The following is a 57,671-nucleotide window of genomic DNA, read 5'->3' on the forward strand; positions in this document are numbered from 1 at the left end:
ATCAATACACAGCTCGGTATCATTGTTTTGCTTGCCGTTATGTCGATTCCGTTCAGTGTGTTTCTGATTTACGGTTTCGTCAGCTCCGTGCCAAGGGAGCTCGACGAAGCCGGGATCGTGGACGGATGCCCGCCGTTCAGGCTTTTCTACAGTATCATCCTGCCGTTTCTAACGCCCGTTATCGTGACGGTGGGCATTTTGAATTTCATGGGTTCATGGAACGACTTTGTCCTGCCGCTCTACTATCTGAACGATACGGCGAAATGGCCGATGACGCTTGCGGTATACAATTTCTTCGGAAGATTCCAGGTGAACTGGAATCTGGTGTCGGCCGATATCGTGCTGACGACGCTTCCGGTTATCGTCATTTATTTGCTTGGACAGCGGTATATCATTTCAGGCATGACATCAGGCTCGGTTAAAGGATAAAACGGAATACCCCGCCGGAACGATTCCGGCGGGGTATGATGCTCAGGCACGGGGAGGAAGAGTTATGAAGCTTCATTACGACAAGCCGGCCACGTTCTGGACAGAAGCGCTTCCAGTGGGTAACGGCAGGCTTGGCGCCATGGTGTTCGGCGGTACGGATCTGGAGAGGATTCAACTGAACGAAGATACGTTATGGTCCGGCGGTCCAAGGGATTGGAATAACCCGAGGGCGAAGGAGGCGCTGCCGGAAATCCGGAAGCTGGTCAGTGAAGGCCGGCACGAGGAGGCTGAAGCGTTAAGCAAAGCTTCGATGATGGGCCCGTATACGCAGACGTATATGCCCTTTGGGGATCTTCATATCCGCTTTTATCATGGAAATATCGTATCCGGTTACCGCAGGGAGTTGGATTTGGCGGGCGGAGCAGCCCGCACGGCATACCGGGTCGGAGGCGTGGAATATACAAGGGAGGTTTTTGCGTCCCATCCCGATCAGGTCATTATCGTACTATTAAGGTCAAGCCGGGAAGGGATGCTGAGCTTTAAAGCCAGTCTTGGCAGTCCGCTGCGCTCGTCCCAAATTCCCTTGGACAACGCTTTGCTTCTGAGAGGGCGGTGCCCGGAATACGTGGCGCCGAACTATTGCGAGGCCGATGAGCCTATCCTATACGGAGACGAGGATACAACTTCTGCCATGAGGTTCGAGGGCAGGCTGCAGGTCCGCCTGGAAGGTCCCGGGACATGGCGGGTGGACGGAGACGGCCTTCATGTGGAGGGGGCTTCGGCAGCCGTATTGTATGTTACGGCTGCAACCAGCTTTAACGGTTATGACCGCAGTCCCGGCACCGACGGCCTTGAGCCTGGGCCGATCGCGGAGCGGCAGATGAATGCGGCGCTTGCCAAGCCGTACGGGGAGCTGCGGCAGGCTCATGCTTTGGATCATGCCTCGCTGTTTGGAAGAGTCCAATTCCGCCTGGGGGATTCCGCAGCACTGGAGACGCTGACGACCGACCGGCGCATTGCGGAGTACGGCGCGAAGGATCCGAGGCTCGTGGAGCTGCTCTTCCATTATGGGCGCTACCTGATGATCGCCTCTTCAAGAGCCGGCACGCAGCCCGCGAATCTTCAAGGAATCTGGAGCCACGAAGCCAGACCGGTCTGGAGCTGCAACTACACGCTGAACATCAATGCGCAGATGAACTATTGGCCCGCGGAAAATTGCAACCTGTCCGAATGCCATGAGCCTTTGCTGGCTTTTATACGGGAATTGGCGGAGACCGGACGCAGGACGGCAGAGACCAATTACGGCTGCCGAGGCTGGACGGCCCATCATAATTCGGATATTTGGAGGCAATCCGCCCCTCCCGGCGATTACGGCCACGGCAATCCGCTATGGGCCAACTGGCCGATGGGAGGCGTGTGGCTGTGCGCGCACTTGTGGGAGCATTACCGATTCGGCAAGGATACGGAATTTTTGGCGAGCCATGCTTATCCGGTCATGAAGGAAGCTTCGTTATTTTGCCTGGATTGGCTGCTAGAGGACGAAGAAGGCAGGCTCATCACGTCTCCCTCGACGTCGCCCGAGCATCGGTTCAGGCTGGCGGACGGGCGGACTCCTGCGCTGAGCAAAGGCTCGACGATGGATATGTCGCTGATCCGCGAGCTGTTATCGAACTGCATCGAAGCTGCGGAGACGCTCGGGATAGATGGAGAACTGCGCAAGGAATGGAACGATGCCCGTTCCAGGCTGCTGCCCATGCGGATCGGAAGGCACGGGCAGCTGCAGGAGTGGGCGCAAGACGATGAGGATGAAGACCAGTACCATCGGCACGTATCCCATCTTTACGATATTTATCCGGGAGAAGGTTTGACGGAAGAAAGGTCACCGGAGCTGTTTAAGGCTGCGCGCGTTTCGCTTGAACGCCGCGGGGACGGCGGCACCGGCTGGAGCATCGGCTGGAAAGTGAACTTATGGGCGCGCTTCCGTGACGGAAACCGCGCGTTAGGCCTGCTGTCGAATTTGCTCAAGCTGGTGGAGGAGGATGGCGGGAAGATCGATTTTGTCAGCGGCGGGGTATACGCCAATTTATTCGATGCCCATCCGCCGTTTCAAATCGACGGCAATTTCGGGGCAACGGCCGGCATCGCGGAAATGCTTCTGCATTCGCATGGGGGAGACGTCCACCTGCTGCCCGCGCTACCGGACGCTTGGCCGGAAGGAGAGGTTAGCGGGCTGCGGGCCCGCGGCGGCTTCGAAATCGGCATGGCTTGGAAGGATGGTAGGCTGTCGGAGGCGACGATTGTGTCCCTCAAGGAAGGGCTTTGCCGCATTCGAACGAAGGGTGACTTTACTATCATGTCGGAGGGTCGGACGGTCGAAGCGGAGGTTGAATCCGCCAAGGCAAACGGAGCAAATCATACGGATCGGATCTTCGTCTTCCGATCCGAGGCAGGCAAAACCTATAGGCTGAGCAAATCATCATAAAGGATTCCAATGGGGGGTTAAACATGAAAATGCCTTACGAAGTTCCTGAAGCGAAGAAGATCCGACTAATCGTCAATACGGATGCGAAAAACGAAGCGGACGACCAGTTCGCGATCGCCCATGCGCTGCTCACGCCCCAGTTCCGGATTGCAGGCTTCATCGCCGCCCACTTCGGCACGGGACGGAGTGAAACTTCAATGGAAGACTCTTACGCCGAAATCGAAAACGTTATGCGCATCATGAAGCTGGAAGGGCAGGCCGGCGTGTACCACGGTGCGCCGTCGGCGCTTGCAGATGAAGAGACTCCTGTTCCTTCCGAGGGCTCCGAGTTGATTATCAGCGAGGCGATGAAGGATGATCCCGCACCGCTGTTCGTTATTTTCCTCGGGCCGCTTACGGACCTGGCATGCGCATACCTGCAGGAGCCGCGCATCGCGGGCAGGCTGACTGCGGTTTGGATCGGCGGAGGCGCATACCCGGACGGCGGCGAGGAATTTAATCTGAGGAACGATGTCAAAGCGGCTAACGTCGTATTCCGCTCCCCGATTTCATTATGGCAGGTGCCGAGAAACGTCTACAAAATGGTTCGCGTAAGCTTGGCAGAGCTGGCTGTAAGGGTCCGCCCGCATGGTGATATCGGCCGATACCTGTACGACCAGTTGGTATCCTTCAATATGCTTCCGACTCACGGGCCGAGATGGCCGAAAGGCGAAATGTGGATGCTTGGAGACTCGCCTGCCGTATCGCTCTTGCTTGACGATCACGAATTTGAATACGATCTGACCGACCCGCCTCATATTACTGACGAGCTGCTCTACGAGCAAAGGCCAGCCGTAGGACGGAAAATCAGAGTATATCGTTACGTTGATTCCAGATTCACGCTTGAAGACATGTACGCGAAGCTCGAATTGTTCAATAGGGAAGAGTGATTAGGGAGGGTTTAATCGATGTCGATTCGCATTTTAAACTGCAAAACGGAATATATGGTCAATCCGCTCGGCTTAGATACGGCCGCGCCAAGGCTGTTCTGGCAGCTGGAATCGGAGCGTCCGGAAACCGTTCAAACCGCGTACCGCATCCTTGTCGCCCATTCGCGCGATGAACTGGACCGGGAGGAAGGAACGGCTTGGGACAGCGGCATCACGTCCTCCGGAGACTCGGCGCATATCGCATACGGGGGCAAGCCGCTCGAAGCGGAAGCCTTATACATTTGGAAAGTGAAGGTGTGGGACGGAGAAGGCCTCGAGTCGGAATGGAGCGAGCCGGCGCTGTGGACGATGGGCCTGCTTGACCGCGGCGCATGGCGGGGGAAGTGGATCGGGCGCAAAGCGGAGCCAAGCGTACAATTGCAGCCTCCGCCGTATCTTCGTAAATCGTTTAAGCTGAGGGGCGGCATCCGGCGTGCAGTTGCGTATGCGACGGCGCTTGGGATCTACGAGCTTCAGGTAAACGGGCATAGGGTAGGCGATCGGTTCGCGCCGGGCTGGACGGATTACGATAAGCGTGTGCAGTACCAAACTTACGATATTACGGATTTGCTGAAGGCTGGCGGCAATGCGGTTGGCGTCATTCTGGGGGATGGCTGGTATTCGGGTACCGTTGGTTTTCTTGGCAAAAGCGTATACGGGCAGCGGCCTTTTTTTCTACTGCAGCTTAATATCGATTATGAGGACGGCAGCAGGGAAAGCATTACGACCGACGGCACGTGGAGAACGATGCGGGGGCCGATTGCCTATTCCGATATGATTCAGGGCGAAGAGTATGACGCCAGGCTGGAGCTCGGGGACTGGAGCACGGCGGAGTACGGGGATGAGGCTTGGGAAAAACCCGACGTCCGCGCGGGATATAACGGGTTGATCGTAGCGATGGTCGAGCCGCCTGTGCGCATCACGCAAACGGTGAAGCCGATCAGCGTCAGAAAAACGGCTGCGGGCAGCTATATCTTCGACATGGGTCAAAATATGGTTGGATGGACGGAAGTGCGGGCTTCGGGCGCATGGGGAACAAGGATTACTTTGAGCCATGCCGAGATGCTGAGTCCGGACGGCTCGCTATACCTGGACAATCTGCGCAAGGCGGTCCAGCAGGACCATTACGTGATGAATGGCGAGGGCGAAGAGCAGTATGAACCGCATTTCACGTTTCACGGCTTCCGTTACGTCGAGGTGATCGGCTTCCCGGGCGTACCCGGACTGGATGACGTGACCGGCAAGGTGATCCATTCGGACACGCCGGCTGCGGGCAAGCTCGAAACTTCTGACGAGATGGTAAACAAGCTATATTCGAATATTACATGGGGCCAGCGTGGGAACTTTCTTTCGGTGCCGACCGACTGCCCGCAGCGGGATGAGCGGCTTGGCTGGACCGGCGATGCGCAAATATTCGCGAGAACGGCCTCCTATAACATGGATGTGTCGCGCTTCTTTACGAAGTATGTGTGGGACATGATCGACTGCCAGCAGCCGTCGGGGGCTTTCACGGACGTTGCTCCGGATGGCGGATGGATTCGCCACAAAATGTGGAATACCCGCCTAAACTGGTTCGCGCCGGATAACTCGGGCTGGGGTGACGCAGGGGTCATCATTCCTTGGACGTTATACCTCATGTACGGAGACATCCGTGTCCTGGAACGCCATTACGATGCGATGGAGCGCTGGGTGCAATACTTGAAGCAGAACAGCGACGGCTTGATCCGGCCGGATTACGCAAACTACGCAGATTGGCTATCGATCGGCGCGGATACGCCGAACGAAGTGCTCGCAACGGCATATTTCGCCTATAGCGCCAAGCTGCTCTCGCGAATCGCAGGCGTGCTCGGCAAGCGGGAGGACGAACAGACCTACGACGAGCTTCATGCGGCGGTTGCCGATGCGTTCCGTGGAGCGTTCGTAGACGGCAGCGGGCAAATTCACGGGGATACGCAGACGGTATACGTGCTCGCGCTTCAGTTTGGCCTGCTGACGGAGCAGCTTCGCAAGAAAGCTATCGACAGATTGGTGGCCGATATCCGCGGACGGGGGAACAGGCTGTCGACGGGATTCCTTGGCGTCGGATACCTGCTGCCAGCGCTCACGGACAATGGGCATACCGAGGTCGCTTATGACTTGCTGACGCAGGAGGAATTCCCCTCCTGGATGTATTCCATAAAGCATGGCGCGACGACGATTTGGGAGAGATGGGACGGCTGGACGGAGGAAAAGGGCTTCCAGACACCTTCTATGAATTCATTCAACCATTATTCGCTCGGCTCGGTAGGCGAATGGATGTACCGGTATATGGCCGGAATCGAGGCCGATCCTGCTTCCCCGGGCTTCAAGCATGCCATCATCCGGCCAAGGCCGGGCGGACGGCTGACCTGGGTGAAGGCGTCCTACGCTTCCAATTACGGGACGATCAGCACCGAATGGCAAATGGAGCCTAACGGCGTATTCAAGCTTCAGGTGTCGATCCCAGCGAATACGACGGCAGACGTCTATGTGCCGGGCGAAGCAGCGCTCGTAAACGGGGCCGAGCCGGGCATTAGCCCGGTTCCCGGCAGCAAGCAGGACGGCTGCTCTCTGTTCCGGCTTGGATCTGGACGATACGCCTTCGAAAGCATACAAGCGGGCATACCCCATTGTTAATAGAGCGTTCTTAAATGAGCTGATGCCGCCAAAGGGCGGTGTCAGCCATTTGCGTTTACGGACGAAACGGGGCACTTAGGAGCGTAAAATGCCGGATAGGAGAGGGATGACCGATGATACGAAAATGGACGTTCGGATTAAACGGAAAACGGGTGCTTTTTGGCAAATTTCTATTGTCCTATGTTCTGATTCTGCTGATTCCGCTGCTTGTAGGCACGCATGCCTATTACCGGACGGTTCAAGTCGTGCGCGATGATGCTGCCGGGTTAAACCTGGCGGTGTTGGAGCAGAGCGAGGAGGCGCTTAATCGTCTGCTGACGGAAATCCGCGACATCGTTTCATTATTATCATTGGATTCGGAATTGCTTCATGCGATGATTACCGCCGATGCATCGTGGCCGCCGCAAGCGCTGTACCAGTTCTCCCAGCTGCAAAAGAACGAATTGAACATGCTGTCAACGAACCAGTACTTCTCCGATCTGTTCGTTTATCTGGAGAGAAGCGAAGCTGTTATATCCGGCGACCGGATCGATAAGCTGAACGCGCATCCGCTGACGATCGGCGGTATTCCGTTTGGCCAGTGGCTGAAAGGTGCCCTGTCTGGAGAGCAGATGAATAGGTATTTACCGCTCAAGGACGTAAATGACGGAAGAACGATGGAGGATTACGTGGCTTATGTCAGCCCTTTGCCCGCTGGTACCAACATGCGTGCCGACGGCGCCGTCGTCATTCTGATTAAGGAGAGTTCGATTGTCCGCTTATTTCACCGGCTGCTGGCGGAGGAAGGATCGTTTGCTTATATTTTGAACGAGAAAGCGGAGATGATCGTATCCGCATCGGCAGGTGAAGAGCGGATCGTGCCCGTAGACACGGAGGCTGAGAGAGCTTCGTTCGTCCGCATAAACGGCACGGAGATGTTTATCACCTCGGTGCAATCCTCGGGCAGCGGCTGGACCTATGTGGCAGGCCTTCCAGCAGACAGCGTATTTTCCAAGGCGGAATACATTAAACGAATCAATTGGGCAATTGCTTTGGCCGCTATGGCTGTCGGGTGCATGATCGCATTGTTGTTCGCTTACAGGAACAGCAAGCCTATCGCGGAGCTGCTCGACTCGATCAAGGAATTAACCGCCGCGGAGACAGGTAAACGGGCGTCCGCGATGGAGGTCATTCAAACGGCCGTGCATGAAATGATTACGAACAATAAAAGCATGAGCGTGTCCATCAAGCAGCAGCTTCCTCTCCTGCAATCAGCCTGCCTCGAACGGATGCTGAAAAGCGGATTCAATCATGCAGACGAAATGCGCGCCAACCTTGACCAGGCCCAAATCGGGCTCATAGAGGACAACGTCACGGCAGCCGTCATCAAAATTTATCATTCCGGGTATATGCCGGAGGAGGAGCTGATCGCGGACAAAGCGAGAATGAAGCGTTTGCTGCTGCATGGGCTCGGGGAGGGGAGCTTTGTCCATGATCTGAAAGCCGAGAAGCTGGCGGTCGTGATCTCATTTCACGAGTCGGCGGCGGAGGATCGGTTCGCCGAAAAGATCGGGCAGCTCCGGCTGCTGCAGGAACGGTTTCTTTCTGAACATTCCATCATGACCTCCATCGGCATAGGCCAGGTCTACCACCGTGTACTGGACGTTTGGCGTTCGTACAACGAGGCGGCGCAAGCGCTGGAGCACGAGGATCCTGACGTCTCCCAGAAGCTGGCTCGATATGATTGCATCAGCCAGCATTCCAACCACTATTATTATCCGCCCGACCTGGAGCTGAAGCTAATGAATGCGGTAAGAACGGGAGACTGCGAGGAGCTGGGGCGCCTGCTGGAGCATATCGAAACGCAAAATATCAAAATCCGGCAGCTAAGCCCTTGGCGAAAAAAACAACTGATTGCGGAAATGCAGGGCACACTCCAAAAAATCAGCGGCCAGATCGAATATTTATCGGAGGATGCCGGCCTGCAGCCGGAACTGCAGGGTGTGCTGGAAGCGGATAGGGAGGAATACAGCTATGCGCGCATCACTAAACAATTGCTTTCCATAAGCGAACGGATCAAGCGGCAGAAGACAACGAAACATCAGGGCATGCTCGAGGGCATAAAGGCCTATATAGCCGAAAATTACGCCGACAGCAATCTCAGCCTCAGCATGATCGCTAGCGATTACAAGCAATCGGAAAGCTTCGTTTCTACCTTTCTTAAGGAGCAGCTGGGCATGACCTTCTCCGAATATTTGGAACAGCTGCGGCTGAACGAAGCATGCTTGCTGCTGAAGGAGGAGGATCTGCCAATAGGGGACATTGCCACCCGGGTCGGCTACAACAGCGATAAATCCTTCCGCAGAGCATTCAAGAGGGTGCTCGGGATACAGCCTACCTCCTACCGTAACGAAACAATAGCGTGCTCCGAATAAAAGGTGTGCTTCTCAAAAAAACGTGTCCTATCAACGGTTTAAGCGCTCTTGGAAGCAAGGTGTGCTTGTGAAGAACTGTTCCTTTACCCCGTAGGGCATGCCGTTGTATGGTTTTTCGTGAGAGCGCTGCCAAAAAAAACGGCCTGGCATCATCGGAATAGGCGGCTGGCGCTGATCGAGTATTCGCATAGGGAGGATCGCATATGAATGACGCGGCGGCAGGACGTGCCGGAACAATCGCGGGAATTCGGCGGAAGGCAAAAAAACAAAAGGTACTGCTGCTGCTTCTCATTCCTGCAATCGCTTACTTTCTTGTTTTTCATTACATTCCGATCTATGGAATTCTGATCGCATTCAAGGATTTCCGCATGCAGGAAGGCCAAGGTTTTCTGGAGTCCGTTCTTCGTGCTCCTTGGGCAGGCGCCTACGGCTTAGATCATTTTAAAACATTTATTAACGGCCCCTATTTTTTGATGCTGCTGCGGAATACCTTTTTGCTTGGGCTGTATTCGATGCTGTTCGGCTTCCCGATTCCGATTCTGTTTGCCCTGCTTCTCAATGAAATACGGAAGAAGCATTACAAAAGCTTTGTCCAAACGGTCAGCTACCTGCCGTATTTTTTGTCCGTCGTAGCCGTGATCGGAATGATGAAAATGGTTTTGTCCCCAAGCACCGGTGTCGTTAACCTACTTCTGTCTAAGCTCGGCATAGAACCGATTTATTTCTTTGCCGATGCAAGCTGGTTCCGCTTCCTATTCGTCAGCTCGGGCATATGGACGGCGATGGGGATGGGCGCTGTCATCTATTTAGCGGCACTTTCGAAGGTGGATTCCGAGCAGTACGAGTCGGCCGTCATAGACGGGGCTTCCCGGCTTCGCCAAATGTGGCATATTACGCTGCCGGCGATCAAACCGGTCGTGGTGATCACCCTCATTCTTAATATGTCGGGCGTGCTCAGCGTAGGCTCGGAAAAGATCATCCTCATGTATAACTCGTTAACCTACGAGACGGCTGATGTGTTCTCGACCTTCGTTTACCGAAGAGGCCTGGTCGAGCTGGATTTCAGCTTCGGCGCAGCGGTCGATTTGTTCAATGCAGTCGTTAATATCCTCTTTCTGGTGACGGCAAACTATTTGGCAAGAAAGGCGGCGAATGAGAGCTTATGGTAAAAGACACATCCTTCGGGTCCAGAATGCTGGATATTACCGTCCATACCGTCATGGTTCTCATCGTGCTGATCACCTTATTGCCGCTGCTGCATGTCGTTTCGATTTCGTTCAGCAACCCGGATGACATTGTAAGAGGGAAGGTCGGTTTATGGCCATCGAACTTCAATCTTGACGCGTACTTTACCATTCTGTTTGAAAATGCTCATATTCCCCGTTCGTTTTTGAACTCTGTCATTATTACGCTTACTGGCACGGTATTGAATGTGCTGTTTACTACGATAACGGCTTACGCGCTTTCGAAAAAGGATTTGCTGTTCCGGCCGTTATTCCTGATGCTCTCGGTTTTGCCGATGTTTTTCACCGGGGGCATCGTGCCCCAATTTTTGCTTATCAAATCGCTTGGCATGATGGATTCCGTATGGGCCTTGACCGTTCCCGTCCTGATCAGCTCCTGGTGGCTCATCATCATGATTTCGTTTTTCAAAAATTTTCCGCTTGAGCTCGAGGAAGCTGCCAAGCTGGACGGCTGCGGCGAGCTGCAGACGTTAGTCCGCATCGTGCTTCCGCTGTCGATGGCAGGCGTCGTCACGATTGCCTTGTTCTACGGCGTTTCCCACTGGAATTCTTATTTCTCGGCTATGTTATACATGCGAAGCTACGACAATTATCCGCTGCAGCTGATTCTAAGAGAAATCGTGCTGCAGAGCACGTTGGCCGAGCAGCTGGCCTCGCAAGGAAACGCGGCCTTGGCAGAGGATATGAGCACCAAGCTTACGCCTGAAAGCGTCCAATACGCGACCCTGGTCGTATCCATCGTCCCCATGCTGATTATTTATCCTTTTATACAGAAGTATTTTGTCAAAGGAATTATGATCGGATCGCTGAAAGGCTGAGATTCTTTGAAGGAGGTGAAGCGCGAACGCATTATCCGGCCTAGCTTGCATGCTCAGGAAACGTTAGTTCTACCTTGAATAAAAAATGAGGGGGATGGTTGAACATGGGAAAAAGGAATTGGAGAGTAACGCTGCTCGCGCTAATTTTGGTGATTGCGTCCATTGCGGCGGGCTGCAGCCAGTCAAATAACGGGAATGGGAAAACGACGGATTCGGGTTCGGAACCGGCGGCGACAAACGGCGCGGCCGAAGGAAACGCCGCATTGAAGGTTTCGGTTGCAAGCATGCCCAAATATCCGCCGAATGAAATACCGAACGCTTACATTAAAGAGGTTGAAGAACGGTTCAATATGAAATGGGATTTTGAATCCATTCCGCTTTCGGCGGGCATTGAAAAGTATAATGTGATGTTTGCATCCGGCGATTATCCTGATTTTATTCCGAACATGAACAGCCCGACCAGCGTGGCCAAATGGGCATCAGCAGGCTATTTGCTGCCGATCGGCGATTACATCGACAAGCTGCCGAACTACCGCAAGCTGTTTTCCGATGCAGATTGGGAGCTTTTACTTTCCTTCGGAAGCAGCAATGGAAAGCTTTATATGCTCCCGAGCACGGCAAGCAACGATCCAATGTCCTGGATTTACCGCAAAGACGCATTTGACAAAGCAGGTGTAACCGCGTTCCCGTCAACGATGGATGAGCTCTATGAGACGGCGAAGAAGCTCAAAACAGCCTATCCCGATGCAGTGCCTATCGGCGTGCGCGGAGGCACGGACAATAACGGCGTCAAAAACATGATGAACGGCTTCCGCCAGGCATTCCGCAATCCGAAAAACAGCAATACCCGCGGCTTCTGGAACGATCCGGACGAAGGCGGCAAGGTCGTTTGGAATCTGGCATCGCCGAAGCACCGCGAAATGTTGGCCTTTATTGCCAAGCTGTACAAGGAAGGTCTGATCGAGAAGGAATTCGCAACGCTGACGCAGGATCAGTGGAAGGCCAAACGTTTGACCGGGAAGATCCTTATGGATTTCCAATACGCAAGCCATACGGTTGATCCGGGTTATGCCTTAACGGATATTCCGGGGGGCGAATGGGAGTACGCTCGCAGCCTTCCAAGCGCTTCGGACCAGCCTGCCCTCGAATTCAAGCCGCTCAACTTCTCGTTGTTCGGTCCGGTATTTAGCAGCAAGCTGGCTGACGATCAGGAGAAACTGGACCGTCTGATCGAGTACGTCGAGTGGGGGGCTTCGCCGGAGGGCCAGCTGTTCCATCAGGCGGGTCTAGAGAACGAGACCTATGTGAACGAAGGCGGTACGTTGAAATATAAGGACGGGCTCGACCGGCAGAAGGTGGCGGAGCAGTACGGCTTCGACTGGTGGCTGAACCAAAGCAGCGAATTCCTGAAATCCGATGCAGGGTATCTGAAGAAGCAAGAAGCGATGACCGAGTTCGCCTCTAATTTTAATTTAATTCCGAAAAACGCCCCGCTCACCGAGGAGGAACAGGAGACGGTCAACACCACGGTTAGCGCCCTTGAGGATGTCGCGCTGCAGTTTGCGACTAAAGCCGTCATGGGCATGGTCGATATCGGTAACGACGAAGCATGGAACGGGTACCTGAGTGATTTGGAGAAGGTCGGCTTGAGCGATGCGCAAGCGATATTCGAGAAATATTTAGCCGAATAGGCAAAATGCATGGATACAAAGGAGCAACCCACATGACTACAATCTATTTGTCCGTGCCCGAACAGGCGGAGCCCCGCATTCGTTTCGGAACGGAATTGCTGAAGCAATCACTTCTGAAGCTGGGCTTCTCCGTTCAAGAAACCGGACCGCTCACGCTGGCAAGTTACCGACAGTTGGAAGGAATCAAGATCGCGGTCGGAGACCGCCGCTATTGTTCCTTTATCCGGGAATTAGAGGAGCACGAAGTGCTCCTCTACCACAATGATGCGCCTGAAGGCGAAGGGTTTTATTTGGCGAAATTGCCCGGACGGTTGTTCGTGGTCGCCGGCGGTGGAGACACCGGGGCGCTTTACGGCTGCCAGGAGCTTGTCGCCCTTCTGGCCGATAAAGGAGAGCTGCCGGATGAGCTGGCTTACGGGGATGCCCCGGTTATGAAGCTGAGGGGGCCTGTCGTCCCCCTTCAGAAAACGAAGGTGGAGCCGCCTAGAAGAACGTATGAGTACCCGATAACGCCGGACAGATTTCCGTGGTTTTACGATAAAGCGTTATGGGAGACATTTCTCGACAGGCTGCTCGAGCAGCGCTGCAACGTCATTTATATTTGGACGGGGCATCCGTTTTCTTCGCTCGTGAAGCTGGAGGACTATCCGGAAGCGCTCGAGGTGACGGAGGAGGAGTTTTCCCGCAACGCGGAAATTTTCCAGTGGCTGGCGGAGCAATGCGACTGCCGCGGCATTTGGCTGGTGCTCAAATTTTATAATATCCATATCCCGCTGCCTTTCGCCGAAAAACACGGACTGGATCTGCATCAGCCGCAGCCGCTCCCCATCACGAGCGATTATCATATCCAAGCGATTTCCGCGTTCATCCGCAGCTACCCTAATGTCGGTCTGATGGTGTGTTTGGGCGAAGCGCTTCAAGGAGCGCTGTATGGGGTGGAATGGTTCAACGAAACGATTCTGGCAGGCGTGAAGGAAGGGCTGAAGGACCTTGACCGGAAAGAGCTGCCGCCGATTATCGTGAGGGCGCATGCGATCCCGTCGGAGAAGGTGATGGAAGCGGCACTTCCGAATTATGCGAACTTGTATACCGAAGCCAAATTTAACGGAGAATCACTGACAACCTTCACGCCTCGGGGAAACTGGCAGGAGACGCACCGGCATCTCGGCTCGCTAGGCTCGGTTCACCTGTTCAATGTGCATATTCTGGCTAATCTGGAGCCTTTCCGTTTCGGAGCCCCGTCGTTTATCCAGAAATGCGTGCAGGCTGCCAAATACCGGCTCGGCACGAACGGCATTCATCTTTATCCGCTATTCTACTGGGATTGGCCGTATTCCCCCGATAAAACTACGCCTCGGCAGCTGCAAATGGAACGGGATTGGATCTGGTTTTCGGCGTGGTTTCGTTATGCGTGGAATCCAGATCTGAACCCGAAGCTTGAGCGCGAATACTGGATTAGCGAGCTGACTGGCCGCTATGGCAGCAGGGAAGCGGGCGAAGCGATCCTGGATGCTTATGAAGCGTCGGGCGAATGTGCGCCTAAGCTGCTGCGGAGGTTCGGCATTACGGAAGGGAACCGCCAGACGATGAGCCTCGGCATGACGATGAGCCAGCTGACGAATCCGGAGCGGTACCGCCCTTGGAAGGAGCTATGGGAATCCCAGTCGCCGCAAGGGGAGCGGCTGGAGCAATATGTCGAGCGGGAGCTGCTTGGGGAGGCACATATCGGGGAGACGCCGGTTGACATCGCGGACAACGTTGATTATCACGCCGACAAGGCCGAACGGGCGATCGGAAGAGCTAAGGCCCACGTCACGCGCGGACAGGAAGAATTCGAACGAATCGCCTCCGATGTGTCGGCGATCGCACTGATGACCCGTTCGTATACGCATAAGGTTCGGGCTGCTATCCGGATTCTCACCTATAAGCGCATGTCGGGGACCGATTTTTTGGCTCACGCGGAGCTGCTTGAACAAGCGCTGCCCGATTTCCGGAAAAGCCTCGACTATTATCGCGAGCTTGCCGCATTGACGGACAATACGTATCTTTATGCAAACAGCATGCAAACCCCGCAGCGCAGAGTGCCGTTTCCGGATGGCGAGAAGTACGGGCATTGGCGGGCTTGCCTTCCAATTTACGAAGAGGAGTATGCGAACTTCTCCGCGAATGTGGAGCAATTGAGGCAAAGTAAACTGCCGCAGAAGGTGCTGGAATCGGAACAGGACATGGTGCCTTATGCGCAGGCCGGCTTCACGCTCCATTCACCGCATGCGGAAACGTATGAGGTCCGGAATCAAGCCAAGCTGTTCACGGACGGGGAAATCCTTGCCTCGCAAGTGGCGGAAGAGCTTGTCGGCCTGACCGGTATTCGTCTGAGCCGGGAGCAAGCGGTCAAGGAAGGGGGAAGCCTAGAGCTTGAGTTGAAGGAGCCCGCCCGTGTACTGGTCGGATATTTCAATTCCGCGGACGCGGAATGGCTGAAGGTTCCGAATTTGGAGGAAAATACGCATGCTGATGACCGCGGGGGGCTGTCGCCCGTTATCAAAAACGGGGTTAGCGTTTTCTTTTACCCGAACGTGAATGTGCATGCCTTTGCCTACGAGCCGGGACGCCACACGATCGTATTCGGCCAAGGCGCTTATTTGATCGTCGGAATCATTAAAGCGGATCAGCCCTTGCGTGTCCGCGATTTGGCAGGAGCAAGCAGCGTGGATACGCTTGATTGGTTGTACGAGAATTAATAGTTAAGGGAATGTTCCGCTGCGTAAATTGCGGGCATTCCCTATTTTTTTGCAATTGACGATTGTTTTGGGTCTGAATTTAGCTAGAAGTGTATTCATTATATTTAGCTTGTTTTTCAGTAGATGACCTCTTCGATATAACAGCTAAAAGGATAGAAACGCAGGAAATCGTAGATATCCAAATGCTTATTTGGAAAAACAATTAAATTTGCGCAAAATCCGTGACCTTTGGCTCACATTCCCGTAATATCCCATATTGCGATTTTTCGTCGCACACTCTAAGAGATGCTTGAAAGGGGAGAGATGTTATTGAGCTTCATGGATCAGAACCAAAACCAGCCGCAGAATCACAGCATGGGCGCCGGCCGCAGGCCGCCGGAGCTAAAGCCGGGGACATTAAAGAAAATTTTGATTGGAGTAGCCGCGGCAATCGTCGTGATTTACGTAGGATCAACGTCCTTCTATACGGTGCAGGAGCAGGAGCGGGCTGCCATTCTTACCTTTGGCAAATACTCGAATGAAACCTCGGCCGGTCTTCATTTCAAATGGCCGTATCCGATCCAACAGGTCATTACCGTACCGGCGGAGCTGACCCAGCGGATTCATATCGGCTACCGTCAAGAGGGCTCGGAAGCGATTCCGGTCGACGAGGAAGCGATGATGATTACGGGCGATGAAAACATCGTGTCGGCGGACGCAGTCGTGCAGTGGAAGATCAGCAATATTCACGATTATTTATATAATATCTCGGATGCGGAGCAATTTTTGCGTAATGCCGCTAGCTCTTCGATCCGCGCGGTCATCGGCTCGGAGAAGCTTGATTATGCGATCACGGACGGTAAAACGGTCATTCAAGACAAGGTTCGCGAGAAGCTGATCGAGCTGCAGGCGAAGTATCAGACCGGTATTCAAATTATCGATATCAAGTTCCAGGATATCGAGCCGCCAAGCGGGCAGGTAGCGGAAGCCTTCCGCGAAGTAACGAATGCGCGCGAGGAGAAGAGCACGAAAATCAACAATGCTGCGAAATATGAGAATGACCGAATACCGAAAGCGCGCGGCGAGGCGCAGGCTCTTCTGGAAAACGCAGAGGGCCAGAAGAAATCGCGTATCCTGAACGCGGAGGGCGACGTTGCCAAATTCAACGCGATATTCGGCGAGTACAAAAACAATCCGAACGTAACCCAAAGCCGGTTGGTGCTGGAGACGCTGGAGAAAATATTGCCGAATGCCAAAATCTTTATTACGAATTCGAACAGCGATACCGTAAACTATTTGCCTTTAAATGAACTGCTGAAAAGCGGCAGCGGAAGCACTGCTACGCCGCCGGCCACGACGCCGCCAGCCGCGGAAGCTCCTAAAGGAGGTGACGCGCAATGAAAAGAAACCATTGGATAGCGCTTGTCATTGTGCTGGCCGTTGTGATTCTGGGCTCAGGCTCGATGTTTATCGTCAAGGAAGGCGAATACAAGGTTGTGCTTCGGTTCGGCGAGGCGATGAGAGCCGTTCCCGAGCCAGGGTTGAAGTTCAAGCTGCCGTTTATTGAGAATGTATCGACGCTGCCGAAGTACCAAATGACGTACGAGAGCAGTCCGACGACCATACTGACAAAGGATCAGAAGCCGATCGTCGTGGATAACTATACCGTGTGGCGCATTACGAATGCATCGCAGTTTTTGAGAACGGTGCAATCGGTCAGCGGCGGTATTCAGCGGATCGATGAAGCGGTGTACAACTCCGTTCGCCGCAAGCTGTCTGAGGTTAATTACGACAACATCATCAGCGAGAACACGGCACGGGGCAATATCAACGACGAGATTACGAAGGATGTCGTGTCGGCATTGACGAGAGACAACTATGGTATCGAAGTTATCGACGTCCGCATCAAGCGCACCGATTTGCCTGAGGAGAACAAGCAGAGCGTATATAACCGCATGATCTCTGACCGTCAGTCTATTGCGGCACGCTACTTGTCCGAGGGTGACGAGGAGTCGCGCAAAATAACATCCAAAGCAGACCGTACCGCAACGGAGCTGCTTGCCCAGGCGCAAGCCGACGCGAAAAAAATCGTCGCGGAAGGCGAGCGTGAAGCTGCCATTATTTATAACAAAGCGTACGGCAGCGATCCGCAGTTCTATAATTTCTATCGGACGCTGGAAAGCTACACAACCACGCTGCAGAATGAGCCGGTCATCATGATTCCAATCGATTCGCCTTATGCGAAAATTTTGTTAGGCCAATAACGATAAGTCCCCTTCGCCTTGGCGGAGGGGATTTGTTATTTCTAGGACCTTCGGTCAGGAGAAGTAGAAGTAGAAGTAGAAGTAGAAGTAGAAGTAGAAGTAGAAGTAGAAGTAGAAGTAGAAGTAGAAGTAGAAGTAGAAGTAGAAGTAGAAGTAGAAGGAGAAGTAGGGTAGCGGTAGCAGTAGCAGTAGGAGCAGTAGCAGTAGCAGTAGCAGTAGCAGTAGCAGTAGCAGTAGCAGTAGCAGTAGCAGTAGGAGCAATAGCAGGAGCAGGAGCAGTAGCAGTAGCAGTAGCAGTAGCAGTAGCAGTAGCAGTAGCAGTAGCAGTAGCAGTAGCAGTAGCAGTAGCAGTAGCAGTAGCAGTAGCAGTAGCAGTAGCAGTAGCAGTAGCAGTTGCAGTAGCAGTAGCAGTAGCAGTAGCAGTAGCAGTAGCAGTAGCAGTAGCAGGAGCAGTAGCAGGAGCAGGAGCGGTAGCAGGAGCGGTAGCAGTAGCAGGAGCAGGAGCAGGAGCAGTAGCAGTAGCAGTAGCAGTAGCAGGAGCAGTAGCAGGAGCAGTAGCAGGAGCAGGAGCGGTAGCAGGAGCGGTAGCAGTAGCAGTAGCAGTAGCAGGAGCAGGAGCAGGAGCAGGAGCAGGCGCAGGAGCAGGAGCAGGAGCAGGAGCAGGAGCAGGAGCAGGAGCAGGAGCAGTAGCAGTAGCAGTAGCAGTAGCAGGAGCAGGAGCGGTAGCAGGAGCGGTAGCAGTAGCAGGAGCAGGAGCAGGAGCAGGAGCAGGAGCAGGAGCAGGAGCAGGAGCAGGAGCAGGAGCAGGAGCAGGAGCAGGAGCAGGAGCAGGAGTGGGAGAAGAAGCTGTAGAAGAAGCTGTAGAAGTAGAAGTAGAAGTAGAAGTAGAAGTAGAAGTAGAAGTAGAAGTAGAAGGAGCTGTATCGGATATTTTATGTAATTAGCATATAATGGGAAGACTTTTGCTGGTGACGAACCAGACGTTCGAAAAAGGATCTTCTCGCTCCGCGTTGACTGCATAGTTTGCAGACGGATGATTAGATGGAATTTCTCCCGTTAATGGAGCGACATTCAGTCGATTATAAGAAATAGATGGAATTTCTCCTGTTGTTTTAACTTGTATCATCTAAAAACCCCTATTTTCCTTGAATTAGGTGTAGAAATTCCAGCTAAACGCCTAAACTAATCAATCGGTATCATATTAGAAGGAGAAATTCCATCTATATTGAGTTAGTTAATTGAAAAAGGCTAGAATCAATTCATATCATAAAAAGGTGACTCTAAAGGCTCCGTGCCTTAAGGAGTCACCTTTTTGTTTTAGGGGCTTTTTCAATTGATAAGTTTCTGTCTCGGAAAACGCTCCCCTCATAAACGAAAGAAAGAAGCCTAATCTGCCACGTTAGATCCCGCAGCTGGAGCGCCTCTCTACATTGCAGAAACTGCAATAGAAACCTGACATAACGCTCAACTGGAGAAGCTGCGCTGCAGTAAATACAGTAGAAAGGGCACCCATCCCCTGTAAAACCTCTAAAATTGACGATGCTATTGTACAAACTGCATTGTAGAGCAGGCTCTGGCTCTGCAAGTAAGGATTCTAATGCACTAACTACATTGTAAAGTGTAAGATGTCTCTTCGGAAGGGAAGCTGCTGTACAAGCTCTAATGTAAGAGGTAGATGTCTCTGGAATAGAGAAGCTGATTCAAGCTCGAATATATAGCGTGAGATGTCTCATCAGAAGTTGCTTACAAGCTCTAATGTAAGTGTGAGATGTCTATTGAATAGAGTAGCTGCTGTATAAGCTCCTAGTAGAATAAGTGTTTTGGCGCCGCAGTCGAACGGATGCCCTCTATCGTTTCAAATTGGTTGCGAAACCTGCTAAAATCTTGCATTTGTGTTGCTTGTAGAACCTATGAAATCCTTTAAAGTTAAAGTTGTGGAAAGTAAACCCGTTATCGTGCGAGAAAATGGTAGCGCTTTATTCGGTTGCTGCAGAATGATTGGGGATCGATTACAGAACTAGGGGAGTGACTAAGATTGAGCAGAGCAGGCAGTGTACGTAGGGGCATGAGCATAATTATGGTGTTTTGTATGGTTTTTGGACTTTTCGCGGGTTTCCCTATGTCGGCTGTCCATGCGGCAGGAGCGGCAATTGCCGTGCCGAACGGAAGCTTTGAGAGCGATTTGGAGTCTTGGGAGACGAGCTTTACTCCGGCTGAGGGCACGACGCCCATCTCGATTCAAGGGAGTTGGATTCCGGCCGGCGGGGGCACGAAAAGACTGGACTATTGGAGCGCTGGCGCCTATACGGCTAATACGCATCAGACGTTAACAGGATTGACGAACGGCTCGTATACGCTGTCCGCATGGGTGGAGCGGGGAGCAGGCTTTAACGAAAGTTATCTGTATGCCAAAAACTCGGGGCTTGCGGAGGTAAAGCTTGATGTGCCGGTAAGCGGCTCGTGGATACAAATCAGCATGCCTGTCACTGTTGAGAACAATCAGCTGACGATCGGCTTTTATGCGGATGGCAAGGCATCTGCCAGCAATTACATGGGCGTCGATCTGGTCACGCTCGTACTGGATGAAGCAGCGCCAGTCAAAGCGCTTGAAAATGCTAGCTTTGAAAGCGGTTTAACCGGCTGGGAGATGAGCTTCGGACCCGAGGGCAGCGCGATGCCTATCGCTATTCAAACTGGCTGGTCGCCAGAGAACGGCGGAACTAACCGTTTAAATTACTGGAGCGCAAGCGCTTATACCGCGAATACATTTCAGACGGTAACGGGTTTGGAGAACGGGACCTATTCGCTAACAGCATGGACTGCAAGAAGCGACGGCTTTGCAGAGAGCTACATGTACGCTAAGAATACGGGAAGAGCAGAGGCAAAGGTAACGATTCCGGTCAGCTCCTCCTCATGGACCAAAATCAGCCTGCCGGTTATCGTTGAGAATAACAGCGCAACCATTGGCTTTTATGCGGACGGGGGAGCAGATAAATGGCTGGGCGTCGACTTGGTTTCATTGGTTAAAGAGGATGAGGTTGAGCTGGAGCCAGTCGGTGTGGCTATCGAAAACCGAAGCTTTCAAGCGGAGGGCCAGTCACAGGTAATCAGCTCCTGGTCGGAGGATGGAGATGCTGAGGCTTCCTTCACGGATGCTCCCGGCTATTTGAGCAGCAGCAGCTTGAATCATTCGTCTGACAGCGATTACCGGGTATTGACCTACCAAACGCTGACAAGCTTGGAGAACGGTTATTACACGCTGACGGCTTGGGCGCAAAATAGCGGCGGCCAGCAGGCCAGCTACCTGTACGCCCGGGACACCGGCACTTCGGAAGCTAGAGCGGCGCTGCCGATCAGCAGCGAGTGGACGAAGGTTTATTTGAGAGGCATCCATGTAACGAACGGAACAGCAACAATCGGCTTGTATTCGGACGCCAAAGCAGGCGACTTTGCAAGGCTTGATGTCGTTGAACTCGTAAAGGACGACAAGCCTTACCGATTCCTTAAAGGCGGGGACGTATCCGAGCTCACCTATGTGGAATCGCAGGGCGGCAAGTTTTATGACGGCAGCGGCAACGAAAAGGATCTTTTCCAAATTTTAAAAGAGAACGGCCACGACATCGTACGCCTGCGTGTGTACAATGCCCCCGGCAAAGGACATGGCGACGGCAGCTACTACCGGCCGGCCGGCATTATGGATAAAGCAGACATCCTGAAGCTTGCGAAGCGGGCTAAGGCTGCAGGACTGCAAATCCAGCTGTCGTTCCACTACAGCGATTATTGGACGAACGGCGCTACGCATAACATCCCGAACGAATGGCAAACGGCAATCAGCGGCCTCGCAACGGAAGCCGAAAAGGTAAATAGGCTGGAGCAGCTATTGCGTGCCTATACGCTTGATGTCATGACGGCGATGGTGAATCAAGGAGCGGCGCCTGAGTTCGTTTCATTAGGCAATGAGATGCAATCGGGCATTCTGTTTCCTTACGGCAGAGCCTCTGGTGACAATTGGGCCAATTTAGCGCGATTCCTGCAAGCAGGGGCAGAAGCGGTCAAGCAGGCCTCTCCGCAGTCAAAAGTCATTTTGCATTTGGATGATGCAGGAAATACAAGCAAATATGAAAGCTTTTTTGACCAGATCGAGGCAAGAAATGTCGATTACGATATTATCGGACCGTCGTATTATCCGTTTTGGACGGATAATACGATTGAACAAATCGTGGCATTTTGCAACTATTTCAGTCAAAAATACGATAAAGACATCATGATCATGGAAACAGGCTATAACTGGAATCCGACGCTTCCAAACGGAACAATCGGCCAACTGAACGACAATGGCCCTTATCCTGCGGACACGAGCTCCCCGCAAGGGCAAAAGGAATTTATGATTAATTTGTTCAACGGCTTGAAAAGCGTGGAGAACGGCAGAGTCATCGGGGATCTGTATTGGGATCCAATCATGATCGCGGTGCCAGGCGTAGGCTGGGCGATCAAGGAAATCGACGATCAGCCTGACCTGAACGTTGTATCGAATACGACGCTGTTTGATTTTAACGGGAAGGCGCTGCCTTCTCATGATGCCTACAAGCAAAATACGGAGGGCACGACCGTAGGGCATATTTCCGGTGTCATCCGCGGCTCGCAGGGCAAGGCGATCGCTCATGCAACAATCGTAGCAACAGCGGGCAGCTCAACTTATACAACCAAATCCGATGCAGCAGGCAATTATTTCATTCCGGATTTGCCTGTTGGCACATCATATGAAATTGCCGTATCCAAAAATAGCTACCAGCAAGGTCAGTTGACCGTAAATCTTGCGCAAGCAGGAGAGTTTACGGCGAATCAGAACGTGACATTGATTGGCGGCTCCATTACGGGATCTGTGAAGGATCAGAACAATCATGCTGCCGCATCGGCGAAAGTGAGTGCAATGATTGAAGGCGTTGCGTACAATACGCTTACCGATCAAGCAGGGCAATATATGCTTGCCGATTTACCGGCTGCTTCAAACGTCACCGTCAAGGCGGAAATAGAGGGATATGCGGCCGGCGAAGCAAACGACGTCGCTGTTGCCATCGGTGAAACGACCCCATCCGTTGATTTAACCGTTACATTGAATTCGGGTTCGATAACGGGAACAGTAATAGGCAGTGACCTTGCGCCGATTGCCGAGGCGGAGGTGAGCGTGACCGCAGGAGGCAAAAGCTATTCCGCGGAAACGAATCAAGCGGGCGAATATACGCTGGCAAACGTGCCTGCGGGAACCGATTACAAGGTGACGGCAATGAAGACCGGTTATTTAAACGGCGAGTCGTCAGCGCTTTCCGTTACGGTCGGCGAAACGACTAGCGATGTTCGGATAACTTTAACTAATAATTTAGGTGCGATTGCCGGTTTCGTGAGAGACAGTTCTTATGCTCCGGTTGAAGGAGCCTTGGTCAAGGCGGTCAAGGGTGAAAAAACATACACCGCGCAAACGGATGCTTCCGGGAAATATATCCTGTCGGATGTGCTAGGCGAAAACGGCTATACAGTTACGGCAAGCAAAGCCGGATATATGAACGGCTTGGTCTCTGCGGTCTCGGTAACGGCGATGACTGAAACAACAGCTGTCAACTTGAAGCTGGGCACGCTGATTCCGCTCGTGAATGCCGGATTCGAGACGCAGGGCGCAAGTAAATATACGATTCCCGGCTGGACGATAACCGGAACGGAGAATGGAACCTATACCCAAACGCATGCGAGTTCGAAGGATGGCCGTTATGTCTTCTCGAATTGGCTGGCCGGCGCGTACACGTCAGATGCGAATCAGACGATTACGGGACTGGCGAACGGCTACTACACGGTATCTGCCTGGTTCTACAATGGCGGTGACCAAAAGGAATATTACATGTATGCCAAGGATGCAAGCGGCGAGCTGGCACGGATGGATATTCCCAAGTCGAACACAATGACCGAATACAGCATGAATGTGCTGGTGAAGCAAGGTGAGCTGACGATAGGCTTCTATGCCGATGCAAATGCAGGAAACTGGGTTAACGTTGATATGGTCACGTTAGGATATTTGGGAGCTGGAAGCGGAGCGATTACGGGTACTGTAACGGATGAGGCAGGCGGAATGCTAGCAGAAGCCAGCGTGAACGTGACGGTAAGCGGAATCGAGTATTCGGCGATAACGAATCAGGCAGGAGAGTTCAGCTTGCCGGATGTGCCAGTCGGTGCAGGATATTCGGTTACGGCAAACAAAGCCGGGTATCAGACGAACTCTGCGGCAGGCATAAACGTTGTCGATAAGCAGGCGACTGCAGGAGTAACGATCGTACTGGCGGCTGAGGCGGTAGAACCTAACCCGTCGCCAACGCCGATCCCGGGGCCGGAAGCCACACCGGCTCCGGCTGCGACGCCAGCACCGACAATGCAGACGATAGAGGTAGATTTGAAGCAAGGTACAAAAAATGAGGCTGAGCAAACGGTCACGCTGAATGTTCAACCGTCAGCGGCAGGAACAGCAATGCTCATTGAAATTCCTGCGCAGCAGATCACAGATGCGGCAGCCGAAGAGCTGAAGGCCATCATTGTGAACACTGGAATAGCAACGATATCGCTTGCGCCGAGCATGTTCAAGGCGCACATTCATTCTGCCTCAGGCAGCGTCCAGCTCTCGGTTGCAGAAGCAGACAAAGCCTTAATGCCAAGCGAAATTAAAAAGGCGGTTGGCAGTCATGCGGTTATCGATTTTAATCTAACCGTCGACGGCAAGAAAATCGCTCAATTCGAACCGAATACGGTCAAGGTTGAGCTGCCTTACAAGCTGCGGCAGGGCGAGGATCCGAATAACGTCATTGTTTATTACATCGGCGATGACGGAAAGCTGGAGATCGTTAAAAATGCCATTTACCAACAGGATAAAGGAACGATTACATTTAGCCCGGCGCATTTCAGCAAATATGCGGCGATCTACAAAGAAACCATATTTACAGATCTCGCAAGCGCGGCATGGGCGCAGCAAAGCATTGGATTCTTGGCGGCAAGAGGGATCATCAGCGGCTTTGAGGATGTAACCTACAAGCCGTCAGCCTCCGTAACGAGAGCACAATTCGTTCAGATGCTGATGAACGTGTTGGACGTGAAAACAGAACGCGGAGTTTCTGGCTTTACGGACGTAAAGGCGGATGCATGGTACGCTTCATCCATTGCAGCTGCGCATAAGCTCGGCATTGTGAAGGGCAAGACAGATGGAAGCTTTGGCGTGCAGGATGAGATTAGCCGCGAGGAAATGGCCGTTCTTCTTTATCGTGCCGCACAAGCGGTTAACGCGAAGCTAGAAGGGCAAGAAAACGGAGCCGCTTTCTCCGATGAACTGCAAATTTCCGCGTATGCGAAGGAAGCGGTGAAAGAACTGCAGCAAACCGGTCTTATTAGCGGAATGGGGCAAGGGAAGTTTGTGCCGCAAGGAAATGCTACAAGAGCGCAGGCAGCGGTTATTTTAGAGAGAATGTATCGCCTTATTTATTAAAATATAAGAAAGTATAAAATTCAACCTTATACGTTGCTTATATTTCACCGCGAAACGAGCTTTTACCGCCAAGGACGGCGTCAGCCGTTTACGCTTGAATCGTTTTACGAAAAGGACGCTTCCATTCCGGAAGCGTCCTTTTCGCTTTAAATATAAGAAAGTAAATCTACTATGATCCTTAAATTTCACCAAGAAACGGGCTTTTGCCGACAAGAACGGCATCAGCCGGTTACTTTTGTCTGCAGCCGCGTAATCAACCCTTCAGCTTACTGCGGTAATCGGAGGGAGAGGAGCCGATGATTTTTTTGAATAAACGGGAGAAGTAGTAAGGATCGCTCAAGCCGAGAGATATGCTGATTTCCTTGATGCTGTTGTCCGTCAAATCCAGCAGCTGGCATGCTCTTTGCATTTTGAGACGTAAATAATAATCAATCGGAGCAAAACCGGTCGCCTGCTTGAAGAGATGGTTAAGATGCTGCTTGGAGACGCGTGTATGGGCAACTAGCCCGTCAATGGTCATGTCCATTTCAAGCCGCTCCTGCATGTATAGGATTGCTTGCTCGATATATGCCTGCGTCTTGGCCTCTTGCTTTCTACGCGGAATAAGCCCGATGAAGCTTAGCAAATAGCGCATCGTGTACGAGACATGGATTTGATGCGAAGCCGAATAGGCTTTGGCCGACAAAAGGTCATAGCATTGATGGAACAGATCCCTGATTTTCTCGGAATCGGTTAAGGAGAGCCGGATCGGACCCGCATCGAGACCGCTGCTTTGGATGAGTGCACCGACCTGCTCCCCATTCAGGTGAAACCAGTAAATGCTCCATGGATCGGTTTCGTCCGCGCCGTATACATGCGGCGTGTTCGGCGGGATAACGGCAAGGGTTTGCTCGGTCAGCTGAAAACTGCTTTGGCCAGCAAGCTTAATCCAGCCTTCCCCGCCTACGCAGAAAATCAAAATATGGGAATCACAGCCTGCCGGACGTTCGCGATAGTGGCTTTTAGCACGTGGATAATAGCCGATATCGGTAATATATGTATCGCGAATTAAAGGCTGGGCGATCATTTCGTTTAGCTGGTATTGCGGCAGAACGATGATTTTTTCGTCATTGAAGCCTTCCATTTTTTTGGGAATAGGACTCGGACCTCCTTTTTTGAGCCTATGCGTATTTTACATTCCCGGCTTCCAAAATTCAAGCAGATTGGAGTTTGGAAATCAGAGTATCATCCATCATGAACAGCGGATAATCAATGGCAAGCGAGGCTCCTCTCCAGTAAGGTATAGCTATAGGATAGTTAACTAACCAAAGGGAGTGAGCGGATTGAATACTAATGAAGAACGATCGCGCGTATGGGAGGAAATTGTGCAAATCCCGACATACGGCGTAGGCAAACCCGATAAAAATCCGATGTTTTTGGAGAAACGCGTCTATCAGGGCAGCTCAGGCCGCGTTTATCCGCACCCGGTTATCGATAAGATTGATGATGAGAAAGCACCAAAGTCTTATAAAATGGTCATTCTTGAAAACGAATATTTACACATTGAAATTATGCCGGAGATTGGCGGGCGCATTTACCGGGCCGTAGACAAAACGAATCAATATGATTTCGTCTATTACAACCAGGTCATCAAGCCGGCTCTTGTCGGATTAGCCGGTCCATGGATTTCGGGCGGCATTGAATTCAACTGGCCCCAGCATCATCGCCCGAATACGTTTGGACCCGTCGAATACCGTTTAGAGGAAAAGGAAGACGGCAGTGCTACGGTTTGGGTGAGCGAGATCGACCGCATGTATGGAACGAAGGTGACGGCGGGCTTTACGCTGCATCCGGGAAAGGCTTATTTGGAAATCCATGCCCAGCTGTACAATCGGACACCGGAGCCCCAAACCTTCCTATGGTGGGCCAACCCGGCCGTTGCGGTCAACGACCATACGCAATCGGTGTTTCCACCCGATGTCACCGCCGTTTTCGACCATGGTAAGCGAGATGTATCGAAGTTCCCGATTGCCACAGGCACTTACTACAAAATGGATTATTCGGAAGGCGTCGATATTTCGAGGTATAAGAACATTCCGGTACCGACTTCGTATATGGCTTACAAATCGGATTACAATTTCGTTGGCGGCTACGACCATTCGGTGCAAGCGGGTCTGCTGCATGTGGCCAACCATCATATTTCACCCGGCAAGAAGCAATGGACGTGGGGGAACGGTGAATTCGGACAGGCGTGGGACCGCAGCCTAACGGACGAGGACGGCCCGTATATCGAGCTGATGACCGGCGTTTATACTGACAATCAACCAGACTTTACATGGCTGCAGCCTTATGAAGAAAAATCGTTTAAACAATACTTCATGCCCTACAAAAATATTGGCGTCGTCAAAAACGCCACCATCGAAGCGGCTGTCAACCTCGAGGTTGATCAGCAAGCGAGGACTGCGACCCTACAGGCTTATACGACCTCCGATTGCCGGGCGGCTACGGTCGAGCTGAAGAGCAAACGCAGAAATTACGTGCTGGAGACAGCGGATCTGTCTCCAAGTATGACGTTTACTTCGATCGTTCCGCTGCATGCAGATGATCAAGAACATGATTTGAGGCTTACGGTGAAGGATGCCGCCGGACGCGTGCTCGTCAGCTACCAGCCGAAGAAACCCAGCATTGAAGAAATGCCGGATGCGGCGAAGCCGCTGCCAGAGCCGCAGGAGCTCAAAACAAATGAGGAGCTGTATCTTGCCGGCCTGCATTTGGAGCAGTACCGCCATGCGACGTTTGAGCCGGAAGCGTATTACTTAGAAGGGCTGAAGCGCGATGAGTCCGACGCGCGCATCAATGTCGCTTACGGAACGCTTCTTCTGCGCAGAGGATTGTTTCAGCAAAGCGAGGCTTATTTCCGCAAGGCAATCAGCCGTTTGACCTGGCGAAATCCGAATCCGTATGACAGTGAAGCCTATTATCAGCTTGGCGTGTCGCTAAAGCTTCAAGGTCGATTGGAGGAGGCGTTCGCCGCGTTATACAAATCGGTATGGTCAGCTACCTGGCAGGATAGCGGATATTTTTCTCTTGCTCAAATTGCTGCGGAGAGAGGCTCATATGAGGAAGCGCTAGAACTAACAGAGCGTTCCTTAATTCGGAATTCCCGCAACTACAAAGCAAGGGATTTGAAAACGGCGATGCTGCGTAGGCTTGGCAGATTGGATGAAGCGATAGATTGTGCGTCGGAAACACTCAAGTTGGATATTGCCGACTTCGGCGCATACAACGAATTGTACATGGCTTATTCCGAATCGGGGAACGAAGCTGGCGCAAGAAAGACGCTTGAGGATTTGCAGTCGCTAATGCACGAAGATGCCCACAACCATATCGCGCTGGCATCGGATTATGCTGGAGCGGGCCTATACGCTGAAGCGATCCGGGTACTGCATTTCATAGCGCCAAATGATGAGGCGGATGCGTATCCTATGGTTCATTACACGCTCGCCTACTGCTATGCAAAACAAAATCAAACGGAACAGGCGGATCGCTATTTGACGGCGGGAAATAAAGCAAACCCGGACTATTGTTTCCCTAACAGCCTTTTTGATCTTCTTGTGCTGCAAAATGCTGTCGAAGCGCGTCCGGCGGAGGCCAAAGCACTTTATTTCCTGGGTAATTTCTACTACGACAAAAAACGCCATTCGGAAGCTGCTGCCCTCTGGGAAAGCTCTATTGCGAACGATCCTGCTTTCCCGGTGGCACACCGCAACTTGGCGCTTGCCTATTTTAACAAGCTGAACGAAGCAGAAAAAGCGCGCAGCTCGCTTGAAACAGCCTTTGCTTGCGATCAGACCGATGCACGCGTGTTTTATGAGTTGGATCAGCTGTATAAGAAAATCGATCTCGGGGCGGAGCAAAGATTGGCTCTTCTGCAGCAGCATATGGCGCTCGTTCAAGCGAGGGACGATCTGTATTTGGAATATGTGACGCTGCACAATCTTCTGGAGAGGCATGAGGAGGCGCTTGGGCTGCTTGCTGCACGCAGGTTCCATCCTTGGGAAGGCGGCGAAGGCAAAACATTGGGGCAATATGTGCTTGCTCTCGTTGAGCTTGCGAAGAAAAAGCTTGCGGAGCAGCAGTACGAGGAAGCGGCAAGGCTGCTTAAGCTGGCCTTAACGAATCCCGAAAATCTTGGCGAAGCCAAGCTGGCGGGCGCACAGGAGAACAATGTGTATTATTATCTCGGCTGCGCATACGAGGCACTTGGAGAAACCGCGGAAGCAAAAGCGGCGTTCAAGACGGCGTCGGAGGGGCTGGAGGAGCCGGCAAGCGCGATGTATTACAACGACCAGCCGCCGGAGATGATCTTCTATCAAGGCTTAGCATGGTTAAAGCTGGCTAACGGAAAAGAAGCCAAGCGCCGGTTCAATAAGCTCATTGATTTTGCCGAGAAACATTTGTTCGACGATGTCAAAATAGATTATTTTGCCGTATCGCTGCCTGATTTTCTCGTATTTGATGAGGATTTGAACAAACGAAACGTGATCCACTGCCGCTTTATGATGGGACTTGGCCAACTGGGGCTGGGTCAACTGCAGGATGCAGCTGAGCAATTCGAACTTGCCATCGCGATGGATCGCGGCCACCAGGGTGCAGCTATTCATAAGTGCATGTGCAAATAAATAGAAGTGCGATATCCATCGAGAACTGTCGATGGATATCGTACGTTCATTTTAAGCGAAAAGGGATGAAAAAGGATATGTCCATACGAATAACGACGGGTTTAGCGGAGGACTGGCAGTTTCAAACGGATCCTGCTGGCATTGGCATGGAAGAAAAATGGTTCGCATGCGGCTTGCCTGACGCACGGAGCGTTAAGATTCCGCATACATGGAACGTCGAACGAGGTTTTGAGGAATATAGAGGACTTGCTTGGTACAGTTATGAATTACAGATTGCAAAGGAATGGCAGGGACAAACGATTCGCCTGCAGTTCGACGCGGTTTACCGGGATGCCATCATCTGGGTAAACGGGAAGCAGGCAGGCGCACATCATCATTCGGGTTACACGGCGTTCATAATAGATATCTCCGCTTTTGTGTCATTTGGTCAGTCCAACCGGCTTGTCGTTTCCGTTAATAACGAAAATAGCGAGTTGGCGCTGCCGATCCGAAACAGCTTTGACTGGGCGGATGACGGCGGCATCATTCGAGGCGTATCCATGATCGTAACAGGAGCAGTTGCTATCGACTATGCGATGGTGGATGCCATTCCGATTTTCTCGGGTGCTGACCACTCGGTACAAGAAGGCATAATCAAGGGCGGGATAAAGCTGTGGAATGCGGCGATAGCAGAGACAGAGAAACAACCCATTACGGTGATGCTGTCCGTTTGGCGGAAAGAGAAGCTAATCGTAAGCGACCGGTATGATACGTATGCGCAGGATGGCTTGCTGCTGCTGAAGGACCTGCTTATTGAACGGCCGGAGCTATGGCATTTTGACCATCCGAATCTCTATAACATCCATATTACGCTCATGGCAGATGGGGTTGAAACAGATCAGTTGTGCATCCATGCAGGCTTTCGCGAGATCAAAGCCGCTGGTCATCAGCTGCTGCTAAATCGTGAGCCGGTCCGTCTGATGGGCGTGGAATGGATGCCTGGGTCCCACCCGGACAAAGGCATGGCGGAGTCTGAGGCGGATCTCATTAAAGTGCTGGAGCAAATCAAGAATGCGAACTGCGTTATTACCAGATTCCATTGGCAGCAGGACAGCCGTCTGCTGGACTGGTGCGATCGAAATGGGCTTCTTGTGCAGGAGGAAATTCCGCACTGGCAGCAGCCCGGTGAGCCGGATGAAAGCTTGCTTCCTATCGCCAAGCAGCATGCGGAGGAGATGATCCTTAGGCATTACAATCATCCGTCGATCTATGCTTGGGGCATGGGCAATGAAGTGAACGGCCAGGACGAGCGTACGATTAGCTATATGAAACAGCTGAAGCAATATATGGTAACGCTTGACGGGAATCGGTTCATTAATTACGTGAGCAACTCGGTTCATTTCAAGCCGGAGAGCGACGCGACAGGAGCAGGGGACCTGCTGATGTGGAATGATTATATCGGAACTTGGCATGGCGATTTGGATATGAAGGAGGTCATTCACAGCATCGATGCCGCGTATAAGGATAAGCCTCTTGTCGTTGCGGAGTATGGCTTATGTGAGCCGGCATTCCCGGGCGGAGATGAGAGGCGCATCGGCATTTTGCTGGAGAAGACCGGGGAATACCGCAAGCATGAGGGGATTGCGGCGCTTATATTTTTCAGCCTCAATGATTACCGTACGCAAATGGGAGAAGAAGGTGAAGGGCGATTGCGGCAAAGGGTTCACGGCACGACGGACGTATACGGCGAGCCTAAGCCTTCTTATCAAACGCTTCGCGCCATTAGCGCCCCGATTGCAGTGAAGCATGTTTCGTTAGATAAGGACCAAGCGCTGAAGGTTGTTTTGTCCGTCAGCGACGATATTCCAAGGCATGCGGTCAGCGGGTATGTGTTCACGCTTGTCCATCCGGACGGAAGCTGCAGCGTGCATGAAATCCCATCTCTGGACGCCGGGGAGGATTGGTGCCTGATCATTCCTGCGGGCAGGATATCGGCTGAAGGCGGGCTTTCTTTCAATATTAGCCGTCCTACCGGCTTTTCCGTGATGGACGGCAAACTGCATATAACGGCAGTTGAATAACCGGAAGGATCTAAGTGGTTGAATAAGCAACCATAATGTTGTGAATATACCCTATAACGGCTGCTGGCGGTTTGTTACGATAACAGGGGATACCATCTTGATAGATTGGAGAGGTACAAATTGTTTATTCCCTTCGAAGCAAGAAGACTGTCAGATTGGAACATCTATTCAAGCAGCAGCCAAGAGACCGCGAGCATTTTGTTTGACGGCCAGACGTCTGTAGAATATCTCAACATAGAAAAGACAACCGCGTACCGTTTCGTCGTTTCGCAAACCATAAAGCAGTTAGAGCCGGGCTATTATACGTTAACCGCCATAATCAAAAACGGTGGCGGGCAGCAGAAATGCTACATTTACGCTGACGCTGCGAACGGCGAAATTAGGCTGACCAGCCTGCCGGTCTCTTCCGAGTGGTTGGAGGTAATCGTTCGGGGCATCGAGGTTAGGGAAGGTGAATGCACAATCGGTCTTTATACCGAAGCGGCTGGCGGGAATTGGTGCAGCATACATTCTTTTGAGCTGGTGCGCAGTGACCGTTCCTACGAGCTGCTAAAGGGCGGCGATATCTCCGAGCTGCCTCGCATTGAAGAAAACGGCGGTATTTACAGAGACCAGAATGAGCCGAAGGACGGCCTTGCGATTTTGAAGGCGTACGGCCACAATATCGTTCGGATCCGGCTTTATAACGATCCAGGTAATCCTGATTTTTGGCCGTCTAACCAGCTGGATGAGCGAGGGTACCAGAATGAGGAGCGAACGCTTGCTTTGGCTAAACGCGCGAAGGAGCAAGGCTTCCAAATACAATTTTCGTTTCATTACAGCGACTATTGGACAAACGGGGCGGCGCAGCACAAGCCCCATGCCTGGGAGGGTCTTGCTTTTGATGAGCTTAAAGAGGCTTTGTATCAGTATACCCGCACGTTTATGGAACGCTTGGTCAGTCAAGGTACCGCACCGGAATACGTATCGTTAGGCAATGAAATTCAAGGCGGTATCTGCTATCCGGATGCATCTGTGGCCAATTGGCCGCAGCTCGCAGAGCTGCTGAAGGCAGGCTATCGTGCGGTGAAGGAAGTATCGGAGCAAAGCAAGGTGGTCATTCATCTAGATGGCGCGACCGAGGATGCGAAGTATGAGCAGTTTTTTGGCAACTGTGAGCGTTATGGCGTGCCTTACGATATTATCGGACCCTCGTATTATCCTTTCTGGACGCAGGCTTCGGTTCAGCAGCTCGTTGAGTTTTGCAACAAGCTCGTTCAAAGATTCGATAAGGATATTCTCTTAATGGAGACGGGCTTCAACTGGAACAGGGCAACAGGCAGCGGAATGAGGGGGCAGTTGGAGAACAACGGGCCCGAGCCGTATGAAAGCACGCCGGAAGGACAGCGGGATTTTCTATACGCCTTGATGAACGGAATCAAACAGGTGGAGCAGGGAAGATGCCTCGGCGTTCTTTACTGGGATCCGGTCATGATTTACGTACCGGGCGTCGGTTGGCAAAAGGATGCTCCGAATGTTGTCGATAATACAACGCTGTTTGATTTTGACGGAAACGCGCTGCCTGCGATGCTTGCTTACAAATACAACAATTAAACGTTTTTGATTTTGCTGTTTATTATAGGAGGAATGGTACTCATGACTACGTATTCACTTACGCTTGATGGCCCAAATAAAGAGATTAAGCCTGGCAAGCTGGCAGGCAGCAAAGGCTCGAACCCGAAGGGCGAAAGCTTTGGCTTTACGAATTTTTACATGCTGCGCAATGAACAGCCGATTATTCCGGTCGTTGGCGAATTTCATTTTTCGCGTTTTTCTTATTTGCACTGGGAGGAAGAGCTGCTGAAAATGAAAGCTGGCGGCGTGAACGTCATCGCTACCTATATTTTCTGGAACTATCATGAGGAAGAAGAAGGCATCTTCAATTGGAACGAAAACCGTAATTTGCGCCATTTCGTGGATCTGTGCGCCAAGCATGAGCTGCCGCTTGTACTGCGGATTGGGCCGTTTTGCCATGGTGAGGTTAGAAATGGCGGCATTCCGGACTGGGTATTCGGCAAGCCGCTTGAAATCCGTACGAATGATGAATTGTATTTATTTTACGCGAAGCGTCTCTACCGTCAAATTGCTAAGCAGGTAAAAGGCTCCTTGTTTGCGGAAGGCGGGCCGGTCATCGCGGTTCAGCTGGAGAACGAGTATATGCACTGCGGAGCGCCGCTCGATTCTTGGGGGTATAAGACAGGCGTATTTATGTCCTCCGGCAAAGGCGGAAACGAGCATTTGGCTGAGCTTCGCCGAATCGCAGAGGAAGTAGGCATTACGCCAATGTTCTTTACGGCTACCGCCTGGGGCGGCGCTGCCGTGCCGGAGTCGGACACGCTGCCGATGCTGGCAGGTTATGCCTATACGCCATGGATTCCGAACCAGCCGCCGAGCGGCGAGTATATTTACCGCGACCTGCATGTGAAGCCGTCCGAGGAGGTTAATTACGATACGCTTGATTATCCGGTTGCGTATTGCGAAATGGCGGGCGGCATGCAGGTCAGCTATACGGCTCGTCCAAATGTCAGCCCGGAGAGCGTGGAAGCGATGACGCTCGTCAAGCTGGCAAGCGGCAGCAATCTGCTCGGCTATTACATGTATCACGGCGGCTCCAACCCGGTAGGCAAGCATGGTTATTTGAATGAATACGGCCTTCCGAAAATCACTTATGATTACCAATCCCCGCTGGGCGAGTTCGGGCGTGTAGGCAAGTCCTATGACCGTATCCGCTCCTTGTCATTGTTCATGGACGCATTCGGATCGATTTTGGCGCCCATGGGAACGGTGCTGCCGGAAGGGCAGTCTGCTATTCACCCGGAGGATACGAAATCACTGCGCTGGTGTGTACGCCAGAAGGACGGCTCCGGCTTCCTGTTCCTAAACAATTTCCAGGATCATCTCGAGCTTCCTGATCGCGAGGGCATTCGAATCGAGCTGGATACGGAACAAGGGAAGGTCGCATTCCCGCATACGGGTTCATTAACTTTGAAGCAGGACGTATGCGCAGTTCTGCCGTTCAATCTCGAGATTGAGGGAGCGCTGATTGTGAGCGCAACCGTTCAACCTTTAACCAAGCTGAATGTGGACGGACAGCCGGTTCTCGTCTTTTATGCGCAGCCTTCGCTTGCGCCGGAGCTTGTGTTCAGCCGCTCGAGCGTCGCGGCTGTATCGCTCGAATCCGCAGAGGCTGCCATCGATGAGAAAACCATCGTCGTTCGGCCGCAAATCGGCCGTGAGCATGCTTTTACAGCGGTGCTTGCGAACGGCAGCAAGGTGCAAATCCTTGTGCTGTCAAGGAAGGAAGCTCTTAATACCTATAAGTTCCGCTTATGGGGCGAGGATAGACTTGTGATGAGCGAAAGCCGTCTTTATGCAAAGGATGAGCGCCTCGTTTCTACCTCTGAAGGACAAGCATGCTGGAGCTTATCGATTTGTCCCGCGCTGCCGGAGCACGCACTTCTATCCAGTCAGGGTACGGTTCAAACGAAGCAACAGGGAATGTTCCAAACCTGCGACATCGAGGTTCCAGTCTATGCGCCGACGATAAAAGTGAGCAAGAAGGAGGAGCGAAGCGCGCTCGTCGAGCTGGATATCAACTGGCCCAGCCAGGTATCAGATGTGTTCCTGCAAGTGGAATACGACGGCGACGTAGCCGGCGCTTACATGGATAACCGCTTGCTCACGGACCACATCCATTACGGCGATGCTTGGCCGATCGGTTTAAAGCAGTTCAAGGACGATTTGGAGAACAAGCAGCTGCATCTGTCAATCACGCCTTTGCGCAAAGGCACGGTGCATACTTTTGTTAACCAAGCTTTGGTGGAGCGTTTTGAGGGCGTCGAGATCGCGGTATTCCATAAGATCGAGCCGATTCCATATTACACAACGGCATTGTTTAAATCATTCGGTTAAGAGGAACTGTCAAAGAGGGAAGCTGGAGCGGAGCGAGTAGATCGTTCTGGAGAAACGGAGTGTTCGCCTTTGCAGCCGGATTCTTACCCTTTAGGGGCTAAGAAGAATCAAAGAATCTGGCTGCAACAGCGATCGGAAGAATGATCTGCCCGCGCAGCGGACAGAACCTGCCCAATTCAAGATCGGTCCTCCATTTATTTCAATGTTAAAAGAACAAAACCGGAATTTCGGAGAAACCCCGAAACTCCGGTTTTTTTTTGCGGGAATAAGGATATGCTTTTGAATGGGTTGCGAAAACATTGCATATGTTTTGATTTTACAGGTTGATATATCCTAAGTGTCCACGTATGGTGGAGAGGGCGAAAAAATTAGCTATATAGCTGCCCATAGAACATCCTGTAGAGGTGCGAAGCCATCATGCCGAAAATAAATCTATTTACCAAAATCGTCGCCCTGATCATCATTATGCTGACGCCGATTCTGCTCCTTTATTTTTATTCCAACAAGACAAGCACGGATGTTCTTCGCGAGGAGCTTAATAAGTCGAACACGAACCAGCTTGTTTTTTTTCAAAACGAAGTCAATACAACGATCGATTCCATGGCGCTTTGGCCTGACCTGCTTATCCAGGACCCCGATATTTCATCCCTTCGCGACTTATTCATCGAAACGAATGAGCTGAGCCTGAACACGATAACGCTAATCAAACGGATCCAAACGAAGCTTGCCATTCAGCAAAACTCATCAAAATGGCGCAGCAGCCTGCATATTTATTCGCCGATTATTCATCGGGATATTTCCGATCGTGACGCAGTTCAATATGACGATGCGGACTTGAAAAAAAGATTGAAGCCCGGCTGGCAAGTGAAATCGGTTAATAATGGGCAGAGCGAGCAGTTCGTTTTTTCCCGGTATGCGGTAACCCCGTATTCGAGCTATTTGGATCCGAGCGGCTCCAACTTGATTATTGAGGTTCAGTTCGACAGCTCGAATATTAAGGACATGCTGGACAAGTTCAAGAGCGGCGGACGTAGAGAGCCTTTTTACTATTTGGAAGATGTGGGAATCATCTATAACCGTTCGGTGGATAAGGAATTGACGAATCAGGTACTCACGCATCTGAAGTCAGAGCCGCTGAAGGATATGGAGAGCCGGACGGTTCAAGTAGGGGAAGAAAAATATTTGGTCAATATCGTTAAGTCGGAAACGATGGGCTGGCATTTGATTGACTATATTCCAATAACCGAAATCATCCGGCCGATTCAAAAAACCAATCAATTATTTTATGTCTCCATGGCGGCCCTGCTGCTGCTTTGCTGTATTGCGGCCTATCTCTTATACGCGCAGGTGCAGGTGCCGATCAAACGTCTCGTCATCGGTTTCCAAAAGCTGAAAAACGGGGATTATTCGGTACGGATGAAGCCGCGCGGCAGGAGCGAATTCGGCTTTTTGTATACGCGCTTCAACTTGATGGTAGCCCAAATCCAAGAGCTGTTCGAAACGGTCTATTTGGAAAAAATCCATGTGCGGGAGGCTCGTCTAAAACAGCTGCAGTCGCAAATCAATCCGCATTTCTTTTATAATTGTTTTTCGTTCATATCGAGTATGGCTAAATTGGAGAAAAACGATGCAGTCGTCGCCATGTCCCACCATTTATCGAACTATTACCGGTATACGACAAGGCAGGAACGTGATCTTGTAGCCTTATCGGAGGAAATAAATTTCGTAACGAGCTATTTGGAAATTCAGAAGATGCGAATGGCGAGGCTGAATTATTCCATTCATTTACCGTCGGAGATGCTTCATTTAGAGATTCCGCCGCTGATGCTGCAGCCGCTTGTGGAGAATGCAGTTATTCATGGTATTGAAGCTTGGTCGGATGCTTCGGTCATCCAAATTACAGGTGAGTGGCATGAGGATGGGGCCAGGCTGATCGTTGAGGATGACGGCAAGGGGATGAGCGCGGAGGATATCCTGATTCTTCAGCACAAAATGCAGCATCAAATGGATGAGCAGATGGGCTGCGGGCTTTGGAATGTGCATCAGCGCATGCATCTGCGCTTCCGTGGAAACGCAGGGGTTAGCTTCTCATCATCCAATCTTGGGGGATTAAAGGTCACGATTACATGGTCAACAGCTTAGAGAAAGAGGGGAATTCCGATGATTGAAATTCTATTAATCGATGATGAATCTTATGTAACCGGGAGCTTGGAGAAAACGATCCCATGGTCTTCAATCGGCGTGAAGAGCGTCTATCAGGCGGCGTCCGCCTTCGAAGCGCTGGAGCTGTTGGAGGAGAATGCGATCGACATTGTCGTAACCGACATTGCGATGCCGGAGATGAACGGACTGGAGCTCGTTCAGGAAATCGGCCAGCGCTGGCCGCATATCAAATGTGTCTTATTGACGGGACACTCCGATTTTGAATATGCCAAGAAGGCGGTTCAGCTGCAAGCCTTCGATTATATATTGAAGCCGGTGAATGATGATGAGTTCGTCAAGACCGTATCAGGCGCAATAGAGGCGTTAAAGGATGAATGGGAACAGGCAGAGAAGTATCAGCAGCTGCTGTATGACCGCAAATCTGATTTCAAGGTGCTTCGCGCGAATTTTATGGTGGATCTTGTGCTGGGCAGACAGCTTTCCCCGAAAACGATCAAGGAGAAGCTGACGCAATATGAGATCCCGCTTATGATGGAGCGTCCTACCGTCATGATGCTTGTTCAGCTAGGTAAGCAATTTGCCCATTTGGATTACAGCTCCGCCTCGTTGATGGAATTTGCGGTCGGCAATATCGCAGAGGAATCGTTCGCGAACCATTTTAACGTCTGGCACTGCAAGGCGCCGCATGAGTACTTGCTTATTATGGTACAGCCGAGGTATGAGGCGGGTGAGAAATTCGATTACAGCGCAGAAAATCGCAGCTTGCGCAAAACGAATCTAGTGGATGCGACGAAGAAGCTTCGCGGCAACGTCAGCAACTATCTTAAGGGCGAGATTTCGATTGTCGTAACGGATTGGTTCGAATTTCCTGAATCGATTACGACGGCTTACCGCGCGGGGCTTGGCGCGATGTTCATGATAGCAAACGAGGAGCAGCATTCGGTTCATTTTCTCGAGGACCGGGTGAGCAAGGATCATATGTTTGTGAAATCGATGGAAACCCTGTACAAGCCGCCGACGATGATTACGCTGCTTGAATCGAAGCGCTGGGATGCGGTGGAGCAGAAAATCAAAGATGTGTTTGCTGATCTGAAACAAACCAGATATTCGCGTGAGCATCTTTACGAGGTATATCTGGCGCTGACCAACGCCTTTATGTATATTGCGCATAGACAAGGACAATATGTATCGCAGATTAACGAGCTTGGCATCGATTTTATTCTGGATCAGACGATGGTCCTATCTCCTGACCGTCTGGAAGAGTGGTCGATAGGCGTGCTGAACAAGCTGCAGAGCGAGCTTTCGGTGAATGAAGAAAGCGCCAAAAGCTTCATTGTGAAGCAGGTACAGGAAATCGTGGCGACTAATCTGAGCCAGGATACGACGGTCAAAACGATCGCGGACCGCGTCTTTTTGCATCCGGTATACCTTTCTAAGGTATTTAAAGCGGAAACGGGAGAAAGCTTAAGCGAATGGATCATCGGCATGAAGATGGAGCGGGCGCTTTATTTGCTCAAAAACACAAACAAGAAGATCTATGAAATCACGAGCGAGCTGGGCTATCAGAATCCGCAATATTTCAGTAAAACATTCAAAAAATATTACGGTATGACACCTCAGGAGTTCCGAGAGCAGTAAATGGTTGCAAAAGGTGCTGATATGTTCGCATTGTGTCATAGGCTGGGGCTGCTGCCCATCCTATAATTAAACTTGTAGAACATAATCATGAGGGGGATTACAATGAGTACGAAAACAAAAAAACGGTTTACGTTTGCAATTTGTATGCTGCTGATCGTCTCTGCCGTCGTCGGCTGCTCGAACAGCGGCAATAAAGCGGAGCCGTCTAATACAGCGAATGGCAATGCTGCCGCGGGCAATGCGGAAAACCCTTACAAAGAGAAATATGATCCACCGGTTACCATCTCCACGGTATGGGGAGTCGATCCTGCGCTTACGTTCCGCGAGGGCGAGACGATCGAAAACAACGTGGCAACGAAATGGGCGCTCGATACACTTGGCATTAAAGTTGAATCGCTTTGGTCGGTAACGGATACAAACGGTGCGTTTGCGACAAAAATGCGTCTTGCGATGTCCTCCGGCCAGAAGATGCCGGATGTCGCCGTAATTAACGATAAGCTGCTGGCACAGGATCTTATTGATTCAGGCATGTTTCAGGATGCGGGCGTGTTGTTCGATAAATACGCGGGCGAGAAATGGAAAGCGGCAATGAACCTCGATCCTGGCGTGTGGAACGCTTATATGAATGACGGCAAGCGCATGGGTATTCCGCTGCTTGATTATGCATACAATAGCGACTACTTGCTATGGATTCGCCAAGACTGGCTTGATAAGCTTAATCTGAAGGCACCAAAAACGATCACTGAGCTTGAAGCGGTCATGGAAGCTTTTAAAAACAACAACCCGCAAGGATTGGCACCGGACAAAGTCGTGCCTCTGAGCGTTGGCTTCAAAACATCGATGAACACATGGATGGGCGATCCGTCATGGGTATTCGGCGCATACGGCACATTGCCTTCGCAGTGGAACCTCGCAGCCGACGGCACATTGGAATACGGCTCTACAAACGCTGGCATCAAGCAAGGCCTCGTGAAGCTGAAGGAATGGCGCGACAAAGGTTATATCCCGAAAGAAGCGGCGCTATGGGACGAGAACAAAACATCTGAACCGGCAGTTGCCGGGACGGCAGGCATTATCCCTGGGCCTTACTGGATGAGCGGCTGGCCATTGCTGGATACAGCCAAAAACGTTGAGGGCGCAGTATGGAAACCGTATGCGATTCCTACAGGCGATGACGGCACAGCGATGCGTCATGGCACTCATTTCGTAAACGGCGTTATTCTGATTAACAAAGACATGAAAAATCCGGAAGCTTTTTTCACTTATGAGAACTATTTGTTTGAAAATCTTGCCGACCCGCAAGCCGGCAGCCCGTTTGATCTAGGCGTATTCGAGGGTTACGACTACGCGCTTGACGCTAGCGGCAAAGCCTTGTATTTGGATGATGTTCCCGGTGGCGCAATCACCGCTCCGCTTCGTTACTTCATCGTGCGTGACGGCGCTCGTATTCCTGATGCTCAGTTTAAAGCGCTGTTGAACCTGGCAGAAGGCAAGGAAGCGACGACTTACCGCGAGAGAGAAGTCGTAGCGCAATATGGACCGGAGACGGCGCTTGCGGCGACTGTTGTCATGGAGCAGGAAGCGATTTCGAAGAAAGATATGTTCGTAGGGCCTCCTACGAAAACAATGAAATCGCGCATGGATTATTTGAAGAAAATCGAAGCGCAAACGTTCAACGAAATCATTTACGGCGCGAAGCCGGCAGAAGCCTTCGATGAGTTCGTGAAGAGCTGGAAATCTTCCGGCGGCGACGATATTACGAAGGAAGTTAATGAGTGGTATTCGAGCGTAGCAAAATAGTGTAAGCAATAAGAATGCGGTCCCTAGGGGGCCGCATTTTTTTTGAAATATAAGAAAGTATAAAATTCAACTTTATATGTTGCTTATATTTCACCACGAAACGAGCTTTTGCCGCCAAGGACGGCGTCAGCCGTTTACGCTTGGGTGCGCACGTCAAAAGAGGTTGCATTTGTGCCATGAATGTTGGGTTTGTTAGCTACTTCGATTTTTCTGGCGCTGATATAATTTTATTATAAGAAACGCAGGTAGCATACGCGCCTTGGAAGAGGCTGATCGCGTTCTACATTTCATCCAGCGGGAGGAACAAAAAATGTCACAGCAGCAAACGCTTCAACAAGACGACATCTCGGTATCTGTTGTCAAATCTAAAGGAAAACCGCTGTTTTATTACCTTATAAAACAATGGCCGTTTCATCTTATGGTGCTTCCATCCCTTGTCTTTTTAATCATCTTCGCGTATTTGCCAATGGGTGGATTAGTCATGGCCTTTCAGGATTATAAACCTTGGCTTGGCTTGACCGGCTCGGAATGGGTTGGGCTTGATCAGTTCCGTTATTTATTTGAGAGAGAGGACAGCATGCAGGTTATTTGGAACACGCTGATCATTGCGATTTTCAAAATGGTGCTGAACCTGGTTGCTCCGTTTATGTTCGCCATTCTCTTGAATGAGATTAGAAAGCAGCTCGTGAAGCGTTTCGTACAGACGCTCGTTTATTTGCCTCATTTCTTGTCATGGGTCATTTTGGGCGGGATTTTGACAGACCTGCTGTCAACAGAGGGCGGACTCGTGAATCGCCTGCTGACCAGCGCGTTCGGCATCCAGCCGGTCTTCTTCCTCGGCGATGGCGACTGGTTCCGCTTTACGGTTATTCTCTCCGACGTATGGAAAGAGTTCGGCTTCGGAACGGTCGTGTTCCTAGCAGCCCTTGCCAACGTTAACCCGTCGCTCTATGAAGCGGCAGAGGTAGACGGCGCTAACCGTTGGAAGCAAACGATCCACATTACCGTTCCGTCGATGATTCCGATTGCGATCGTCGTAGGCACGCTGGCACTCGGAAACGTGCTGAATGCGGGCTTCGATCAAATATTCAACCTGTATAATTCATTGGTTTACGCAAAAGGCGATATTATCGATACCTTTGTATACCGGACGGCGATTTTGAACGGCGAGATGGGCTTTGGAACGGCAATCGGATTGTTTAAATCGGTAATCAGCTTTGTTTTAGTCGTCATATCTTACCGCCTTGCTTACAAGCTGGCGAATTACAGAATCTTTTAATAAAGGAGGCCGTGCGGCATGTATCATAAATCACCATCCTATCGCATATTCAATACGTTTAATACGGTCCTGCTGATCGTTCTAGCCTTGCTTTGCGTCATTCCGCTCCTGCATGTGTTCGCGGTATCGCTTAGCGCAAAGGCTGCGGCTGATGCCAATATCGTCGGCCTATGGCCGGTCGATTTCACGCTTGAGGCTTACAAAAAAACGACAAGCAACCCGATCTTTCTAAACTCGATGTGGATCGCCGTACAAAGAACGGTCATCGGAACGCTGCTAACGCTGGTGTTATCCTTCTTGGCCGCTTACCCGCTGTCCAAAGAAAATAATGCTTTCCGCGGCAGGAACATTTATGCCTGGCTGTTCGTATTCACGATGCTGTTTAACGGCGGTCTTGTTCCTTTCTATATGGTCATTCAGAAGATCGGCTTAATGGATAACTTTTGGGTACTTGTGCTTCCTGGCGCAGTTAACGTATTCCTAACGATTCTGATGCTTAACTTCTTCCGCGGTGTTCCGAAGGAGCTCGAAGAAGCAGCGTTAATCGACGGGGCGGGCCATTTCCGGACCTTGTTCAGCATTTATTTGCCGGTTTCGCTGCCAGCCATTGCGACGCTTGCTTTGTTTAGCATGGTATTTCATTGGAACTCTTGGTTCGACGGCTTGCTCTATATTGGCGATCCGAAAAAATATCCGCTGGCCACCTTCCTTCAGACGGTTATCATTCAGCGCGATATGAGCTCGATGAGCATCAATCCGGCCGATCTAGCTTTGATCTCGCAAAAAACGGTAAAATCGGCGCAAATTTTCATTGGCGCTCTCCCGATCCTGATCGTATATCCATTCCTCCAAAAATTCTTTGTAAAAGGTTTGGTTATGGGATCGGTTAAGGAGTAGAAGTAAGTCTACATGGACAGAAAAAGAGGCACCTAGCCTAGCGCTAGGTGCCTCCTTTGTGCTTATGTTGCCCTATTCCCGAAGTTAAGCGTGTCCCCCAGGGACGAAAGCGCTCCAACCTAGACGTATCTATCATGCGCCTCGCTAACTCCCACGTTACTCCAGGTGCAGGTGTCCAGAGGGCGCAGCGCCTCGGGGCCCTCCCTTGGAAGGGAGGGTTTGGGTGGGTTCGAAAAGCCTTTGAAGGTGGGTAGTCTATTCCCTTATAGATTTCTCGCTTCAGGCCCAACGGCCAAATCCTTCACCGATTGAACGCTTATTACCCGCTCGATTAAGTAAGCTCCTCCTAGGAAAATAAGGAAAATGTTTGGATAGCCGTAGCGGGAGAAAGCGACGAACGGAATATAGATGACGGTAAAATAAGCAAGCGTCAGCAAGATGAGCAAATAAGGGATATTGCGCCGGGCAATCGCATTGACAAGCATAAGCAGCAAACCGGCGCTGCTGATCAGCATCATAATAAAATGGATCAAGACGACCAGCGGATGAGGGATATTAAATACGGTTTTCCAATAATAAGGCCCGAGGTACAAACCCGTCATTTTATCAACCGTGTACCACTTTAAATATTCCATAGGCTGATGCTTAAAGCCGAAGCTTATAATTTTTTTGGCGGTGTCCGCCATGGCGTCATCCGAGCCTGCGAATAAGCTGGCTCTATCCCGGGTCGCATATTCAGGGTGAGCATCGAAGAACGGTTCTGCTGGAGCCGCGTTGTTGATTAAAGCGCCGAGCAGCATCGGATTGCCAGCGGACTTGGTAAAAGGAATGAATTCGTCGAAAGTTATGTAATTCCGGATCCACCATGGGCAGAGCAGCAGCACCATCGTAACGGATATGACGGCCGTATGCTTCACGATTGTTTTCCATGACACCTTATTAAACAACCACAATAGGAACAATACGACGGGGAAGAGCCCGGTATGCGGTTTGAAATAACAGCCCATGACGACAAGCACCGCGACGATGATATAATGTTTCGTTTGATTGCTCTTTAAAGCCAGAAGGCTGAAGTAAACCAAAAGGATAAAGATCGTCCGGAAAATCGTCTCGGATAATATAACGCCCGAAGAGAAATAGTCCGGTAAATATAAAGCCGTTGCTATACTCGCGATCAGAGCCGTCCGGCTGTTAAACAAGTTATTCGCAATAACAAAAATCAAATAAACGGAAAAGGCCTGTAGCACCACCTGCAAAATTCGAAACGCGACAACTGCGGCATCCCCTTGTCCAAAAATGAGCATGAGCCCGGACAAAATAAAAGGCATTCCCGGCATAATGAAGGAGGAAGGCTCTTCGCCGCTGTTATAGGCAAGCGTATGTTTGTTCAATAAAATTTTTGCGCTGTTGACGTATTTCACGTCATCATTGTTCAACTTCTCATAGGAGCCTAACAAAAAATGATCGCCGTATAGGAGAACAGACGCGGCACTGACTGCGAATACGAAAAGAATAGTACACCATAGAGTCATTTTGACCGGCTTTGAAACGTGATTCAGGTTAAACAAAAACGACACACCTCTCGAATATATTTCTGCAGGGATAAACAGAATTTCCCTCTGCTTCAATTATAACGTATATAAGAAGAAAATAGTTCCACATCCACCAGTTGCTCCCGTTAGTATTTTTGGTGACTGTGAGCATACGTACAATTGCTTCCAGCCTTGCTTTCATATAGTAAGGTGAGGTGAGCCGAGATGTTCAAAAAAAGATATGCCAGCCGTAACTTTAGAGGGAAGCTGCGTGTCTGCAAATACTTATCAGCAGATAAAAAAATGAAAAGCCATATCCCGAAAACGGTCTCGTTCAGCCGGGAGCACTTGGAAATGATGCTTGATCGCTTCGACATGCTTTATGTAAAGCCTGATTTTGGTTTTCAAGGCAGGGGGATATTTAAGCTGAAGCGGACCCGATCCGGCTATGAATTATATGAGATCGTCGGAAAGAAGCAAATCCGCAAAACATTTGCCTCCATATCTAAAGTCTATCATCGTCTAAAGAAGAAAAGTGCGAGTAAGCTCATTATTCAAAAAGGGATAACCTTAGATCGGGTGAAGGATCGTCCCTATGACATCCGGGCGATGGTTCAGCGCAAACCCAGAGGCTCTTGGGTTTGCACGGGCTTTATGGTAAAGGTAGGCGGACGTAACAAAATCGTAACGAATTATTACCAGGGCGGGGCTATTTATACGATGAAAAGACTTGGAGCAGAGCAGGGTATCCCATCCAAGGAAACGACTGGACGCGTACGGAAACTTACAGATATCGCTTTACGCATATCGCGGATCTTAAGCAAGCACCGCTCGGGGATGCATGAGCTTGGCATCGACTTTGCTTATGATAAGAAGGGGCATCTCTGGGTGCTGGAGGTGAATTCTAGTCATCCGCAATTTCATCCGCTGAAACGGCTCGATCCCCCGGCCTATAAAAAAATGAAGCGCTTTGCGGCCAGCTACGGCAGGCGTGAAGCCACATAAAAACAGGCCGGCAAATCGCCGTGCTTGTTTTTTTATGAGCATTAATGATTGCGCTTACCTCGATGATTGAAAAGTATCATTTTTAGTTGTTCAGATAGCTATTAGTCGTTTTGGTATCAAGCTAGAATACAAGTAGAACAACAAGAGCAAGGGGGATTGAGTAGTGGCGCAGCTTTCCGTTAATGAAGAGCTAATAACTAAACCAAAAACTAAAAATGCATTTCTGAGATTTTTAAAGCAAATGGACATCCAATTGATGGTGCTGCCGGCATTATTTCTTATTATCGTGTTCAGCTACATTCCGATGTACGGCGTATTAATGGCTTTTCAAGACTACAGCATTTTCAAAGGCTTTATGGCAAGCGAATGGGTTGGCTTGAAGCATTTTGACATGTTTTTCAGCTCACCGGAGTTTTTTGAGGTTATGCGAAATACGATAGTCATCAGCTTATTGAAATTTTGCATCGGATTCCCTGCACCGATTGTGCTCGCCTTAATGTTAAATGAAGTGAAAAACATGATGTTTAAGCGTCTTGTTCAGACAGTAAGCTACCTTCCGCACTTTATGTCTTGGGTCATCGTCGCGGGACTCATCATGTCGATGCTTTCAACCGACAACGGCAGCGTTAACATTTTACTTGAGAAAATGAATTTCATAGAGGAGCCGATCAACTTCCTGTCGCTTCCGGAATTGTTCTGGACCATCCTTGTCTCGACTGGCGTATGGAAAGAAATCGGCTTCGGCTCCATCGTATATCTCGCGGCAATCGCCAGTATTGATCCAAGCATGTACGAAGCGGCATCTATGGACGGCGCGAGCAAGTTTAAACAAATTTTCCTGATAACTTTGCCTTCGATCATGCCGGTTGTCTTGATCTTCATGATTCTTGCTATCGGTAATTTGCTCAACGCAGGCTTCGAGGACATTCTCTTGCTTGCCGTCAACCCGGTGCTTCGGGATGTGTCGGACGTCATCGATACGTATGTCTACCGAGTGGGTATACAGAGCTCAAGGTACTCATACGCCACTGCAGTCGGCTTGTTCAAAGCAGTAATCAGCGTCGGACTTCTGACGATGGCGAACTACCTGGCACGCAGAGCCGGCAGCAGCTTGTGGTAAACTATACAATTAGCCCGGAAAGGCGGAGGATGCAGTGATCAGGCTCAGCTTCGGAGACCGCGTCATGACGGTAACCATCTACATCATACTTACGTTTTTAGCTTTTCTGACCTTTTATCCCTTTTGGAATGCGCTCGTCATTTCATTTAATGCCGGCATAGACACGGCTAAGGGCGGCGTAACCTTTTGGCCGCGCACCTGGACGCTGGAGAACTACGGCATCGTCTTCAAGGACGAGCGTCTGGTCGGCGCGTTTCTAGTATCGATTGCCAGAACGGTTGTCGGTACGGCGGCATCCATTCTTGTAACAGCCATATTCGCATACGGCATTTCGAAGAAAGAGCTGATGGGCCGCAAGTTTTATATGATTTTATGTATCATCACGATGTATTTCAGCGGCGGACTTATTCCATCCTTTCTCCTGATTCGCGAGCTTCACCTGATGAATACGTTTTGGGTATTCATTATTCCTTCGCTGGTCAGCGTGTGGAACATGATTATTTTCCGAACCTTCTTCCAAGGCTTGCCCGCAGGTCTCGAGGAATCGGCAAAAATAGACGGAAGCGGCAACTGGGGCATTTTCTTCCGGATCGTCGTCCCGCTCTCCGGACCCGTGATTGCGACACTATCGCTGTTTACCGCTGTTTTTCATTGGAATGACTGGTTTGGTCCAAGCATTTACATCACCAATGAGAAGCTGCTTCCTATACAAACCATGCTAAAGCAAATTTTGAATTCGAACATTGTTTCGGACCAAATGTCTCAGCTTGATTCCGCGGCACAAGGCCAATTAGCCAAAATGAGAACGGTAACGAGCAAATCGTTGTCCATGGCGACCATGATGGTAGCCACGATTCCCATTATTATGATTTATCCTTTTGTGCAAAAGTATTTCGTAAAGGGTGTGCTGGTCGGCTCCTTGAAGGAGTAGCAGACCACGTATGAAAAGTGGTTTAAAGTGAAAGCTTTGAACATATAAAAAAGAGTTTGAAAGGGGATTTTATACAGATGAAAGCGAAAAGTAAACTGCTCGTCCCTATCGTCTCCGCTTTTATGGCCGTTTCTTTATTGGCTGGATGCAGCGGCAATGGCGGAAATTCCGGCAACGGAGAAACAGCAAACAACACGGCGGATGCGAATAACGGCAACAAACCGGCATCGGTTTATGAGCTAGGCAAGGAGCAGCTTGATTTTACGCTTTACGGTCATTATGATTGGTACACTATGCCGGCTTGGGGCGGGGATATTACAAGCACATGGATTAGAGATACGAAGAAAGTAAATGTAAAACCGATCCATTCCGGCGGTGCGGCTCCTCAGAAGCTGAACACGATGATCGCAACCGGCGACCTGCCTGACGCGATCTGGCTGGAGCGTGTCGATGTGGAAAAACTGCGCAGCGCAGATCTCCTCGTACCTTTCGACGACTACTTGGACAAATATCCTAACCTGAAAAAATGGCTCGGTGATGAAGGCATCAACATGCTTCGTTCCGAGGACGGCAAGCTCTATCAGTTCCCTAACTGGTACACGAAGCAGCCGAACGGCAACGCCGGCTATGTCGTTAACAAAAAGATTTACACGGAGCTTGGCTCGCCTAAGCTTGAAACAACCGATGATCTATACAACTACTTGAAGCTCGTGAAAGAAAAGTATCCGAATGTTGTTCCTTATGAGCCGCATTTGGCAAAAGACGGACAAGGCCTTGATGTATTGTACTCTGCGTTCAAAGAAAATGATCAGAAGTTTCCTGGCATGCGCGCTGTCCCTAACGGCGATAAGCTGACTTCGATCTTCCTTGATCCGCAGTACCGCGAAATGATGCAGTACACGTCGAAGCTGTTCCGCGAGAAATTGATCACGCAGGATGCCATGACGCAAACGATCGATCAAATTACGGAAAAAGTAATGACCGGCCGCGTTGCGGTATTCGCAGCGGCAAGCCCGACGGAAATCGCGATGCAAGCACATGCAGAGCTCGTGAAAAACGATCCGGAAGCTGGATATTTCATGATTTGGCCGATTCACAAAGAAGGTTTGGACAAGGATAAAATTTTCCCTGGCACTTATGGTATGCTTGGTTGGAACGTAACAGTTATTACGAAAAAAGCTAAAAACCCAGAAGCGATCTTCGCTTTCTATGACTGGCTGACAGGCCCTGAAGGACAAAGCGCCTTGATGTGGGGACCTCCAGGCATCTACTGGGATGGCGTAGAAGCGGACGGCGAAACACCGATTTTCACGGACAAATATACATCCGAAGCAGGAGAGATGGCAAAGCTTCAAGGCATTACAACTAACCTGAACTGGGTTGGTAACACCGTATTTATCGACTCAACGAAAGCGAAGTTCGAAGCTACTTTGCCGGTAGAGCAGCAGAACTGGTCGACTCGCTACCAACGTGAAATCACTTGGAAAACGCAATCTAACGCTACGGAGTTCATCAACATTGATCCGCAGCCGGAAACAGAAGAAGGCATTATTCGTCAACGTATCGAGGATCTCTATCTTGAGGTGAGAGCAAAAGCGTTGTTTGCAAAGGATGACGCGGAAGTGCTGGCTATTCTTGATCAAGCGGAGAAGGATGCGCAATCGGCGGGTTACGATAAGCTGCTGGCGTTCAAAACGGAAAAATGGCAGGCGAATCTTGCAAAAATGAAAGCGGAATAATAGATAGATTTTCATAAAACGGCGGGTATACTAAGTTATTTAGTGTACCCGAGTTTTTTCGTTTCTGTAGAATCTTTTTTTTGTATTAACCCATATCGCGTTTTCCTAATTGGAGCTGATAACATCATGTATAAAGTATTGCTTGCAGACGACGAGAGGCTGGATTTGGAAGGAATGCGTACCTTTATCCCTTGGCAGGATCTTGGCATGGAGGTTGTCGCGGGGGTACTGAACGGCTTTGACGCTTGTAAAGTGCTGGACGCGGAGAAGATTGACATTATCGTTACCGACGTTCGAATGCCGAATATGACGGGGCTGGAGCTGGCAAGACGCGCGCTTGAGCAGTCCAAGGATATTAAAATTATATTCGTCAGCGGCTATCAGGATTTCAGCTATGTGAAGCAGGCGTTGTCGCTCAACGCTGTTAATTATGTGCTAAAGCCGATGGATGACCAGGAGCTGATTGATTCCTTACTCAAGGTTCGCGAGGATTTGGATCAAGAACGGCAGAGGCAGGATGCTTATTGGCAGATGGTTCCGATCGTTAAGAATGAATACCTGCTGCAGCTCTTGGAAGGGACGAGCAGTGCGCGTACGGTTGAGATCCTGAACCAGGATTATGAAATGAACCATTTCCGTTATCCGGGAATGGCTGCGGTTATCGAAATTGACGATAGGTCTTGGAAACAAAGCGAAGAGAGCGAACCTGAACGGGATGAGATGCAGCAGGTTGTTTCGATTTGTACGGAGCTTGGCGTAAGGCAAATTTGCAAAATAAGCAAGACCCGCATCGCGATCCTTATCGAGCAAGCGGATAACGGGAATTTGCCGGAGCGGATGATCGGCCATGTAAACGAGCGGCATGCTTTTTCGATTACGGCAGGAGTAGGGGAGCAATGCGGCTCAATCAGCGAGTTGTCCCATTCCTACAAGCAGGCTGTAGAAGCTTTGGATCTGAAAATGTTCTATGGCAAGGGCAGGGTCATTGGATACGGAGAGGTTAGGCCCTCGGAGAAAGAGGATGTCAAGCATCTCGACGAGAAGCTTGAAGCGTTATTTGTAGCGATGTCAGCGTACGAGCTGGTTCGTATCCATGATGAGCTTGATGATTTGTTCCAGATTGCCAAAAGCTTGAAATCAAAGTTTACGCTGCGGAATTATGCGCTCTATATCGTGATGAAGCTTGATAATTATTTGCAAAGAACGAATGAAAACGTGTTCCAGCTCCTTGGGATGGAATTGAATAATTATGATATCATTATGCAGTTCGAAACCATTAATGATATTCACATATGGCTGAGACGCAGGGTGTATGAAATTTCAGAGACGCTGCAGGCGAATAAACAGAAAAAAAATTGGAAGCTCATTAAGCAAATAATCGACTATATGAAAGAGCGCACGCAGGATAACATCACGCTGCGTGATTTGGCAGAGCAATTTTCGCTCTCGCCGAATTATCTCGGATTGATTTTCAAAGAGGAAACAGGCAAAAACTTCAGCGAATATTTCATTCAGCTGCGCATGGAGGAAGCCTGCCGGCTGCTAAAAACGACCAATATGAAAATATACGAAATCGCGGATCGCGTTGGCTATCGGCATTTGCCCTATTTTAGCAGACAATTTAAAGAAATGTACGGCATGACGCCGCTGGAGTATAGACGAACATGACCAATCAGAAGAACGAGCATCGTTATATGCCCTTCGGCATTAAGCTGATGCTTACCTACAGCTTGTTTATTATCATACCGGTATTGCTGGTCGGCTACGCGGCCAATTTAATCTTTACGAACTCGATTCAAGAGAGAACACGCGAGATTAATCACGGAACACTCGAGCAGATGAAGGATAATATTACGTACAAAATGGAGGATATGTCCCGCATCTCGGACATGCTTTATTTTGACAGCAATTTAGCTTCTTATTTAAGGCATTACGAGGAAGGCTGGGTCAGCTACGAAGCAACGACGAAGCAGCTCCTGCCCAAAATCCAGACCACGATTGAGGCTGCTAACAACAAAATGCGCCTTGCGGTTTATTTGCACAACGATACGCTGCCGGAGATTTACCACAATTATAAAAATACCGATCCGCTCAACGCAGAAGGGCCTTTATTCGATTTGTACCATATAAAGAGGATTCTGGGTAAGGACTGGTACCTGAACTATCCGAAGGAGCATTATGGGCAAACCTTGCAGTGGAAGCAGGTGGAGGGAGACAGTAAGTTCGGGCATATTTCTTTGCTTAGGCGGCTTGTTAATATGAATGATCCGATTTCCCTGGAGGAGATTGGCTTTGTAAGGATCAGCCTTAGGCTGACGGACTTGCTGGAGAGCGTCGATTCTGAAAAAATCGGCAAGGGTACGAAGATTTTTGCGATTGACGAGAATCGTAAAATCATGTTTTCCTCCGGAGATACAGACTATAGGCTTGGCGAAACCTTGAGCGAGGAGAAGATTGCGCATTACTGGGTGATTGACGAAGAAATTCCGCAGCTGAAATGGCATCTTCTTGCGCTTGTCCCGACGGACATTATGGAGAAAGCGACCAATGACGTGAGGCTTTGGACGGTGCTGATTTGTTTGGCATGTTATGTGGTGTTTTCGTTCGCGGGCTTGTTCATTTCCCGGTTTTATTCCCGCAAGGTATCCAAAATCGTACGCGTGCTGGATGCGTTCCAAGAGGGGGATTTTCAGAAGAAGATCGTGTTTAAGGGGAAGGACGAGTTTACGCGGATTTCCGTCGCACTTAATGAAATGGGACAAAACATCGATGAATTGATCCAAGAAGTATATATGACGAATATTAAGAAAAAGGAAGCGGAGCTTGAATCGCTGCAAGCGCAAATTAACCCTCATTTCTTATACAACACCTTGTCTTCGATTAGCAGGTTGGCTAAATTCGGCGAAGTGGACAAGCTGCAGCGCATGGTGCTCGATTTGGCTAAATTTTATCGCTTGTCGCTTAATGAAGGCAGAACCGTCATTCCGATTAAAAACGAGCTGGAGCAGGTTGGCGCTTATATTAATATACAGAAAACCAAATTCGGCGACGGTATGCAGGCGTTGTTTGATATTGACCCTGATATTTTGCGGTTTACAACCGTGAAGCTGATTTTGCAGCCGTTTATTGAAAATGCGTTAGAGCATGCCTGGTACGGAGATCGCATTAATATTCGCATCGTCGGAAAGCTGGAGGGCGGGCTGATCACGTTTCAAGTCATAGATGACGGCATCGGCATTCATCCCGAAATATTGCGTCAGTTGTCGGATCCGGTGGAAAGCTTGAACGTTGGGTATGGCATACGCAATGTAGACGGACGCATCCGGCTTCACTTCGGAGCAGAGTATGGCGTCAGGATCGTAAGTAAAAGGGGAATCGGAACCTCCGTTTGCATGACCATTCCCGCAAAAACAAAGGAGAACGAAACAGAGCGTCCTATTTAAAATAGGGCGTTTTTATTTACATGTAATAAAACCTAACGTATATATTGACATATCCGTACGTTCCGCTCTATAATTCGGTTAAACGTAAGGTTTCGTGACAAGTGAATACAGGTTCTCGAGCATAATCGATGAGAACGACAAGCAGTCTAGGGTTCCGTTAACGACGGCCCGGCGCGATGCAAGCAAGCGCCCCGGGAGGAGTTAAGTCTGGTCCAAGAGACGGCGTATAGATGATGCGGCCTAAACACCTGCTCAGCTATATAACACGGAAGGATAAAAGCCTGGGAGATCACTCTCCTGGGCTTTTATTTTTTTTTATAGCCTATTGCGCTATCAAAGCGTAAACGGCCGTCGCCGTCTTTGGGCAGTTTCGCGGTGAAATAAAAAAAGAAGACAGGAGTGGGGAAAAATGAAAAAAACACTTAAAGCTGCATTGGTTCTAATGCTTATCGTATCGATGACATGGCTTGCTGCATGCTCTGGAAATGCAAAGGAAACAGCGGGAGGGGCTGCAGGTGATCCCATTACCATTGCTCTTAGTCCATGGCCGGGTTGGTATATGTGGTACTTGGTTGAGGAGAAGGGGTTCTTCGAGAAGCATGGCGTGGACGTGAAGTTGGAGTTTTTCCCTGTATACAGTGATTCTCTGCAAGCGATAGCAGCCGGTAAGGTAGATGCGAACAGCCAAACGCTGAGCGATTCGCTCGCGCCGCTGTCAAAGGGCATTGGCCTCAAGGCCGTGCTCGTCAACGATAATTCCTTCGGCGGTGACGCGATCGTAAGTAAACCTGACATCCAATCGATTAAAGACTTGAAGGGGAAGACGGTAGCAACGGAGCTCGGTACTGTAGATCATTTCCTTCTGCTTACCGCCCTCGCGGAGAACGGGATGGATGAAAAGGATATTAAATATGTCAATATGACGGTAAATGACGCCGGCCCGGCCTTTATCTCGGGTAATACGGATGCATCCGTGCTCTGGGAGCCGTTCCAAACGACCGCGGTGAAGGAAGGCAAAGGAAAGGTGCTCTATTCGTCCAAGGAAACGCCTGGACTCATTCCTGATTTACTCGTTTTCCGTGATTCGTTTGTGAAGAAGCGTCCAGAGGATGTACAGAAAATCGTTGATGCTTGGTTCGATGCGCTGGCTTGGTACGAGGCGAACAAGGAGGAAGCGATAAAGCTGCTTGCCGAGAAGGCAGAGACGACGCCGGAGGATTTCCAGCTCGGTCTAGACAGCATTAAGCTATTTGGCATTGAAGATAACATCAAAGCTTTCGAGAAGAACGATGATTATACGTCGCTTAGCTATACGGGGCTTAAAACGGCCGATTTCCTTTATAAGCTCGATATGGTCGATAAGCTCGACAGCGTAGATGAGTTGTTTGACCCTCAGTTTGTAAATAAAAAAGCAGGGAAGTGATAAGCGATGGGAACGCCAATACGACGTAAACCGCATAAATTTCAGCTATTCAAAGACATCGGCCCAAAGCCGTTTGCCGTAACGGCGGGATTTTCCTTCGTTTTGCTGCTCGGAATATGGTCGCTGCTCAGCTACACGGAGACGGTCAGTCCGATCTTTCTGCCAAAGCCGCATGCGGTGCTGGTTCAGCTTATTCTTAATCTCGGCAGTCCGGAGTATTGGGGCCATATCGGAATTAGCGTATTCAGGGTGACGGCCGGCTTCCTATTAGCCTGTGTCATCGCGATTCCTATCGGGGTTTTCGCGGGGACATTCAAATACGGAGAAGCCTTTGTGGAGCCGCCGATGGAGTTTATCCGCTATATGCCGGCCGTAGCCTTTATTCCGCTCATTATGGTGTGGGCGGGGATCGGGGAATGGGCAAAGGTGCTGCTTATCTTTATCGGCTGCTTCTTCCAGCTGGTGCTCATGGTATCGGATATTACAAGGCGCGTTTCGCATGACCTGCTGCATGCTTCCTTTACACTTGGAGCTTCAAGGTGGAAGGCGATTGAAACGGTTATTATTCCAGCGATTCAGCCTCAGTTGATGAATACGCTCCGCCTCATTTTGGGATGGGCGTGGACCTATCTTGTCGTTGCAGAGCTTGTAGCGGTAAGCAGCGGACTCGGCTATCAGATTATGAAGGCGCAGCGATTCTTGAATACGGACGAAATTTTTGTCGGGATCATTGTAATCGGGCTGCTAGGCCTCATCAGCGATCGGATATTTGCTTTTCTAAACCGCCGGCTTTTCCCTTGGGCTTAACAATAGTGTAATAATACCTTACATGAATATTGACAAAAATGATTAATCGCTAGTATACTCCTAACAAACGTTAGGGAAAGTGACAACTGAATAGAGGTTCTCATGATTGCCATTGAGAACGACAAGCTGTCTAGGGTTCCGCTGAAGACGGCTGACGAGAAGAAATGGAGCAAAACCATCGTCAGCTTTAAGCAGGACTGGTCCGAGAGACGGCATATAGCAGGGCGGTTTTTCAATAAAGCAGCCCGCTATAGTACACGGAAGGATAAAAGCCTGGGAGATTACTCTCCCGGGCTTTCTTTATTTTCAAGGCCAACCAATTAATAGAGGGGGAAACAGCGATGAGCAGCATTTGGAGTACAACCATTCGTCCAGGAGGAAAGTGGTCAGGAACGATCAGCCGTGGGAGATTGCTGCGGTTTACTGCATTGGAAGCGGGGGCGAATCTATCCCTGTTACTCTATAACGCAAAGGATTTGACGGAACGCTACAATATGCCCGACACGCTAAAAGCGCAGTATACCTCACATTTAACAAAAGGGAATGTGCTGATGAGCGATAACGGACGGTCGCTGGCCAGCATTGTTGACGACCAGCTTGGCTGGCACGATACGATAAGCGGGTACACGAGCCGCAAAGTTACGGATGCGAAGTATGGAAAGACCACCTACCAGGAACTGCGAAATGAATGGCTGCACAGCGGAGAAGAAAATTTTGCAGTTGAGCTGGTGAGAAACGGTCTGGGCGTGAGGGACCTTGTTCCCGTCGTGAATTTGTTTTCCAAAGTGTTTTGCGATGAGCAGGGCAGGATGCATTTTAGCTCGGAGCATTGCAAGGCAGGTGCAGCCGTAACGCTTAGGACCGATATGGATGTGCTGCTCGTGCTGTCGAACACGCCTAATCCGCTCGATCCAAGCAGAGAGTATCCGTCCGTTCCCGTTCAAATTGAGGTTTTGGAAGCTGACCCGGCTGCGGACGATGATTATTGCTTGAACTACCGGCCGGAGAACCGGCGCGCTTATGAAAATACGCAGCAATATTACCTGCTGCAAGGCCTATAGAACTTATCAATCCATGATCAGGAGGAATGACAATGTCTGTTTTTAATCGAGTGGAAAGCACGCGCAGGGCAGAGGATGCGATATATGATGAAGTGATCGCGGCAGGTGACGGCTGGATGTATGATCTGCAGCACGGCCAAGTGCTGCGAATCGTTGATTTGGATGGCAATCAAGCGGCCGATACGTTGTTTTACGATGCGGATCATCCTGAGGACCATTATAGTGCGGTAGCGACGATTGCCGGGCAAGGAAACATCTATTTGACGACAGGAAGCGTGCTCCTCTCCGAATCCGGCAAGGAAATGCTGAGGATCGTCGCGGATACTTGCGGACGCCATGATACGGTCGGCGGCTCATGCTCCGCTCAGAGCAATACGGTGCGATACTCACATGATAAGCTTCATATGCACAATTGCCGGGATACGTTTATGCTGCAGCTGGCGAAGCGGAACGAGAATTATACGAAACGGGATTTGGCTCCGAATATTAACTTCTTCATGAATGTGCCGGTTACGGCAGACGGCGGCCTCCAGTTTGCGGATGGCGTATCCTCGCCCGGCGCCTATGTGGAGCTTCAATCGCTTTGCCGCACGACGGCGCTGCTCAGCAATTGCCCGCAGCTTAACAATCCTTGCAATGCCTATAACCCAACACCGGTTCGGGTGCTCGTCTGGAATTCATAACATTCATCTTCTTTTTTAAAATACAAGAGAGCAACTAGGCGAGGAGAGATTATGATGTTCACAAAAGTATTGATTGCAAACCGCGGCGCTATCGCCGTTCGTATAGAGCGCACATTGCGCAAGCTTGGCATTTCTTCGGTGGCTGTATATACGGGGGCCGATCAAGACAGCCTGCATGTTGATCATGCGGACGAAGCTATTCTTATCGGAGAAGGTCCAGCGAAAGAAAGCTATTTGAATACGGAGCTGATTTTGCAAACGGCGCTGGAAACAGGCG

Annotated in this window: 35 protein-coding genes and 2 riboswitches (2 of these 37 running past the window's edge); of the genes, 33 read left to right on the forward strand and 2 right to left on the reverse strand. The window is 50.5% G+C overall.

All coding sequences use genetic code 11. The annotated features are described in order from the left end of the window. The 13 genes from RCO25_RS01065 to RCO25_RS01125 form a co-directional block, all read left to right on the forward strand. Nucleotides 1-429 carry the 3' portion of a carbohydrate ABC transporter permease gene (locus RCO25_RS01065; RefSeq protein ID WP_308994297.1) on the forward strand. Its footprint begins 393 nt before the window's first position, so only the last 429 of its 822 coding nucleotides appear in the window; its start codon lies off the left edge, out of view; it ends in the stop codon at nucleotides 427-429. A gap of 64 nt (nucleotides 430-493) precedes the next feature. Beyond that, on the forward strand, nucleotides 494-2,911 hold the full coding sequence (locus tag RCO25_RS01070; RefSeq protein WP_308994298.1) for a glycoside hydrolase family 95 protein: 2,418 nt from the start codon (nucleotides 494-496) through the stop codon (nucleotides 2,909-2,911). Nucleotides 2,912-2,934: 23 nt separating this feature from the next. Then, on the forward strand, nucleotides 2,935-3,840 hold the full coding sequence (locus tag RCO25_RS01075) for a nucleoside hydrolase (RefSeq protein ID WP_308994299.1): 906 nt from the start codon (nucleotides 2,935-2,937) through the stop codon (nucleotides 3,838-3,840). 18 nt (nucleotides 3,841-3,858) lie between these two features. Continuing rightward, nucleotides 3,859-6,534 carry a family 78 glycoside hydrolase catalytic domain gene (locus RCO25_RS01080; protein ID WP_308994300.1) on the forward strand — a complete coding sequence of 892 codons (2,676 nt, stop codon included), beginning with the start codon at nucleotides 3,859-3,861 and terminating at the stop codon, nucleotides 6,532-6,534. Nucleotides 6,535-6,647: 113 nt separating this feature from the next. Continuing rightward, complete coding sequence (locus RCO25_RS01085; RefSeq protein ID WP_308994301.1) at nucleotides 6,648-8,948, forward strand: helix-turn-helix domain-containing protein; 2,301 nt, start codon at nucleotides 6,648-6,650, stop codon at nucleotides 8,946-8,948. Nucleotides 8,949-9,151: 203 nt separating this feature from the next. Continuing rightward, nucleotides 9,152-10,117, forward strand: a complete 966-nt coding sequence (locus RCO25_RS01090; RefSeq protein WP_308994302.1) for an ABC transporter permease — start codon at nucleotides 9,152-9,154, stop codon at nucleotides 10,115-10,117. Next, nucleotides 10,111-11,010, forward strand: coding sequence for a carbohydrate ABC transporter permease (locus RCO25_RS01095; protein WP_308994303.1), 900 nt, complete (start codon nucleotides 10,111-10,113; stop codon nucleotides 11,008-11,010). The genes RCO25_RS01090 and RCO25_RS01095 overlap by 7 nt, the downstream gene beginning before the upstream one ends. Before the next feature lie 104 nt (nucleotides 11,011-11,114). Then, entirely contained in the window at nucleotides 11,115-12,701 is a 1,587-nt protein-coding gene (locus RCO25_RS01100) for an extracellular solute-binding protein (protein WP_308994304.1), read from the forward strand. 32 nt (nucleotides 12,702-12,733) lie between these two features. Continuing rightward, complete coding sequence (locus RCO25_RS01105; RefSeq protein WP_308994305.1) at nucleotides 12,734-15,442, forward strand: hypothetical protein; 2,709 nt, start codon at nucleotides 12,734-12,736, stop codon at nucleotides 15,440-15,442. A gap of 318 nt (nucleotides 15,443-15,760) precedes the next feature. After that, a complete protein-coding gene (gene hflK, locus RCO25_RS01110) occupies nucleotides 15,761-16,822 on the forward strand; it encodes an FtsH protease activity modulator HflK (RefSeq protein ID WP_308994467.1) in 1,062 nt (353 codons plus the stop codon). After that, nucleotides 16,819-17,685 carry a protease modulator HflC gene (gene hflC, locus RCO25_RS01115; RefSeq protein WP_308994306.1) on the forward strand — a complete coding sequence of 289 codons (867 nt, stop codon included), beginning with the start codon at nucleotides 16,819-16,821 and terminating at the stop codon, nucleotides 17,683-17,685. The genes hflK and hflC overlap by 4 nt, the downstream gene beginning before the upstream one ends. 32 nt (nucleotides 17,686-17,717) lie before the next feature. Then, complete coding sequence (locus RCO25_RS01120) at nucleotides 17,718-18,629, forward strand: hypothetical protein (RefSeq protein WP_308994307.1); 912 nt, start codon at nucleotides 17,718-17,720, stop codon at nucleotides 18,627-18,629. Between the two features lie 1,121 nt (nucleotides 18,630-19,750). Then, on the forward strand, nucleotides 19,751-25,201 hold the full coding sequence (locus RCO25_RS01125; RefSeq protein ID WP_308994308.1) for a glycosyl hydrolase 53 family protein: 5,451 nt from the start codon (nucleotides 19,751-19,753) through the stop codon (nucleotides 25,199-25,201). A gap of 253 nt (nucleotides 25,202-25,454) precedes the next feature. On the opposite strand, the gene RCO25_RS01130 is transcribed toward RCO25_RS01125, so the two are convergent. Then, the gene (locus tag RCO25_RS01130; protein WP_308994309.1) at nucleotides 25,455-26,324 is read right to left on the reverse strand and encodes an AraC family transcriptional regulator; all 870 of its coding nucleotides are present in this window, start codon (nucleotides 26,322-26,324) and stop codon (nucleotides 25,455-25,457) included. 199 nt (nucleotides 26,325-26,523) lie between these two features. Between RCO25_RS01130 and RCO25_RS01135 the strand changes: the two genes are divergently transcribed. The 9 genes from RCO25_RS01135 to RCO25_RS01175 all read left to right on the forward strand — a co-directional run bounded on the left by RCO25_RS01135 (nucleotide 26,524) and on the right by RCO25_RS01175 (nucleotide 43,650). Then, nucleotides 26,524-29,862 carry a DUF5107 domain-containing protein gene (locus tag RCO25_RS01135; protein WP_308994310.1) on the forward strand — a complete coding sequence of 1,113 codons (3,339 nt, stop codon included), beginning with the start codon at nucleotides 26,524-26,526 and terminating at the stop codon, nucleotides 29,860-29,862. 77 nt (nucleotides 29,863-29,939) lie between these two features. Beyond that, nucleotides 29,940-31,922, forward strand: coding sequence for a glycoside hydrolase family 2 protein (locus RCO25_RS01140; protein ID WP_308994311.1), 1,983 nt, complete (start codon nucleotides 29,940-29,942; stop codon nucleotides 31,920-31,922). 120 nt (nucleotides 31,923-32,042) lie between these two features. Further along, a complete protein-coding gene (locus tag RCO25_RS01145; RefSeq protein WP_308994312.1) occupies nucleotides 32,043-33,515 on the forward strand; it encodes a glycoside hydrolase family 53 protein in 1,473 nt (490 codons plus the stop codon). 42 nt (nucleotides 33,516-33,557) lie between these two features. Beyond that, a complete protein-coding gene (locus RCO25_RS01150) occupies nucleotides 33,558-35,873 on the forward strand; it encodes a beta-galactosidase (RefSeq protein ID WP_308994313.1) in 2,316 nt (771 codons plus the stop codon). A 417-nt stretch (nucleotides 35,874-36,290) separates the two neighbouring features. After that, a complete protein-coding gene (locus tag RCO25_RS01155; RefSeq protein WP_308994314.1) occupies nucleotides 36,291-38,015 on the forward strand; it encodes a sensor histidine kinase in 1,725 nt (574 codons plus the stop codon). An 18-nt stretch (nucleotides 38,016-38,033) separates the two neighbouring features. Continuing rightward, nucleotides 38,034-39,674 carry a response regulator transcription factor gene (locus RCO25_RS01160; RefSeq protein WP_308994315.1) on the forward strand — a complete coding sequence of 547 codons (1,641 nt, stop codon included), beginning with the start codon at nucleotides 38,034-38,036 and terminating at the stop codon, nucleotides 39,672-39,674. A 102-nt stretch (nucleotides 39,675-39,776) separates the two neighbouring features. Then, the gene (locus RCO25_RS01165; RefSeq protein ID WP_308994316.1) at nucleotides 39,777-41,474 is read left to right on the forward strand and encodes a type 2 periplasmic-binding domain-containing protein; all 1,698 of its coding nucleotides are present in this window, start codon (nucleotides 39,777-39,779) and stop codon (nucleotides 41,472-41,474) included. A 418-nt stretch (nucleotides 41,475-41,892) separates the two neighbouring features. Further along, the gene (locus RCO25_RS01170) at nucleotides 41,893-42,753 is read left to right on the forward strand and encodes an ABC transporter permease (RefSeq protein WP_308994468.1); all 861 of its coding nucleotides are present in this window, start codon (nucleotides 41,893-41,895) and stop codon (nucleotides 42,751-42,753) included. 18 nt (nucleotides 42,754-42,771) lie between these two features. After that, nucleotides 42,772-43,650: a carbohydrate ABC transporter permease gene (locus tag RCO25_RS01175; RefSeq protein WP_308994317.1), complete on the forward strand. Its 879-nt coding sequence runs from the start codon at nucleotides 42,772-42,774 to the stop codon at nucleotides 43,648-43,650. Between the two features lie 263 nt (nucleotides 43,651-43,913). On the opposite strand, the gene RCO25_RS01180 is transcribed toward RCO25_RS01175, so the two are convergent. Beyond that, a complete protein-coding gene (locus RCO25_RS01180; RefSeq protein ID WP_308994318.1) occupies nucleotides 43,914-45,218 on the reverse strand; it encodes a glycosyltransferase family 39 protein in 1,305 nt (434 codons plus the stop codon). Between the two features lie 189 nt (nucleotides 45,219-45,407). Here RCO25_RS01180 and RCO25_RS01185 point away from each other — a divergent pair, with 189 nt between their 5' ends. The 11 genes from RCO25_RS01185 to uca form a co-directional block, all read left to right on the forward strand. Next, the gene (locus RCO25_RS01185; RefSeq protein WP_308994319.1) at nucleotides 45,408-46,187 is read left to right on the forward strand and encodes a YheC/YheD family protein; all 780 of its coding nucleotides are present in this window, start codon (nucleotides 45,408-45,410) and stop codon (nucleotides 46,185-46,187) included. Between the two features lie 163 nt (nucleotides 46,188-46,350). After that, complete coding sequence (locus RCO25_RS01190) at nucleotides 46,351-47,307, forward strand: ABC transporter permease (protein ID WP_308994320.1); 957 nt, start codon at nucleotides 46,351-46,353, stop codon at nucleotides 47,305-47,307. A 34-nt stretch (nucleotides 47,308-47,341) separates the two neighbouring features. Continuing rightward, nucleotides 47,342-48,238 carry a carbohydrate ABC transporter permease gene (locus tag RCO25_RS01195; protein ID WP_308994321.1) on the forward strand — a complete coding sequence of 299 codons (897 nt, stop codon included), beginning with the start codon at nucleotides 47,342-47,344 and terminating at the stop codon, nucleotides 48,236-48,238. A gap of 77 nt (nucleotides 48,239-48,315) precedes the next feature. Then, nucleotides 48,316-49,977, forward strand: a complete 1,662-nt coding sequence (locus tag RCO25_RS01200; protein WP_308994322.1) for an extracellular solute-binding protein — start codon at nucleotides 48,316-48,318, stop codon at nucleotides 49,975-49,977. 126 nt (nucleotides 49,978-50,103) lie between these two features. After that, the gene (locus tag RCO25_RS01205) at nucleotides 50,104-51,645 is read left to right on the forward strand and encodes a helix-turn-helix domain-containing protein (protein WP_308994323.1); all 1,542 of its coding nucleotides are present in this window, start codon (nucleotides 50,104-50,106) and stop codon (nucleotides 51,643-51,645) included. Further along, on the forward strand, nucleotides 51,642-53,420 hold the full coding sequence (locus RCO25_RS01210; protein ID WP_308994324.1) for a sensor histidine kinase: 1,779 nt from the start codon (nucleotides 51,642-51,644) through the stop codon (nucleotides 53,418-53,420). The genes RCO25_RS01205 and RCO25_RS01210 overlap by 4 nt, the downstream gene beginning before the upstream one ends. 135 nt (nucleotides 53,421-53,555) lie before the next feature. Beyond that, nucleotides 53,556-53,710: riboswitch (guanidine-I (ykkC/yxkD leader) on the forward strand. A 119-nt stretch (nucleotides 53,711-53,829) separates the two neighbouring features. Then, nucleotides 53,830-54,843 carry an ABC transporter substrate-binding protein gene (locus tag RCO25_RS01215; protein WP_308994325.1) on the forward strand — a complete coding sequence of 338 codons (1,014 nt, stop codon included), beginning with the start codon at nucleotides 53,830-53,832 and terminating at the stop codon, nucleotides 54,841-54,843. Nucleotides 54,844-54,849: 6 nt separating this feature from the next. Next, a complete protein-coding gene (locus RCO25_RS01220; RefSeq protein WP_308994326.1) occupies nucleotides 54,850-55,650 on the forward strand; it encodes an ABC transporter permease in 801 nt (266 codons plus the stop codon). Between the two features lie 119 nt (nucleotides 55,651-55,769). Further along, nucleotides 55,770-55,932, forward strand: a riboswitch (guanidine-I (ykkC/yxkD leader). 59 nt (nucleotides 55,933-55,991) lie between these two features. Beyond that, nucleotides 55,992-56,711, forward strand: coding sequence for an urea amidolyase associated protein UAAP1 (locus RCO25_RS01230; protein WP_308994328.1), 720 nt, complete (start codon nucleotides 55,992-55,994; stop codon nucleotides 56,709-56,711). 32 nt (nucleotides 56,712-56,743) lie between these two features. Further along, the gene (locus tag RCO25_RS01235; protein WP_308994329.1) at nucleotides 56,744-57,394 is read left to right on the forward strand and encodes an urea amidolyase associated protein UAAP2; all 651 of its coding nucleotides are present in this window, start codon (nucleotides 56,744-56,746) and stop codon (nucleotides 57,392-57,394) included. 54 nt (nucleotides 57,395-57,448) lie between these two features. Next, a protein-coding gene (gene uca, locus RCO25_RS01240; protein WP_308994469.1) for an urea carboxylase crosses the window boundary here: on the forward strand, nucleotides 57,449-57,671 show its 5' end (the start). Its footprint extends 3,413 nt past the window's final position; the window shows 223 of its 3,636 coding nt (coding positions 1-223); it begins with the start codon at nucleotides 57,449-57,451; the stop codon falls past the right edge of the window.

This window comes from Paenibacillus sp. LHD-38 (assembly GCF_031157315.1).
Lineage (GTDB): Bacteria > Bacillota > Bacilli > Paenibacillales > Paenibacillaceae > Pristimantibacillus.

Bases quoted from the DNA above. Each gene is read 5' to 3' on its own strand.
- RCO25_RS01105 (WP_308994305.1), top strand. From the start codon at position 12,734: ATGACTACAATCTATTTGTCCGTGCCCGAACAGGCGGAGCCCCGCATT.
- RCO25_RS01095 (WP_308994303.1), top strand. From the start codon at position 10,111: ATGGTAAAAGACACATCCTTCGGGTCCAGAATGCTGGATATTACCGTC.
- RCO25_RS01170 (WP_308994468.1), top strand. From the start codon at position 41,893: ATGGTGCTTCCATCCCTTGTCTTTTTAATCATCTTCGCGTATTTGCCA.
- RCO25_RS01090 (WP_308994302.1), top strand. From the start codon at position 9,152: ATGAATGACGCGGCGGCAGGACGTGCCGGAACAATCGCGGGAATTCGG.
- RCO25_RS01210 (WP_308994324.1), top strand. From the start codon at position 51,642: ATGACCAATCAGAAGAACGAGCATCGTTATATGCCCTTCGGCATTAAG.
- hflC (WP_308994306.1), top strand. From the start codon at position 16,819: ATGAAAAGAAACCATTGGATAGCGCTTGTCATTGTGCTGGCCGTTGTG.
- RCO25_RS01125 (WP_308994308.1), top strand. From the start codon at position 19,751: ATGAGCATAATTATGGTGTTTTGTATGGTTTTTGGACTTTTCGCGGGT.
- RCO25_RS01220 (WP_308994326.1), top strand. From the start codon at position 54,850: ATGGGAACGCCAATACGACGTAAACCGCATAAATTTCAGCTATTCAAA.
- RCO25_RS01100 (WP_308994304.1), top strand. From the start codon at position 11,115: ATGGGAAAAAGGAATTGGAGAGTAACGCTGCTCGCGCTAATTTTGGTG.
- RCO25_RS01140 (WP_308994311.1), top strand. From the start codon at position 29,940: ATGTCCATACGAATAACGACGGGTTTAGCGGAGGACTGGCAGTTTCAA.
- RCO25_RS01070 (WP_308994298.1), top strand. From the start codon at position 494: ATGAAGCTTCATTACGACAAGCCGGCCACGTTCTGGACAGAAGCGCTT.
- RCO25_RS01150 (WP_308994313.1), top strand. From the start codon at position 33,558: ATGACTACGTATTCACTTACGCTTGATGGCCCAAATAAAGAGATTAAG.
- RCO25_RS01235 (WP_308994329.1), top strand. From the start codon at position 56,744: ATGTCTGTTTTTAATCGAGTGGAAAGCACGCGCAGGGCAGAGGATGCG.
- RCO25_RS01200 (WP_308994322.1), top strand. From the start codon at position 48,316: ATGAAAGCGAAAAGTAAACTGCTCGTCCCTATCGTCTCCGCTTTTATG.
- RCO25_RS01175 (WP_308994317.1), top strand. From the start codon at position 42,772: ATGTATCATAAATCACCATCCTATCGCATATTCAATACGTTTAATACG.
- RCO25_RS01205 (WP_308994323.1), top strand. From the start codon at position 50,104: ATGTATAAAGTATTGCTTGCAGACGACGAGAGGCTGGATTTGGAAGGA.
- RCO25_RS01165 (WP_308994316.1), top strand. From the start codon at position 39,777: ATGAGTACGAAAACAAAAAAACGGTTTACGTTTGCAATTTGTATGCTG.
- RCO25_RS01215 (WP_308994325.1), top strand. From the start codon at position 53,830: ATGAAAAAAACACTTAAAGCTGCATTGGTTCTAATGCTTATCGTATCG.
- RCO25_RS01075 (WP_308994299.1), top strand. From the start codon at position 2,935: ATGAAAATGCCTTACGAAGTTCCTGAAGCGAAGAAGATCCGACTAATC.
- RCO25_RS01160 (WP_308994315.1), top strand. From the start codon at position 38,034: ATGATTGAAATTCTATTAATCGATGATGAATCTTATGTAACCGGGAGC.
- RCO25_RS01230 (WP_308994328.1), top strand. From the start codon at position 55,992: ATGAGCAGCATTTGGAGTACAACCATTCGTCCAGGAGGAAAGTGGTCA.
- RCO25_RS01185 (WP_308994319.1), top strand. From the start codon at position 45,408: ATGTTCAAAAAAAGATATGCCAGCCGTAACTTTAGAGGGAAGCTGCGT.
- RCO25_RS01155 (WP_308994314.1), top strand. From the start codon at position 36,291: ATGCCGAAAATAAATCTATTTACCAAAATCGTCGCCCTGATCATCATT.
- hflK (WP_308994467.1), top strand. From the start codon at position 15,761: ATGGATCAGAACCAAAACCAGCCGCAGAATCACAGCATGGGCGCCGGC.
- RCO25_RS01130 (WP_308994309.1), bottom strand. From the start codon at position 26,324: ATGGAAGGCTTCAATGACGAAAAAATCATCGTTCTGCCGCAATACCAG.
- RCO25_RS01085 (WP_308994301.1), top strand. From the start codon at position 6,648: ATGATACGAAAATGGACGTTCGGATTAAACGGAAAACGGGTGCTTTTT.
- RCO25_RS01080 (WP_308994300.1), top strand. From the start codon at position 3,859: ATGTCGATTCGCATTTTAAACTGCAAAACGGAATATATGGTCAATCCG.